The following is a 57671-nucleotide window of genomic DNA, read 5'->3' on the forward strand; positions in this document are numbered from 1 at the left end:
GGCAACCGGCCCAAGGGCCGCAGCGTTCTTTCCAGCGTAAAGAGTGTGGCCCCCGGGAAGCTGACAATCTGCTTGCCGCCGTCAAGAAGCTGAATAGCGTCCATGCGCGTCGTGTTGAGCACCACAACATCCCTGTCATATGTGCCCACCGGGGTGGAACCGGCGGTAAGCCCGGTATTTGCGGCCTGCATGACAACGATTTTGCCGGCGCCGACGCAGGCCTTGAGAACTTTCCAGTATTCGAGCAGGGAACCCGGCCGAACGACGGCAATGGCTTCGCCTTCGCCGGACCGGAACCCCTTGCAGAAGCGTTTCATCGAGCGCGGATTGGTGATCACATGCCGGTTGCCGACGATGTCCATAAGTCCTGCGATCAGGTCTTCGTTCAGAGTTCGTTCGTCTTCCGGCTGCATCCAAAGCCTCCCAATTTCCGGAACCTGGTTCCAACTGCCGCGCCAGGCTGTACCGCTGAAGTCCTTGAAACCTTTGAACTCCCAGGATCCGCTTACGCACAACCCGTTGTGAAAGCTGCAAGGCATTCAAATTGGTATATATTTTTTACCAATCTGGCAATAGCTGCGATTTTACGAGACGGGTGTCGAAACGTCGCACGCGCCGTTTCCTCAGGCGGTCAACCAAAGAGGCCGAGTCTTGAGTGAGGGGCAGGTCTTGCATTTGCACGTTCGCACAGCCTCCGCTCCGCCGCATCCGGGCGTGGATTCTTCCGGGTTGCTAAACCTGGTCCAGAAAGGCATCGCTGAGCGCTGCGACGAAGTTTTCCCTGCCGTAGCCGGCCGGAAGGCTGGCATGAGCGCCGGCGTCGATCCTGCGATCCTCACCAAGCAGAGACAAAAAGCGGTTGATGGCGCCGATGGCATCGATGGAAACCGGATCGATCAACATGATCGCATGCGCAAGAATAGCGCTTCTTTTCCTGTCCGCCTTGCCTCTTCGAATGCGCATTGCGGTTCCGGCGAATTTCCGGTTGTTCAGTTGAACATTGAATTCACCGTCGCAGAAAGCACCCGGTTGCCAGCCCCTGCCTGCGCCCGCGCCGAGCGCCTTTTCGATCGGCGTGCACAGGCGGTCGTACTCCCGCTTCAGGTCGACGGGCTCTCCCGGCTCCGTCGCATAGACATGAGAGACATTGAGAATGCCGGTGCCTTGCGGGGTCACGTCTCCACCGGTGCTGCGCAGGCTGACCGGCCAGCCGTCCGCTTCCAGCGCAATCGCCGCACGCTCAAAGCCGGGCTTGCTGCTCAGGCTCTTTGGTGCGACCAGGCATTTCGGACTTTCCCAGAACCAGAGATGCCGGCGGCCGGGATCCCGGCTGACATCCTCAAGGAGGTCCATTTCCCTGGCCAGTGCCTCTGATGCATCCAGAAAATCAATCAAGGGTCACCCTCTGCGCCGCCCGAACCCAGGCTGGATCAGAGCACCTAATCCAACCCTCTGGCAAATACAACAGCGGCAGGCAGAAACTGTGCAGGTGATCCGGGCCTCCGGGCCGTTTGTTCTTGAGCTGCCACGTGGCCTGTTTCCTTGTGCGCCGCCTGAACCGTGACATGCAGGTCCGTGCAACCTTGCTTTCCGCCGCTAACCCGCTCCGGCATGTCCTTCAGGAAACGGCATTCAGACCATCAACAGTCCGGACACGCTCCGCCACGTGCGTCACGAAACTCGAAATCCTTGCCGGAACGATGACCGAGGGTTGCCGGACAGCATAAAGCGGAAGCTGGCGCTGCGAATAATCAGGCAGGATCGGTACGACGTCACCGCGCGCAATATGACCGGAAAAAGCCCAGAGCGGACCAGTATGAATACCAAGTCCGTCAACAACGGCCTTCACGGCTGATCGAACCGAGTTGATCGCAACACCTCCCGGCGCGCGTTTGATGTGAACAACGGTTCCGTCCGGTCCCGTCAGTTCCAGGGGCTGCTGCCGGTTGCCCGGTGAGAAGAAAACGTGGTCGTGATGTGCCAGTTCAGCCGGATCGACTGGCGTCCCTCTGCGCCTAAGATACTCAGGCGAGGCGACCAGCGTACGCGGCACATCCGCCAGCTTTTTCGCGATCAGGCTGGAGTCCGGCAGGTTTCCCGCCCGAAGTGCAACGTCAATGCCGGTTTGGGCCAGGTCGACAAATCCACTCGCCAGTATCAGGTCGAACTCAACGGCCGGATACTTGCGCCGATAGTCGAGAAGCCAGTCCGCGACAAACTCCTGGCCGAAATCAATTGCCGACGTCACACGCAACAGGCCGCCGGGAACAAGATCCTCTCCGCTGACTTCCGCTTCCAGTGCGTCGAGTTGATCAAAAATCGGCGACAGGCGCTCATAGTAGAGCTGGCCTTGCGCGGTCGCGGTCGTGACGTTTCCGCTGCGGTCCACAAGCTTTGTGCCAAGCCGTTTTTCCAGTTGGGTGATCCGCCGCGAAATGCCGGACGGATCCTGGTTCAGGGCGCGCGCGGCGGCCCGGATCGAGCCGAGCTCAACAACCTTGAGAAATGCAACTTCGCCTGCCTTCTTCATGCGAGTGTTGTAATTTCGTCTACACCTGAATGTCAAATCGACGACTGATGTCTGCTTTTCCGATCACTTAGGTTCATTCCGGCGAATGAAGAAACCGGAAGCAAAGCCGGGCCTCTCAATGGAACGACCATGCCTATCACAGGAGGCGGCCGGAACACGGGCCACTTTGCGGCATTCGTCACACGCACCGCCATCTCGACCGATGGCGACCTCAACACGTCCAAAAAAGGAGACATTCAAATGATCACCGAGAGCCATTCCGTATCGCGCCGGTCCGTTCTGACCGGAGTGGGTGTTGCAGCGCTGGCGGGCGCAGCAGCAACAAGCACAAGCGCCGAGGCAGCGGCTTCAAAACCGCTTGCGGGCAAGGTTGCCATTGTTTCCGGTGCACGCAACAACATGGGACGTGCCTTCGCAGTCAATCTTGGTTCCATGGGTGCCGATGTCGTGGTGCATTATCACCGCGCCGAAACCCGCGACCAGGCGGAAGAGACTGTCCGCCTGGTCGAAGCGGAAGGCGCGCGTGCGGCCCTGACAATGGGAGACCTTGGTCAAGCCGAGAACGTTCGCGCCATGTACGATACGGCTGAACGGGCCTTTGGCGGCGTTGACATCGTGCTCAACAACGCCGGTGCGATCCTCAAAAAACCGTTGGCCGAGTTTTCCGACGACGAGTTTGAAAGACTGGATGCGATCAACAACAGGGGCCTGTTTTACAGCCTGCGCGAAGCTGCGCTGCGCGTGCGCGACGGTGGCCGCATCATCAACACAGGCACCTCGCTTCTTGCCGGTGCCGCGCCAGGTTACACGATCTATTCCGGTACAAAGGCGCCGGTCGAGGAATACACACGCATGCTGGCAAAGGAACTGGGCGCGAAACGTATCACCGTGAATTCGTTTGCGCCCGGCCCCGTGGACACCCCGTTTTTCCATGGACAGGAAACCGAACAATCGGCGGCCTATGCCGCACGGTTGTCAACAGAGCAGCGCCTGGCGCTGGTCGAGGACATCGTGCCCATCGTCGCCTTTCTCGCAAGTCCCGAGTCCCAGTGGGTCAACGGACAAACGGTCTGGATCAACGGCGGCTACCTTACCCGATGATCTGAAGGTTTCCGGAAGGCACCGGACATTTGAGGTCTCGCGGGAGCGGGTGTTCCACAGGTGAGGAACGGCATTTGTCTTGCCGGCGAGGCAATGAAAATCGCCTGCCATTGAACACCCGCTGCCCATCACGACGGGCCTGCGCGCGATCCTAACCAAAACCTAACGCGGCACAAACCGGCTCAAAACCCCGCTCAATTATACCGGATGTCCTGGGAAGGCGCGCGGAAGCGCGTCTCCTTTCGAGGTTGTCGAAACACAGATCCAAGGACGTAACCAATGAAGACCTACGGAACGAAAATCGCGGCGGTTTCCATGGCAATGGCCATGAGCCTCATGGCAAGTCAGGCTCTTGCCGTTGACGAGCACTACGTCGATGGCGGTGCTGTCGTCGGGGGAACCGACGTTGTTGCCTATCACACCGTTGGAGCGCCAACGCCGGGATCGTCGGAATTTGCGTCCGAGTATCAGGGCGCGACATGGCACTTTGCCTCTGCCGAGAACAAGGCGCTGTTTGATGCCGATCCTGCCAAATATGCACCGGCCTATGGCGGTTGGTGCTCAGCCGGCGCAAGCAAGGGCAAGAAAGTGCCGACCCAGCCCGACCTTTGGGCCATCGTTGACGGCCAGCTTTACCTCAACAGCAGTCCGGCAGCCCACAACAAACTCTTTCTCGCCGACACAGAGACCGTGATCTCAAAAGGCGAATCGAACTGGAAAGTGATTTTCGCAACGTCCCGCGAAGCGCTGCTGGCAGAATAGGCTTCTGCCCCGTGCGCCGGCTTGCTCCCAGGGCCGGCGCACATCCAATCAACTTGCGGTCTCCGGATCGTTATTGGACGGACAATGCAAACGAATGCACCCTGCCATCCGTTGCAATACGCGTCCGGGAGGGTGGACGACATCGCTGCCAGAGCCAAAATTCTTGTGGTCGAAGACGACGAGAACATTCTCAATCTTTTGAGCGCTTATCTTGAAAGTGCGGGCCATGACGTGGAAGAGCACCAGGACGGCCTGATGGGCTACAAGGCGGCTCTGACGGACACGTTCGACATGTGTATCTTCGATGTCATGCTGCCGCACAGAACCGGGACGGAGATCGCCGAGGCCATGCGCTCCCAGGGTTCGTCAACACCCGTCCTGTTCCTGACGGCGCTCGGTTCAGAAGCCAATGTGCTTCAGGGCTTTGCGGCCGGGGCGGATGACTATGTCGTCAAACCCTTCTCACCACGCGAACTCGTGGTCCGCATTCAGGCAATCCTGCGCCGCAGCCAGGCGGCCGGGGCGTGCCTTGAAGAGGTGGTCGAAGCCGGCCCGCTGAGGCTCGACCTCGAACAGCCAACCTGCGAGCTGTCCGGTCAAACCATCGCACTGACGCCCTACGAGCACAAGATTCTGCGGCGTCTTCTCGAGCAACCCGGCAGGGTGCTGTCGCGCGGGCAGCTGATCACGCTTCTTTATGGAAACGACGCGGCGGTCGGGCCGAAGGCAATCGATGTGCATGTCCACAATCTGCGCACCAAACTTGGCGATGAAACCGGAGCAATGATCGAGACAGTGCGCGGATTTGGCTACCGGTTTTCACCCGCGATGCGCCCGGGTCAGATGCTGTCGTGAAGCACCGCCTGCACAGGATCCCGTGGCTTACGCTTCAGATAATCGCGGCAAACACCGCGATCGTTCTGATGCTGGGAATTGCGTGGTACTGGCTTTTTCTGGGACAAAGCACGACCTACTCCGACCGGCTGATGTCAACATTCAACATCGAACCGGGCCAGGTCCATGCCATGTTCGTGGACGAGGTTGAGCGTCAACTCTGGACAAGTATCTCGATCGGGCTGGTTTTTGCCGTTGCTGCATCCATCGGGGTGACGCTTCTGATCGTCCGCCCTCTCGGTGTGCTTGCCCGAACCACAGACAGGCTGCGCCAGGGCGATTACAGCGTGCGCGCAAAAACACAGTCGGGAGAGGTCGGGCAGCTGGCAGATACGGTCAATGCGCTCGCAGCGGCACTTCAGCGGGAAGAGGAGCGCCGCGCACGATATCTTGCCGATCTCGGACATGAATTGCGGACGCCGATCACCAGTCTGCGCGGCTATACCGAAGGCCTGGAAGACGGTGTTTTCCAGGCTGATACCAAGTTCTTCTCGCTCATGTCGGATGAGCTCAATCATTTGACGACCCTCACCCATTCCATCGAAGCGCTGGAACTCTCTCCCGACGACGAGGACCCTGAATGCACAGGTGCAGACGTGGCGTTCGTATTGGAAGACCTGCGGCGCCGGTGGCAGACCCAGTTCCGGGCAAAGAGCCTTCAGCTGTCGGTGGATGCCGATGAACCGTGCCCCGACAAACGTATTGCACTCTCGCAAAAATCCCTGCGGCACATCATCGATAACCTGATGTCGAACATGCTGAGATACGCCGATGCGGACACCGACTGCCGCGTTGTTGTTTCAAGGCACGGGCCGCAAGGATTTGAAATGGTCTTCAGCAACGGCGCAAGGGACTTGCCGGCGCAGGATGTGCCCCTGCTTTTCGATCGTTTTTTTCGCGTCTCGCACAGCCGGACCCGGGATCGCGATACGCATTCCAGCGGGCTTGGACTGTCCATTGTGAAGCAGCTTTGCCTCGGAAGCGGTGGTTCGGTTCATGCCGAGATCCATGAAGGCAGATTGAGCTTTGTCGTCCGGCTGCCTCTCTTGGAAGCAGGGCCGGCCCGGGGGCCGATCGTCTCCCGGGCGTGCAGCTGAGCCTTGGTCCCGGGCCCCGCTATCGTGAACCGCTCGAGACGAGGGTCGGCTTTTCGTCTGACCTTGAGTTCGGATCTTCCCGTTCGCTCACAAGAATAAGGTTACAGCAGCTCCAGCCCAGCGCCGTCCGATTGCGGCGCCGATGGGCAAAATCGCGCGATCCGATCCCCTCAGGCGTTTGCGCTTCGCTTCGGGCGAATGCTCCAGGAGATCGCAATCACGGTAAACAGCAGGACAACGGGCAGAAGCGCCAAGGGACTTCCCGCTGCGACAAGCGCGGTGCCGGCCGCACAGGAAATGGACGCTGCGGCCTCCGCGAGCGTTGAGGCCTTCGAAGCGACCTGCCTGCGCCGGAAGTTTGTGCGCTTGGCCTGGGCACGAAACCAGAGCTGAACCAGGATTGCGCTTGCTGCAGCCGTCATTGCACCGGCAAAGGTCACCAGTGCGCCCCACACCGACAGGAGGGCCATGCACAGCGACATCGGCAGCACGATTGCAGCGACAAGCGTCAGGACCGACAACACTTTCGCCCACAGGCGTGTAAAATCAGAGATCGGGGCCGTTGCAATCAGATCGGGTGCATCTTCACCGGAGATGGTCAGCCAGGCGAGGCCGCCGGCAAGCTGTCCGACCGCCATGACGATAACGGGTGCGATGATCACGGAAATCTCGGTGTTCTCGCCGAAACTGACCCACAGCATGACAGCCGGAGGTATGAGGTAGAGAACCTGCATGAGTGTCTGGGACACAAGCCAGGGGTCGCGGGCGATCAGCGTGAGTTCCTTGTGTACGAGCGCGCCGAGCGGTGCATGGCCGCGAAAAGCCCGTCCCGATGCCCGGCCACGCGGCGTCCTTTCCGTGACACCGAGGGCAGAAACGACAATACGGCGAAACTGGACCGCGCCGCACCAGGCTCCCCCGGCAAAAAACAGGACGGAGGCTGCGAAGAACAGAAGCACGGCGCTTGTCTGTCCGGCGACCGCATGCGCGGGGAACCACCACGGCGAACCTTCGGCCGGCGCATGATGTGCCAGGAAGGCGGGATCGAAAAGCACGAAGCGGGAGATTGACCCGAAGGACAGGATCGCAACCACCTGCATCCCGATGAGGAAGGCCGCACCGACAACGGCAGCGAGAATTTGTGCATAGAGGCGTGTGCGCTGCGGGCCAACCATGCGGAACAGCGCGAGCGTGATCAGCACCCCTGACCCGGTTGCGGTCAGCGATACGGCCAGGAGAACCGCATATCCCGACAGCCAGCGTTCCCCGCCGAGCACCACGGCAACATTGAGGAATGGAGAAATGACCAGCGCCGACATCACCCAGCTTGTCAAAGCCATCATCACGATGCGCACAAGAAACAGGTCACGCGAGGGCGCGGGCGAAGACAGGATCAGGTCAAGGTCGTCACGGGCGTAGAAAGCGCGCGTAACCGACTCCATCGCCTGCGACAGCATCATGGTGAAGCTGAGCAGAACCGTGACCGAAAGCATTGCGAGCGCGGTGTGATCGAGAACAAATCCTGAGCTCAAATGGGGTGAAAGCACCGCATAGGCGATCAAGTGCATGATCGTATAGAACATGCTCATGCCGATCAGCGCACGCCGCAGGCTCGTGTTGCGCCAGCCCGAAAACATCCAGGCCCAGTCCCGCCAGGCGAGCCGCAACTCATGCCGCGAAAAGCGCAACAGGGCGGAAGGTGCAGCAATCGCACTCATGCGACTTTTTCTTCGAGGTGATCCGCTTCGCCCGGCTGCGCGCCTCCTTCGCTGTCACCGCCCACGATTTCAAGGAATATGTCCTCAAGAGAATTTCCATCTGCGCTTGCCCGTTCGCGCAACTCTTCGAGCGTTCCTTCGGCCACAAGCTTACCCCGCGCGATAATCCCGATGCGGTCAGCCATGCGCTCCGCAACCTCAAGGATATGCGTCGTCATGATGATCGACACGCCCTGCTCAACAAGACCGGACAGAACCTTCTTCACCTGCCGCGCAGATCCGGCATCCAGTCCGGTGAGCGGCTCATCGAGAATGATCAGGCGCGGTTCGTGGATCAGGGCACCGGCAAGCGCCACTTTCTGGCGCATGCCCTTGGAGAACCCGCCGCAGCGTTCATTGGAATGAGGGGCCAATCCGAAGGACTCCAGCAGCGTATCGGCCCTGAAGCGGGCGTGATCCGGTTCCATGCTCCAAAGGCCGGCGACGAACTCAAGATACTCCAGCGGTGTCAGCTTGTCGTAGACCATGGGTTCGTCCGGAACCCAGGCCAGGACCTGCTTGGCGGCAATCGGGTCCGCGAAAGCATCAATGCCGCAGATCCTCACGGCGCCCGCATCGGCCTCCAGCAAGCCGGCCACCATCCGCAACGTCGTCGTTTTGCCGGCGCCGTTGGGACCCAGCAACGCGTAGAACTCACCTGCACGCACCGTCAACGAGAGGTCGTTGACAGCCGGTTCGCTGAAGCGCTTGTGCAGATTGAGAATGTCGAGGGCAACGGGACTGGCGGACGGCATCTAGCTCTCGTCTACAGGGGGTTTCCGCCAGCATACCGGAGGGACCTTTCGGTAACGTAAAACACGGCAATGTGCGACGGGCTCCGGTTCTGCCGGCGCGCGCCAAGGTCCAGCCGGCATCACGACAGCCGCGCAAGTGATACCCGTGAAATAGAGCGCCTGTCCGGTTCGGTTCTTCACACAACGCAACCAAGTCTGCGCGGGCACGGACGTTCTATGAAGACAAATTGTCATCTGTTTTCTTCAAGACGCAAGTATCTGACTCTGCATTATCTTTTCTCAGCCGGCTTTGTACCGCCCTTGAACCGGGGAAACCGTGCCCCCATGTGACCGGCATTAAGTTAGTTTATTTTTGGATTGTTAAAATGGATTGGAAAACAGAGCTTTCTTCGCGCTGGGCGATTGCGCCCGTGCGGTCGTTTTCGGGTGGTGAAATCATCACCGCCGGATTTTACCACTACAAGCTGCGCAACAGGGACACCAACGACGTCTGCACGATCGCGTTTTACGGGATCGGCGGAGGCCTGTCGGTCGTTCCGGCAGCCTATTCTGAGAACCTCAGGTACTACTACAAGAACCTGCGGTCGAAGCGCCCGACCAGCTTCCAGGATCTCAATCTGCGCCGGGCCCAGCTGGTCATCGGCTCCATCCAGGCGCTGAGCGGGCAGAACGCATCGGGTTTCGTGCTGAACATCCTCGATGGGTATTCCGGCTACTCCAAACCGCTCATGGTCTACAAATCGATCAGCGGTTCGGGCGACTTTGGCTATGAAGACAGCATAGGCACACCGACCGCCGGCATCGATATTCACGACGGTCTCATCCACGTGAAGTGGGATGAGGTTGAACGCGGCCTGCCCGACCACGATGACCCGATCGCGCCCGAATGGAACGACCCGGTGATCCCTTACGAAGATCCGCCTGCCCCGCCGCCCCGCGGCAAGAAAAAAGTGCGTCTGGAGGCAGATGTGCTGTTCGGCTTCGACCGTCACGATCTGCGTCCGGAAGCCATATCCCGGCTCGGGGCGGTCGCCTACGAGATCAACAAGCGCACAGCGCCCAACGTCACGATCGAAGGACATGCCGATTCCACGGGCAGGCCCGGCTACAACGAGCGGCTGTCGCGCCGACGCGCCGAAGCGGTCAAGAACTGGTTTGTCAGCAAGGGTGTCTACAACGCGCCCCGTTTTTCTGTGGTCGGCAAGGGCGAGGAAGAGCCGGTCGCCGACAACAAGACACCGGCCGGCCGCGCGCAGAACCGGCGCGTCGAGATCACGATCGAATAGGGGTGATGCCAGAGAACGGCATCGCTTCTTGCACTCGACGCCGGTGAAAGACGAAGTTCGCTTCTCGTAGGTCCGTCATCACCCCCGGCCTGCGAGACCGGCGTCGATGCGCAACCAGATAGCGTCCAGATCCGCGTACATGTTGGCGGCGACCTGACGAACCCAGGCTTCTCCGGCGATATTCGTGCGCGAGGCAACGGGGCCCAGCCTGGACAGAATTTCCTCCGTTGATGCTTTTCTCGGACGCCAGTTGAGAACACCGGTTTCAGGCACCTGTTTCAGCTCCGCGCGCGGGTCAGCGGCGAGCCGTGCAGCCAGTTTCTCCGACAAGGCCATCAAATGCTCGATGCGCCCGGCAATGCCTTCATGTCCCCAGGCGAGAAGCGTGCCGAGAAGCGCAACACCCGAAGCACCTCGTGATCCTTGAACGCCAACGTTAGGCGCTGCGAGGTAGGAGCTGCCGAAGCTGATCGTTTCCTGCGCCTTTGGATCCTTGAAAAGGATAATCGCGGAGTCCTTTGGCTGGAACAGCCATTTGTGCGCCGACACCGAAACGCTGTCCGCGTGTCCGGTACCCGAGAGCCGGTCGGCGTATTTCGTCAGAAGCATTGGCCCGGCCCAGGCGGCATCCACATGCACCCAGGATGGGCCATCATTGTGATGCCTCTGGCTGCCCGCAAGACCCAGATCATCGATCACACCCCGGCCCGTTGTGCCCGCGGTCAGGACAAGAACGGCATCTTTCAGGTCCGACAGGAGACCAATGTCCATGCGGCCGGTTTCGGTGACGGCGACACTTTCGCACGGAAGACCGAGAATGTGGGCACTCTTGGGTATCGAGACATGGGCGTCGGCCGAGGCGACCACCCGCTTTGCGCCGTGTTCGCGCGCGCACCAGAGCGCGGCAAGGTTGGCGATGGTCGAGCCGGCGCACATGTGTCCGGCATTCATTCCGAAAAACGGCGAGAGCCATTTGACGACCAGATCCTCCGCCTCGGTCGCAAACGGGCTCAGGTCCGGATGCAGCAGGTTCTGGTTGAACTCCGCGTTCAGCCCCGCCAGACGCGCGGCGACTCCGGACGGAGCCGGATCCATATGGGCGAAGGCATCGGGCCGGTCAAGTTGAGCCGAGCGCGCCCGCACCCAACTGCTGACCAGCTCAAAAGCAGCCGTGTCGCCTATGCCGCGCGCAGGGATCTCGTCGTCAAGGGCAATTGTTTCTGACATGTGATTTTTTCACAGATCCCGGGCCAACAAATTCAACCCATTTTTTGCAGTTTCGCGTCGTGTTTGCGAGCAATTTCTACATCATCGCGACAGCCTGGATTATGCCCACCGGGCGACCCTCAGGTTGGCTATGCAGCGCCGTCGCGCGGTACAAAACATGTCGCTCTCGCCGGCAAGGGGATTATCGGCAGGTGCGTCCAGGAACTGTATGAGCGGCGCCTGCGCGTGTACACACGAAAACGGTCTGTTGCCCTGAATGGGGAACGTGTCCGCAAACGACGCTTCGAAAGGGCTGCATGTCCTCAGGCGGCGGCGACCTCGTTCAGGAAAGCCGCGACCGCGCCGTTGAGCGTCCTGAGTTTTTCCGATGCGTTCCTTGTGGCCTCGTCAACGATGCAGGCGGAGTCGGATGTCGTCTCGACGGCGGAGTTGACGTTGGACATGTTTCCGCTTGCGGCGCTCGTCCCGCTCGACGCTTCGGCAGCACTGCGGCTGATCTCGCCCGTCGCCGCGTCCTGTTCCTGCACGGCCGCAGCGATGGTCGCCGTGTTCTCGTTGGCCTTGATCATGATGTCGGCAACACCCTGGATCGCGTTTACGGCCTGTTCCGTGGCGGTCTGGATTTCGGATATCTGATTGGAAATGTCGTCCGTCGCCCTGGAGGTTTGTGTCGCAAGTTCCTTGACCTCGGCGGCGACGACGGCAAACCCCCTGCCCGCTTCACCGGCCCGCGCAGCTTCGATCGTCGCGTTGAGCGCAAGCAGGTTCGTCTGTTCGGCGATCCCCTGAATGAGATCGATCACCTCGCCGATGCGCGCGGAACCCGACGACAGCATCTCCATCTTTTCGGTGCTGATCCTGGTGCGGTCCGTGGCGTCGGCAATCACCTTGGATGTCTCTTCGACGCGGCGTCCGATCTCCGAAATCGAGGATGACAGCTCTTCAGTTGCGGCGGCCACGGTCTGGACATTGCCCGACGCGCGGGTTGTCGCGGTGGCTGCATTGGCAACCTCACCGGCTGCGTTGCCGGCCGTCTCCATCAGTTCCGAGGCATTTGTCTGCATGTCAGCCATCGAGGCTTCGACACCGGAAAGAAGTTCCGATGACCGATCCCTGAAACTTGCAATGAGGGACTCGACCCGGTGCTGACGTTCGCTGCGCTGCCGCTCTTCCTCTTCGCGCGCCCGGGCAAGGCGCGCCTGTTCGGCAACGCCATCCCGGAAACCGGCGATCGCTGAGGCAATTTCACCGATCTCATCCTTCCGGTTTGCCTCGGCGAACGCGACATCGACATCCCCGCCTGCAAGTCTGACGGCGCTTTGAACCAGCCTGCCGACAGGCACCGTGATCGCGCGCGCTGCAAAAAGACCAACACACGTCATGATGACCAGAATGATCGAACAGATGACGGCGATCTGAACACCCAGCTGCCTGGCCGGAAGTTGCACTTCGGATGCTGCTTCAACCGCGACAACGGCCATTTTCGTGCCATGAAACTCAAGCGGTGCGGAGGCTGCAATGAAATCCTGGCCGCGGAAGCTGTCAAGATGCCCATGGCCGACGTTTCCGGAAAGGGCTGCATCAACAATATCACCATCCAGTCGCGCCTGCAGGATATCGTTTTCATCGGGCGTCTTATTCGAATCGTTCCGGAACAGTCTGTCCGAACCGACCAGGATCGCCTCACCCGTTTCGCCGAACCCGGACGGGTCCGACATGACGGCGTTGATGTTGTCGATCGGCATCTGGAAAACAAGAACGCCAAGCGTTTCTATGCCGTTCCTGACGGGCATCGATATGAAACTCGCAGGCGCGCCTGCGCTCGGGGCATAGGGCTTGAAGTCAAAAAAGTGGATACTTTCGCTGTCCCCGTTCAGGGCGGCACGGAAAGCATTGCCGAGATCGGTTTCGCTGTATTCTCCGGTCATGAGATTGGTTGCATAGTCCAGTTCCTTGAACACCGTGTAGATCAGCGAGCCATCGGGCGAGAAGAGAAAGATGTCGTAATAGCCGCGTGTCTTGAGCATCTCGCGAAACCAGCCGTGATAGCGTTCGTGGACCACGTCATAGGGTGTGTTTCCAGCGCTCAGCAGGGCATCCTTTTCCCCGAGCGGATGCGGATTGTCATGAATATAGGCTTTCTGGAGAACCCGCCCCGGATTTCCGTCAATCGTCTGCCACGCGCTCTCGAAATCGAGAAGGGCGGCGCTGACAAAAGGGCTCGCCGCAGTCACGGTGAGGTCCATGCCGATACCTTCAAGATAATTCTTGAGGCCCGCAGCACGGGCGCTCGCCAGGGCAGTCAGCCGTTCATCCGCCTGTTTCTCGATATTCGATACGCTGAACCAGTAGCCCAGCGCACCGACAAAGATGGCGGCAAAGACCGAACAGCCCGAAATAATCGCGGGCAGGCGAAAGTTCAGCTTTGAAAAATTGAAACTCATCTCACGATTCCAAGTTTTTGTCCTTATTTTTGTTTTTCTATTCTTTTTATTTTCAAATAGTTAATGATTTTATATTTGTTTTTACTGCTTCAATACTATTAATGATGCAATTTGCGCAAGAGCAATTACATACACAAAATCTGCAATTGGACGGAGGCCGCGGCAGCTGCGGCCATTCACTTTGCGGGTCGCCGGTTGCCGGCTGCGGAAATGAACCAGTCCCTGACCCGCTGCGCATTCTCGCTGAGCGGACGCGCTTTCGACCAGACAAGGTAAAACCCCATACCGGTGTGCCAGCTCCATTCCGGGCGCGCGCTTAGCAGATTGTTGGCGACTAGGTCGGCGGCCAGATGGTTCCATCCGAATGCAAAACCTTCACCCGAGATTGCGGCATTCAGAACAAGGGCGTAGTCGTTCAGCCTGAGGCCCGACGGCGGGATCGTCACCTTGCAGTTCTGTGCCTCGAACCAATCCTTCCATCCGGGCCGTTCGCGCACCGGCTCCTCCAGATGGATCAGCGTCGCGGCGACAATGTCTTCCTTGCAGCCGAGACCGGTTCTTTGCATCAAGCCCGGACTGGCGATCGGATAGATGACTTCCGGTGCGATCAAAAAGGCATGACAGCCCGGCCAGTGCCCGTCTCCGCGCCGAACGGCCAGGGAAATGCCCTCTTCGTCAATATCCGGTTCCCGGTCGCTCGATTGAAGACGCAGGTCGATTTCGGGATAGAGATCGCGCAATGTTCTGAGGCGCGGCATCATCCAATAGGTGTTGAAGGCCGTCGATGCGCACAGGGTGACAATCGCGTTTCTGGCTTCCGACTGCACGGCGCGGGTCGCTTCGAGAATCTGGTTCAGCGCCTTCGACACCTCGGCATAGTAACTTGCCCCGACCGGCGTCAACTCGATCTTCTTGTGCGACCTGAGGAACAACGGCGTGCCAAGGGCCTGTTCGAGCTGTTTGATTGCCGCACTGACTGCCGGCTGCTGAACATTGAGCTCCGATGCCGCCCGGGTAAAGGATCCATGGCGTGCCGCCGCCTCAAAAATGAGAATGTAGCGCGGAGATCCAACGATTTTCCAAAGGCTTTGCATAATGTCAGTTTATGCAAAGCCTGATTTTTTTCAATCGTCACAAGCCGGATCGCGCGCACTAGCCTTGACGCATCGGACCTGTGAAAGGCAAGCCCATGGCCAGACGCGCACGCGCTGCGCGCGGACGCAGCGCGACTAGTAAACCGGACGCTCCGTTCATCAGGCGCGTCCTGCCTGACATGAACCTCCTTGACGAAGAACAGGTCGTGGCGCTCGAAGCGCAGGTCGACTGGATATTCGAAGAGGTCGGCGTCGCCTTCCGCGACGACCCCGAGGCCTTGCGGATCTGGCGTGAGGCCGGTGCGCGGCTCGATGGCGATCTCGTGCGCGCAGACGCCGACTTTATCCGCACGCTTTGCCGCGAGGCACCTCGCGAATTCACACAAGTCGCGCGAAACCGGGAAAGGTCGGTGACGATCGGCGGCACCAATCAGGTGTTCGCACCGGTCTATGGATCGCCCTTCGTGCGCGACCTGGAAGGCGGACGCAGATATGGCGACATGGCGAGCTTCGAGAAACTCGTAAAGCTCACCTACATGCACCCCTATCTGCATCACGGCGGTTTCGTGACCTGCGAACCCTGCGATGTCCCGGTGTCGAAACGCCACCTCGACATGCTGTTCGCCCACATGACCTTGAGCGATAAGCCGCATCTCGGGGCCATCACAGAAATGAGCCGGGCCGAAGACAGCGTCGCCATGGCCGAGATCGTTTTCGGGCGCGAGGTGATGGACAGAGAATGTGTCATCATGGGCAACGTCAACACCAACTCGCCACTGCTGGTGGACAAGGTGGTGAGCGAAGCCGTGCGCGTTTATTGCGGACGCGGACAGGGGATCGTTGTCGTACCGTTTATCCTGTCCGGCGCCATGGGGCCGGTTTCAACGGCGGCCTCCATTTCACAGGCCATGGCGGAGGCGATGATGGTGTGCGCATTCTCGCAGTTGATCCGGCCGGGCGCGCCTTTTGTCCTCGGTAACTTTCTAAGTTCCATGAGCCTGAAGAGCGGAGCCCCGACATTCGGCATGCCGGAGCCGGTCGTCTCCAACTATGCCATCGGACAGCTCGCGCGCCGGGCGGGATTGCCGCTCAGATGCGGCGGCTCGCTGACCGCATCGAAAATCGAAGATGCCCAGGCCGCCTATGAAAGTGCCGACAGCATGCATTCGACCATGCTGGCCGGAGCGAACTTCGTTCTGCATGCGGCGGGCTGGCTGGAAGGCGGGCTGTGCACGGGGTTTGAGAAACTGATCATGGATGCCGACAGGCTTGGCTCTTACCAGAAGGTCCTTTCGGGCGGTCTCGATACGTCGGATGAAGCATTTGCGCGCGACGCCTACAGCGAAATCGGACCGGGCGGGCACTTCCTCGGGTCGGCACACACCATGCGGAACTACCAGACAGCATTTTACGAACCCCGGCTGTCGGACAGCGAAAACGTGGAAAGCTGGGAGGAAGGCGGATCGAAGGACATGCGCCAGCGTGCATTCGAGCGCTGGCAGGCCATGCTGGAGGAGTACCAGCCTCCGGCGATGGACCCAGCGACACGCGAAGAACTCGAAGTCTTTGTTGCACGCCGGAAAGAAGAGCTGCCCGATGCCTGGTATTAAGATCACCGGCCTCAAGGCAACGCCGGTCAACATCCCCCTGGAAAAACCGATGTGGTGGACTGGCGGCCACTATCCGGGCACGTCGAAAACCATCATCGAGGTGCAGACCGACCAGGGCCTCACCGGCCTCGGCGAAGCCCCGTCCGTTGATGTTCTGACGACGATCCGGCACATGGGCGAGCGGTTGATCGGCGCGGATCCGCTCGATATCGCCGGATGCGAAAGCCTGTGTGTTCCACCCTGGCAGATCGTGCAGAACACCGATGACAGTTCCGTCGTGAAAGCGTTCGGCGCGATCGAGATTGCCTTGTGGGACCTGCGGGGGAAGGTGTCGGATGAGCCGCTTTACAAGCTGCTCGGCGGGGCCGTGCGCAAGGAAATCCCGTTCACCGAGTATTTTGCCTTTCGGGCCGGCGGCGAAACGAGCCCCGGGGAGATAGCCGACTATTGCCTGCGCATGCGTGAGGAGCACGGTGCAACCATGTTCGAGGGCAAGCTGATCCTCGGAGATCCGAAGCTCGAGATCGATACGGTCAAGGCCCTGCGCGCAGCACTCGGGCCGAACGACATGCTGCGGCTGGACAGCAACATGCAATGGTCGCTGCCGAGTGCGATCCGGATCTTCCGGGAGATCGAACCCTACGATATCCGCAACTATGAAGACCCGGTCGCGACCTTCGAGGAAATGGCGGAACTGCGCAAACACTCCTCGATCCGACTGTCAACGCATGTTCCGGACATCCGCCGCGCCGTCAGCCTGGGAGCACCGGATTACATCGTAACCAATTTCGCCGTGCTGGGCGGCATTGCCCGGACCGTCCGGTTCATCGGCGCCTGCGAGGCAATGGGCGTCGGCTTCTGGTGTTACTCGGGAGATGCGGGCATCGCCACTGCAGGTTACCTGCACATGTCGGCGGCAATGCCCTGGATCACCGAACCGAGCCAGTCCTTGTTCCGCTGGCAGGTCGGCGATGTCATCGAGGGCGGTCCCTTTCGCCAGACCAATGACGTGATTGCCGTGCCCGAGGGTCCGGGGCTTGGTGTCACCCTCGACCGCAGCGCCCTCGCCCACTGGCACAGGCACTTCACCGAGAACGGGCCTCTCGATCATTTTCATGATCCGGACATGCCGGGCCGGTTCCGAAGACTGCCGCTGAATTGAAACGCCCGCCAGGCAGCACCGCCGCCTTTCCGGCTCACGCCATCTGGTGCACCGACTGGGTATCCTGCGCGAACACCCTCTGATTGTGCGGGGTCACGCCAAAGCGGTTCTGATAGGTGCGGATAAAGTGCGAAGGCGACTCGTATCCGCAGGCGAGCGCGATTTCCGAAATGGATTGTTCGGTCTGCAGCAAAAGATTGCGCGCCTTGGTCAGCTTCTGATTGATCGCAAATTTCTTCGGCGACATCTTCAGGTGTTTCTGGAACAGCCGCTCCAGCTGGCGTGTCGAAATGCCGATACGCCGGGCGATCTCGGAAGTCGGCATGAAGAACGGTGCGCTTTCGTTCAGAAGACGGATCGCCTCCGCGATATGCGGATTGCGGATACCGTAGCGGGCCTGAACCGAAATCTGTTGCGTTGCATGTGCCGGACGCACGCCCGAATAGACCATCTGATCGGCGATCGCCATCGCCAGATCAAGACCATGGGTTTCCCCGATCAGGTGCAGCATCAGGTCGGTCGCGGCGGTTCCTCCGGACGCGGTCACAAAGGCTTCGTCGGCGACAAAGACATTTCGCACCAGTTCGACCTCGGGAAAGTTTTCCTGGAAGCTGTCATGAAAGGCCCAGTGCATGGCTGCTCGCCGGTTGTCGAGGAGGCCTGCCTTGGCAAGCACGAACGCACCTGAACAGAGCGCGCCGATCCGGGTGCCGCGCGCACGTTCGCGGCGAATGAAGGAGAGGACTTCCGGGGAGGCACGTTCGCCCACGTTGAGACCGGAAATCAGGAACAGGCTGCCACGCGGCGGAAGCGGATCAAGACCCTGATCCACCAGGGTGACGGTGCGGTTGGAACAGACCGCGCTTTCCCCCGACGGCGCGACCAGACGCCATCGGTAGAGCTCCTTGCCCGACAAAAGATTAGCAATGCGCAACGGCTCGACCGCGCACGAAAACGCAATATGGGAAAAATCGTCCAGCAAAAGAAAGCTGACGTCGGTTGTGCGGGACATGTCGCTTTTCTCCGGCCTTTGTCGCCTCCGGTTCATGAGCCTCGGCAACGCCTTTGTATAATTCTTGTGTTGCTATTGTATTCATCATGTATACAAACAGGTCAACAAAAATCGGTCGGGGAAGGTGTCATGCCCAATGTGCGCGGCAGCGCTAAGTCGCTCGCCTATGAAGATCTCAAACGAGCCATCCTGACACTCGACCGGGTGCCGGGAAGCACGCTCGAAGAAGGCGAGCTGTGCGACCGGTACGGCCTGTCGCGCACTCCCTTGCGCGAAGTGCTGCAGCAATTGGCCGGCGAAGGTTTCGTGGTGCTGCAGCAGAACCGCGGCGCGCGTGTATCCGACATGACCCACTATACGCTTCGCGATTTCTTCCTGGCAGCGCCGCTCATCTACAGCTCGATCCTTCGTCTTGCCGTTCAGAACGCCAGACCGTCCCAGATCGAAGACCTGAAACGGGCGCAGGAAGCCTTTCGCACGGCGCTTCAATCGGGCGACACCACCGAGCGGGCGCTGACCAATGACCTGTTTCACCGCATCACCGGTCAGATGGCCGGCAACAGCTACCTGCTTGCCAGCCTCGACAGGCTGCTGATCGACCATACAAGAATTGCGATGACGTTTTTCAAGCCGAAGTCGGGTGCGAAGGAAGACCGTCTCGCGCTGGCATGCGCCCAGCACGACGAGATGATCGCCTGCATCGAGAACGGCGACGAGGACCGGGCCGCAGAGCTGGCTCTGGAGCATTGGGCACTGTCACGCGACCAGATTGAATTGTTCGTGATGCCGGACGGGCTGGAAGCACCGCTTGGTGTCCCGCCAAAACAGAAATCCGCATGAGGACCTTATGACACCCATCATGGCTTTCGAGGGCATCTATACGCCCGTGGTCACCCCTTATGACGACGACGGCAATGTCGTCTGGGATGCGCTTGAAAAGGTGATCGACCACCTTGTCGACAGCGGCGTCCACGGACTGATTTCCGGCGGGTCGACCGGTGAGAACTATACCCAGACCGTCGAGGAGCGGCTCGAACTGGCGCGCTTCACGCATGAAAAACTGGCCGGACGGCTGCCCCTGATCATCGGGACAGGAACCATGCGGACACCGGATTCCGTTGCCCTCGCAGAGGGTGGCGCAAAAATCGGCGCCGCCGCACTGCTTGTGGCAACGCCGCCCTACGCAGTCCCGACGGAACGCGAAAACGCGCTCAATGTCCTGACCATCGACCGGGCCGCCGACCTGCCGATCATGCTCTACAACTATCCCGGACGCATGGGCGTGAACATGGGCGAGGAGTTTCTCGACCGGGTCGGCCGCTCGCGCAATGTCTGCGCGATCAAGGAGAGTTCCGGCGACATCAACCGGGTCCATTTGCTCGCGCGTGACTATCCTCATATCCAGATGTCCTGCGGAATGGACGATCAGGCCCTCGAGTTCTTTGCCTGGGGTGCGCGCAGCTGGGTCTGTGCCGGATCTAACTTCCTGCCGCATGAGCACGTCGCCCTTTACCGGGCCTGTGCCGTGGAAGGCGACTTTACCAAGGGCCGCCGGATCATGTCCGCCATGATGCCTCTGATGCGTGTTCTGGAACAGGGCGGCAAGTTCATTCAGTGCGTCAAGCACGGCGTCGAAATGACCGGCCTTCGCGCAGGCCCGCCGCGGCCACCCCTGAAGGCACTGAACAAGGACGACAAGCGTCAGCTGGAACAGGTCATCCGCGTCCTCAAATCCACCATCCAAGATATCTCGGCGGGAGCGTGAGCATGACTGATCTTCTGACACACGAAGAATACCGGGCCCTTGCCGCAAAACTCGCGCTGCCGACAAACGCCTTCATCGACGGTAGTTATCGTCCCGCCGCGTCGGGAAAGACGTTCGCGACGGTCAACCCGGCAACAGGTGAGACGCTTGCAGCGGTCGCGGCCTGCGGCGCGGAAGATGTCGATTTCGCGGTTCTGAAGGCGCGCGAAGCGTTCGAGGATGGACGCTGGTCCAGGATGCATCCGTCGGAGCGCAAGGACATCCTCATTCGTTTTGCGAAGCTGTTGACGCGCAACCGGCGCGAGCTTGCGGTCATGGAGAGTGTCGACAGCGGCAAGACGATCCTCGATTGCGAGACCGTGGACGTTCCGGAAACGATCCATTGCCTCAAGTGGCACGCGGAGGCGATCGACAAGATCTACGATCAGGTCTCCCCGGCGTCCGATGACCATATTGCCATGATCGTGCGCGAACCGGTCGGTGTTGTCGGCCTCGTCCTGCCCTGGAACTTTCCGCTTCTGATGCTGGCCTGGAAAATCGGTCCGGCGCTCGCCGCAGGGTGTTCGGTGATCGTGAAACCGGCGGAGGAGACCTCGCTCACCGCGCTGCGTGTTGCCGAACTTGCCATGGAAGCCGGCATACCGCGCGGCGTTCTCAATGTCGTTCCGGGCAGCGGCCCGGAGGTTGGCGAACCGCTCGGCAGGCACATGGACGTCGACATGATCTCCTTCACCGGATCGACGGAGACCGGCCGCCGGTTCCTCAGGTATGCGGCCGACAGCAATCTGAAGGAAGTCGTCCTGGAAATGGGCGGCAAGAACCCGAGCGTCGTTCTGAAGGACGCGGAAAATCTTGATCGCGTGGCGGCGCATATCGTCAACGGCGCGTTCTGGAACATGGGCGAGAACTGCTCCGCCAGTTCGCGGCTCATCGTCGAAGGGGACGTGAAGGACGCGCTGCTGGAACGCGTTTTTGCCCATGCACGGGAGTGGACCATGGGAGACCCGCTCGATCCGGAACACCGTGTCGGCGCCCTGGTCTCATCAGCGCATTTCGGCAAGGTATCGTCGTATCTGGACACCGGTGCGACCGTGCTGATGGGCGGCAAGACGCAGGACAATGCCTTTGTCGAACCGACGATCCTGGAAGCACCGGCGGGGACCAGTGTTGCGCGAGAAGAGATTTTCGGACCGGTTCTCAACGTCATGACGGTCACCGGTTTCGATGAGGCCATCGAGCTGGCCAATTCCACCGAATACGGTCTCGCCGCCTCGATCTTCACCGCCAATACCAAAAAGGCGCTGCGCGGGGCACGTGCCATCCGGGCGGGCACCGTGACGGTCAACTGTTTCGGCGAAGGCGATATTGCAACGCCGTTCGGCGGCTACAGGCAATCCGGGTTCGGCGGCCGCGACAACAGCCTTGCCGCCCATGACCAGTACACGCAGCTCAAGACGATCTGGATCGATCTGTCCGACGACGGAGACGAGGCCGTCGGATGACAGCGACCCGGTGCGCCAAAACACTTCCGGACCTGGCGGGACCAGCCGCCTGGAACCGGATACTGGCGGACCAGCCGGTGCCGGAGGACCTGCCCGGTTCCACAACAGCGGATGTCGTGATCGTGGGGGCCGGATTTGCCGGTCTTTCGGCAGCCCGGCGCCTGACCGAGATTGATCCGGCTGTGCGTGTCGTGGTTCTGGATGCGTGCAGGATCGCGGAGAGTTCGGCCGGACGCAATTCCGGTTTCATGATCGACCTGCCGCATGAGCTGAATTCCGAAGACTATGCGGGCGCTGGTGACGATCAGGCGATCACCAGCCTCAACCGCAAAGCCATCGACTTTGCCGGCAAGGCGGTCGAGGCCTATGGGATCGACCCGAATTTCTTCGACCGGGCGGGCAAGATCAACGGCGCGGCCAGCACCAAGGCGGTCCAGCACAACGAAAGCTATGCCAAACACCTGGCCGGTCTCGGGGAAGCCTTCGAGATGCTGGACGAGGCCCGGATGTCGGAGATCACCGGGAGCCGCCACTATCTGTCCGGTCTCTACACGCCGGGAACCGTGATGCTGCAGCCTGCCGGTTACATCCGCGGCCTGGCACTGGGGCTGAGAACCGCCGGCGTTCGCGTCTTCGAGAACAGCCCCGTGACGCAGTTCGAACGCGATGGCGCCGCCTGGAAGGTCGTTACCCCGAAGGGGCATGTCGCGGCGAAGAAAATCATTCTCACCGTCAATGGACATCTGGAGAGTTTCGGCTATGAACAGGACCGTCTGATGCAATTGTTCCTGTTCGCGGTGATGACCCCCGAACTGGATGCAGACCAGCTTGCAAGACTTGGCGGCTCACCGCGCTGGGGCGTGACCCCCTCTGACCCCATGGGAACAACCATGCGGCGAATCGATACCGCGCAGGGCGGCAACCGGATCGTGACGCGGACCTGCGCGCTCCTGAAACCCGACATGCGGCCGCCAGCAAAAAGCCTCGAGCGGGCTGCGTGTGTCATGCAGCGCAAATTCGACCAGCGGTTTCCGCAACTCGCCGGCATGAAGATGGAATACCGGTGGGCCGGGCATCTATGCCTCAGCCTGAATTCGGTCGCGGTGATGCGGGAGCTGGAAGACGGCGTTTATTCCGGTTGCGTCCAGAACGGCCTTGGAACCGCACGCGGAACCCTCACCGGCATGGGTGCAGCCGATCTGGCCTGCGGCCGCTCGAGCGAGATTACCCGCCATTTCGGCGCTGAGGCCCGCCCGAAAAAGCTGCCGCCGCAGCCGTTCCGCGAGCTCGGCGCCAACATGGTTCTGCGCTGGAAAGAGTGGCGGGCGGCGGCGGAATAAACGCGCGAGAGGGATCCATGCAGATCAACCACATCCCGGGAAAACGACCGCCGCTTGTCTTGCTGCCGCAGGCAATTTGGCAAAAAAATTCGCTCTGGAAGCGAGTAGATCCCCGATCAAGTCGGGGATGACAATCGAGAGTAAAAGTCCTCATCCTGAGGAAGCGCGCCGGCGCTGTCTCGAAGGATCGGCCACTGGCACTCGTGTGCTTGTCCATTTTTGCGAGCGGAATGAGGTCACTTAGCCACCAGGCCATCAAACAACCCAGCCGAAGGCATAACCGGCCATTACCGACCCCGTGACCGCAAGCGCCAGGTAGAGCAGGAACGGACGCAGCTTCAGGACCGGGAATATCGCCAGGGCACCCCAGATGCTGACCACGCCGCCCGAGACGAGGAACGCCATGGCGGCACCGGGGGACATGCCGTTGTCGACAAGCGCACGGGTCAGCGGCAGGGCCGCGTAGCCGTCGATATAGGCTGGAGCCCCGACGAAGACGGCTGCCGGAATGGCCCACCACTTGTCGTCGCCCACATACTGTGCGAGCGAGCCGGGCGTCAGCACGGCATTGAGGGCGAATTCGGCGAAAAAAGCCGGGATCAGGCAGATCAGGATCAGCCGCGTCGTCGCCGCAGCCTGGCGGCGAAACGCGGCACGCCTTTCGGTTTCACGCCAGACGCGCGGCTCAAACGAGGCGGCACCGCAGCATGTGCCGGACGCAAGGTCCGAGGCGAAACCGCCTGTGCGCAGTATGTCGCCGACTGCGTGTTGCCTGCTGAGAATTGCCGTCACGGCCCCGCCGAAGAGACCCAGGCCGAAGGCCGCAACCGTCTTGCCAACGGCAAAGGCAAGGCCGAGTGTCGCCGCCGTGGTTGCCAGCATGGCCGGGTCGGTCACTGGAGAGGACAGCCAGAACGCCATAACGGGCGCAAGCGGCACGCCGGCCGCCAGCAGACCCACCATGAGCGGCAGGATCGTGACACCGCAAACGGGCGTGACCGCACCGATCAGGGAAGCGGCAACGATCGCACGCAACATGCGCCCTTCGAAAGCACGGCTGATGATCCTGTCTGCGCCACTCGCCATGATCCAGGCCGTCAGCAGAATGCCGGGCACGACGAGCGGGGAAACAGCGACAAGGCCGAGGAGCGAGAACCTCAGTCCATCAATGACAAAGTCCGGCCAGACCAGAACAGGGATGATGATGAGGGCTGCAAGCCCCGTGTGACGCCAGATGCGGCTCCTGCTACGTGCCAAGGTCGTTTGCTGGACGTTCATGGACGGCTCTCCTGATTGACGGGCGCAGGATAACCGTGTCTTCTTTATAAGAAAAATGAATAGCTTCAATTTCAGATATTGAGAAAATCAATGTCAAATCTCGACAGCGATCTCCTGAGGACATTTCTGGCGGTCGCCGAAACCGGCAGTATCACGGACGGCGGAGCACGGATCGGGCGCTCGCAATCCGCGATCAGTCTCCAGATTGCACGGCTTGAACAGACTGTTGGCCAGAGCGTCTTCCATCGGAACGGGCGCGGGGTCATCCTGACCGATGCGGGGAAACAGCTCTATCCGGTCGCAAAAGACGTGACGGCAAGACTGGACGCGACGCTGCGCGACCTCACCGCAACACCGTTGCGCGGAACGTTGCGGCTTGGAATTCCCGATGATCACGGACGCGCAAAACTGACGCAGATTGTCGGCAACTTCGCCCGGTCCCATCCGCAGGTTCAACTGGACGTCACCTGTTCGCTCAGCCCCGACTTTCCGGACATGCTGTCGAAAGGCCGCCTGGACCTTGCCGTCTACGAGGTTCAAAACCCCGCTCCCGGTGAAGAGGTCGTCTACGAAGACCCCACCCACTGGGTCATGAGCAAGCACAGAAACCTCCTGGACATGGAGCCGTTGCCCGTCGCCCTGTTCGACCGTGCCTGCTGGTGGCGCGAAGCTGCCATCGCCTCGCTCACCTCAGCCGTAAAAGCCTATCGCGTGGTCTATTCAAGCCAGAGCGTTGCAGGGGTGAAGGCAGCGGTCGAGGCCGGTGTCGCCGTCGGCGTTCTCGGCAAGTCCTCCATAGACCATTCCATGACAGTTCTCGGCGAGAAACAGGGCTTTGTGCCAACGCCATCTTCCAAACTGGTGATTGGTGCCGGACAGGGTCAGGATACCGGCCTGATCAATTCCATGGCGTCTGAAATCCGAGCCGCGTTCCAAGGCGGTGCGCCGGCTTTCGCCTGAGACAAATTCGCTCAAGGCAGGCTCAGCCTGGTCATCCGGCCACCATCGACCACATAGGTCTGGCCCGTGATGAAACCACTCTCCCGCGCCGCGAGGAAGGCGACCAGCGCGGCGACTTCTTCCGGGTCGCCCGTACGCCCGACCGGATGGAGAGACCCGACATCGCGGCGGAAGGCGTCCGGATCCGGCATCGCGTTGACAAAATCAAGATTGAGATCGGTGTCGATCCAGCCCGGTGCGACCGCATTGCAGCGGATGCCGTCCTTGCCGTGATCGACAGCGACCGCGCGCGTCAGGCCGTGCAACCCGGCCTTTGAGGCCGAATAGGCGGCGTGATTCCCATTGCAGCCGATGCCTTCGATGGACCCGACATTGACGATTGCGCCAGGGCTTTTCTTCAAATGCGGCAAGGCATGCTTTATCAGCAGGAAAGGCGCAGTCAGATTGACGGCGAGAGAGCGCTGCCAGCCGGCCAGATCCATGTCCTCCACCGACGCTTCCTGCATGACGCCGGCATTGTTGACCAGAATGTCCAGTCCTCCTGCCTGCGCGACGACCTCGTCAATCACCCTGGCCGGTTCCTGCGGATCCGACAGATCGGCGCGGACACGTTCAAACTCGGGATCGTCTCCGCGTTGAACCGTGAACACCCGCGCCTCTTCGCTGCGCAGCCGGAGTGCGATGGCCCGTCCGATCCCGCTGCGCCCCCCGGTGACGACGGCAATTTTCCCTGCAAAGCGCGTCATGACACGGATTTCCCGCCATTGACCTCGATCAGCGCTCCGCACATGTAGCGCGCTGCATCGGAAGCAAGAAACAGGACGACTTCGGCTATGTCATCCGGCCGCGCCACCCGGCCGAGCGGCACGGTTTTGCCAAGCTCCTCGATTGCCGATTGCGGGTCGAAGCCACGCGCCTCAAATCCTGTTCTGAGCATGGGCGTGTCGACTTCGTTCGGGCAGACCGCATTGATCCTGATGCCCTGATGGGCGTGATCCCGGCCCATGCACTGGGTCAGCGAGGCAATCGCGGCTTTTGTCATGCAGTAAACGGCATGGTTCGGTCCCGGATGAACGCCCCAGCAGGACGCCGTGTTGACGATTGCTCCACCGCCGCTTGCGGCAAGGATCGGGATTGCCGCCCGGCAGATCCGGAACGGCGCTTCAACGTTGACGCCGAGCGACAGCGCAAAATCCGCATCCGTCGTTTCCGTCACCGGTCCCCGTGTGATGACACCCGCATTGTTGATGATGATGTCGAGACCACCGAGCGCTTCGGCGGCAACCGACGGCAGGCTATCGCAATAACGGGCGTCCAGCAGGTCACCTTCCAGCCGTGCATCCGCGTCAATTTCCGCGCAATTCCGGTCAGCCGCAGCGACCATGGCTCCCTCGGCACGCAGCATCGCTGTGATGACTTCGCCGATCCCGCCTGCGGCTCCGGTCACCAGCGCTCTCTTGCCTGAAAATCGCATGTTGCGTCTCCCTTCAGAAGGTCGCGATGGGAGCCCCGAACAGGGCCTCGTCCACGTCGATGCCAAGACCCGGCCCGGTCGGAAGGTCAATGTGGCCGCGCCGGATCGTGACGCCCTTGTTCTTCGAGTAGGGCGTTTCGATCATCGGCTCGGCAAGCCAGACCCCTTCGAGCAGGGCGGGCTTGACTGTCGCCGCGACATGCGTGCAGGCAGCGGCAATGATGTCACCACCCCAGGAATCGTCGCAGGTGTGCGGCAGATTGAGCGCCTCGCAAATGTCCCGGAACGCCGCCATCTGCTGCAAACCACCGATCCGGGTAACCTTCATGCCGAAACCGTCGACAATCCCGAGCCCTGCCGCACGCATGATCGTTGCCAGATCGACACCGCTCTCGTCCATGTAGATCGCGTGGCTGACCTGTGGCCGGATCTTCTGAAGGTCCTCGATCCGGTTGCAGGGCTGTTCCATGACAAAGGGGATGTCCGGACATTCCCGGCTGACGCGCAAGGCATCGCGCGTCGTCCAGCCCCGGTTGCCATCGACGGCTAGGCGCATGCCGGAACCCGAGACCGTTTCCCAGACCTTGCGGATGGTCTCGATGTCTGTTTCCACGGGGCGCCCGCCGACCTTGATCTGAAGGCGGGGATAGCCTTCGTCCCGCTTTGCGGCCGCGATCCGGGCAATTTCATCCGGCGCTCCGACGCCGGTCGCGTAGTAGGATGGAACCCGGTCCCGCGCCGCGCCGCCGATCAGATCGGCAACACGCACACCATAGTGTTTGCCGAGGAGATCATGCGCGGCAATGTCGACGGCTGCCTTGGCATAATTGTGCCCGTTGAGCGCAGCGTGCATCGCCCTGTTCAACAGGAGCGGCCGGACCTCCTCACCGATCAAGGCCGGTGCCATTTGCGTCAGCGCCGCCTGGGCGCCCTGTGCATGGGCCTCGGCATAGGTCGGTCCAACGGGGCATGTCTCCCCCCAGCCGACGAGGCCATTGTCGGCGACAAGCTTCACCAGTGTCGTTTCCAGGGCCCAGACCTCGGCATTGGCCATGGTATAGGGCCCGTTCTTCACGGGAAGGTCGTGGCGGAATATCTCGACCGATTTTATTTTCATGCGTCAGTCCGGAATGCGCAGTGGTGCCAAAGAAGCGCGGCAAAGCACCTTGGTGGCCGTCAGTAATCCTGATTGAGAGCGTCTTCGGCGGGGATTTCCCGTTCCCGGCGCGCGATGTAGTCCAAAAGCGCCTCGTTGCGTGCTTCGTCCAGCTTCGGCTCCTGATATTCCGACAACAGCTTACGAGCCTTTTTCAGGGCACGCTCCGTGATTTCGACCTCTCCTTCCGCCTTCCACTGCTCGATCGAATTGTTGTCGAACATCTCCGGCATGAAGAACGCCCGCTGGAAATTTTCCTGCGTGTGCGGGTGGCCCAGATAGTGACCGCCCGGGCCGACATCGCGCACGGCGGCGAGCGCTTCGTCGAAATCATCCCATCGCGGGCCTTCCGCCATGCGGTAGACCATCGCGGACTGCTCGGCATCAACGATGAACTTGGCGACCGAGCAATGCATGCCGGCCTCGTTCCAGCCGGCCGTGTGCCAGATGTAATTCGCGCCCGCGTGGATAACAGCGTTGAGGGTCGTGGCGCTCTCGTAGCCGGCCTGGGCATCGAAGGTCTTTGCACCGCCAAGCGAGCCGGAGGTCCGCCAGGGTACATCGTAAAACCTGGCGAGCTGTCCGATCAGGAAATTCATCAGGCTGATCTCGGGTGTGCCGGCCATCGGAGCACCGGACTTCATCGAGACGGTTGAAAGGTAATGGCCATAGATCGCCGGAGCGCCCTTGCGGATCACCTGCGTATAGGCGAGCGCACTCAGGGCTTCGGCATTCAGCTGCGCAACGGCCGGCACGACGGACGCGGGCGTGTTGGCGCCGCCAAGCACGAAGGGCGAGCACAGGACCGGCTGGTTGCGTCTCGAAAAGGCGCGCATCGCCCCAAGCATGGTCTCGTCCCACACGAGCGGCGAGTTGCCGTTGCAGTTGCCGGTCGTGACCGGGTGATCCTCCAGGTAGTCGTCGCCAAACAGGATCGCGCACATGTCCATGACGTCCTCTGCATTCTTCGGGCTCGTGGTCATGCCCATGAATGTCTTGTCGGAGTGTTTCATCGACGAATAGGTGATGCGCAGGTGGCGGTGGCTGATGGGGTGGTCGTAAGGTTCAACGATGTGGTGCGCACTGGAATGGATTGCGGGCAGCATGTGGCTCAGCTTGTGGAACATCGCCAGATCGTCGAGCGTCGGATTGCGCCTGACGTCGTCCAGGTCGCGCAGGAACGGCGCACCGGTCATCGGCACGAATATGGTCCGGTTGCCACCGAGCGGTACGTTCTTTTTCGGATTGCGTGCATGATAGGTGAAGCTGGACGGGATGGTCCTGATCAACTCGCGGACGTGCCCGCGATCGAGATAGACCCGTTCGCCGTCAACCCTGGCACCGGCCTTCTTCCAGTCGTCCAGAGCAATCGGGTCGCGGAAAATGATGCCGACCTCTTCCAGAATTGACATGGAGGCGTCATCGAGCTTGCGGATCTGGTCATTGTCTAGCGGTTCGCACAGCGGCAGATTCCGCGTCAGCCCGGGAAGCATTTCGTGGTCGGGAGCGGTGCGAAGGGCCCGGCGGCCTGCACGGCCGCCACTGCGGCTGCGAACTGCGACACTCATATAAGTCTCCGAAGTCTGTCTGGTTTGACTTCAGACTGCGCCTTATGTCCCCGCTTTTCCTGTCCGAAACCGAACAGGGTCCGCATTTTCCGACATTCCGCCGTGTTTCTCGACCGCCGGACATTCCCTGGCAACGCGAGGCTGTGCCCGACGGTATCCGTTCGCATAAGTGTTGCCTGCGAGACGCCGGATCTGTCTGCCGGGCAGGATTGGCGGTTTGAAAATGAAATTTGGCACTATGGGACCAATTTTTCCCGGCGGTTCACATAATCTGGTTGGCCAAAGAACCAAACTCGGAGTGTGCATCCGTGCAAAATCGGCCGCTTTCGCACATCAGGGTGCTCGACTTCGGGCATTATCTGGCCGGTCCGCTTGTCGGAATGATGCTTGCCGATCTTGGTGCCGAAGTCATAAGGATCGATCCGCCCGGCGGCCCGCGCTGGCAGGACCCGGCCTTCGACATGCTGTCACGCGGAAAACGCGCACTGACGCTGGATCTCAAGACACACGGGGGCAGAAAGACGGCACTTGCCCTCGCTGCAAGGTCCGACGTGGTCATCGACAATTTCAGGCCCGGCGTGATGACGCGGCTGGGCCTTGGCCCGCAGGCTCTTGAGGACGTGAATCCGTCGCTTGTAAGCCTGTCCCTGCCCGGCTTTGCATCGACAGATCCCGAGTTGCGCGACATCCCCGCCTGGGAAGCGGTGATTGCCGCGCGCACCGGGCAGTTCACGGACATGGGGCTAAACCGCCGCCTGATGGGCATCAATCCGTCCTTCACGCCCCTCGGACTTGCTTCCGCCTACGGTGCCGCATTCGGAGCCATGTCGGTGCTGTTCGCGTTGCAGGCCCGCGATCGCATGGGCGGCGATCATATCGAGGTCCCGCTGGCATCGGCGCTGTTCGAGGGCCTTGCCTATAACAGCGAACAGATCGAAGACTATCCGGACCGCTACAAGTCGCCGCGCGAGCATGAACTTGAACGCCGGTCCCGGCTCGGCCTGCCGAACGACCTGAATTTTGCCGCGCTCTCGGAGTTTCTGGACCCGTTTTACCGCACCTATACATGCGCGGACGGCAGGGGCTTCTACGTCGTTGCGTGCTCGATCGTCACGCATCCGCGCCGTGTCCTTGAGGTGCTTGGGCTCAAGGACCTTCTGGAGGATCTGCCGGATTTCGACGTTTATCGTGATCGCAACGAATGGCCCGCCGACTGGGCGCTGCGAAGCTATCCGGTCGGGCCCGAGGACCGTGTCCGGATCTCCGAGGCGATGAAGGCCGCGTTTCTGACCCGGCCCGCACATGAGTGGGAAGCGCTGTTCGGCGCGGCAAAGGCACCCGCAACCGCGCAGCGCAGCACACAGGAATGGCTGTCCGACCCGCATGCGCTTCAGTCCGGTCTTGTGCTTGAAATCGACGATCCGCGCCACGGACGCATGCGGCAGATGGGCAATGTCGCCTGGCTGTCCGGCGACCGTCCGGCCACCGCGAAAGATTCGGGCCCCGAGCCGGACGAGTTCGAAACGGCGCTATCGCAAACCCTTTCAGAGACACCGCGGGAACAGCATGAAAGACGCGGCGGAAAATGGCTGGATGGCCTGAAAGTTCTGGACCTGACCAACGTGATTGCGGGTCCGACGGTCGGCGCGACGATCGCGCGGTTCGGCGCTGACGTCACGCTGGTTCAACCGGTGTCACCCTCGGTGGACCCGTGGAACGCGGTGGTGTTCGGCCTGCAGGCCCAACGCGGCAAAAAGAGCGTTCTCCTCAATCTGAAATCCGACGGCGGGCAGAAAGCGCTCTGGCAGCTAGTAGCGCAGTCCGACGTCATCACCGTCAACGGAACGGATCAGCAATGTGCGGCGCTGGGTCTCACGCAGGAGCGTCTTGCCGCGATCAACCCGAAACTCATCCTTGTTCAGCTCGATGCCTTCGGGGCTCCGCTGCGCGGCCCCAAATCGGATCATCTCGGATATGACGATCTGGCCCAGGCGGCGACCGGGGTCATGACGCGGTTCGGCGGCGGACCCGGGACGCCGGAAGAACATGCCCATTTCGGCACGATTGACGTGCTCGCGGGCTTTTGTGCCTGTGTCGGTCTCGGTGCCGCGCTCGAAAGGTTGCGCGTGACGGGAAAGGGCGGTGTCGCTCGGGCCTCGCTCGCCTCGGCGGGTGAACTCATACAGGCGCAGTTCATGTATGACTTCGAAGGACGCGGTCCCTTCGATGAACCCGCAGGGCGCGAAGTCCGGGGCTGGGGACCTTTCTACCGGTGCTATGAAGCCTCAGACGGCTGGATGTTCTTTGCCGCCCCGACCTTGAGGCAAGCTGCGCTTACGTCCGTTCCCGAGCTTGAAGACCTCGACATTTCTGATGATTCCGGCCTGGAAGCTGCCCTTTCGGAGCGGTTTGCCGGGCACCCGGCAAGTTTTTGGGCACAGCGGTTTTCCGGCGGTTCAGCCGCCGTCGTGCCGCTCGGTTCGCTCCACGCGACACGGGACACAAACCTGCATCTGGAAAGCGATGGAACTGCGGACATTGCCACGCGCACGTTCAGCGCCGTTCGGCATGATCTGCATCCCATGGGCCGCTGGGTCGATCTGGTTGCCCCGAATGCAGTGCGTCCCGAACGCGCCGAGGTCACAATCCCGGGGCCTGCCCCGAAATACGGTGCGCACACACGCGAAATCCTCAACGAACTCGGTTTGGATGATAGGGAGATCGACGCCCTGATCTCAGCCGGGAGCGCCGCGGAGTTCTGGTCGGAGAGGTATTTGCCCGAATGACAGAATGACCGATCAACAGCCACCTCACGACAACTTTACGAAAGAGATCCATCCGACCAAATCACAAGCATTGGCGAGAGATGCTCGAGTGGCGAGAACCTTGTAAATCCAACGGTTTTATTTGACCCCAACCCCGTAAACTTGGGCGGTTCACGACTCGAATGTTAAAAAAAGGTAATATCTATCGTGTTGCCAGATGTTCGCCAAGTATTCAATAATATATCTGGCGAAAGACCCGATCGCCCGTCGTTTCTCCGCCTGAAAATGAAGCAACTGGTCAAATTCTGTGCGCTCATGCGAAAAATTGGCGTTCAACAAATTCCAAAATGAGGAACGAAGAATTTTATCAAAAGGGTAGCGGAATCGGCGGTGTTCGTGTTTTGCTGATTAAATGTCGCATATGAGCTTTGCAAATACCGGAAAAATGAAGAAGCTGTATGTGGGAATTTCGCCGGACCTCAGGTCCGGCACCGGTCCTGAAGGGGAGTAAGTATGACAAAATCAAAAAATCCAGAGCTGATGAACAATCTTGAGAAGGCGGCCCGCTCGGGCGGCATCTCAAAACGTGAATTTCTGCAATATTCGATGCTGGCCGGTGTAACGGCCTCAACCGCCACCGGCCTTTGGACGTCCCAGGCGAAAGCGCAACCCAAGCGCGGTGGAACGTTCCGCTACGGCGTACATGACGGCAACACCAGCGACAACCACGATCCCGGCACATATCAGAGTGTCTATTCCATTCAGCTGGCGCATACACACCGCAGTTACCTGACTGAAATCACGGAAGAAAACGGTCTTGGACCGGACATGGCCGTCGGTTGGGAAGCAAGCCCGGACGCCAAGACCTGGACGTTCGAGCTGAACACGGATGCCACGTTCCACGACGGACGCAAGTTCACGGCCAACGATGCCGTTGCATCGCTCAACCATCACCGCGGCGAGAAGTCGACTTCGGCGGCGAAGGCCCTGCTCGACAGTGTCGTCGACATCAAGACCGATGGCGACAAGCACATCGTCATCGAACTGAGCCAGGGTTTCGCGGACCTGCCGTGGATCATGACCGACTATCACCTGGTCATGCTGCCGGCCAATGACGACGGCTCGGTCGATTGGGAAAGCGGCGTCGGCGCAGGTCCCTACAAGATCGAGAAGAACGAATTCGGCATCGGCACGTCGCTTGTCCGCCATGACGGCTGGCACCGCGAAGGCGCCTGGTTCGACCGCATCGACATGACCGTTCTGAACGACCCGAATGCCCGTCAGACCGCACTTGTCACCGGCGACGTCGACGCGATTTCGTCCGTCGACCTGAAAACCATGGCCCTCCTGCAGCGTCATCCGGATGTTGAGGTCGACAACATTCCTTCCGGTTCGGCGATCACCCTGCCGATGTTCTGCGACGTTGCCCCCTTCGACAATGTCGATGTCCGCATGGCCCTGAAGCTTGCGATCGACCGCGAAGAGATCGTCGAGAAGATCGTGTTTGGTACCGGCATTCCGGGCAACGACTTCCACGTGTCGCCCAACATGCCGTATTTCCCGGCTGACATTCCTCAGCGGACATACGATCCGGAAAAGGCGAAATGGCACCTGAAACAGGCCGGCATGGAAAACCTTTCGGTGAGCCTGTCCGCCGCGGACAGCGTGCTGCCGGGTGCGGTCGACATGATCGTGCTTTATTCCGAGCAGGCCAAGAAGGCCGGGATCGACATCAAGCCGGTACGTGAAGCCAATGACGGCTACTGGTCGGATGTCTGGTTGAAAAAGCCGTGGGTGTTCGTGAAGTGGGGCGCACGCCCGACCCCGGACAACATGTTCACGCTCGCCTACAAGGACGATGCAGCCTGGAACGAAGCGCACTGGAAAAACCCGCGTTTCAACGAGTTGCTGCTCCAGGCGAAAGCGGAGTTGGACGAAACCAGGCGTGCCGAAATGTACCACGAGATGTGCATGCTGGCCCGCGACGACGGCGGCACGGTCATTCCGATGTTCGTCAACTTCGTCTACGCGCGTCGCAAGAACGTCAAGCACGGCCCAAGTGTTTCCGCTTCCTGGGAGACCGATGGCGGAAGAGGAACGCACCGCTGGTGGTTCGAGGGCTGATTTCAGACGTTGCGGCGGACACTGTGTCCGCCGCAATTCGCTTGGATCCGTCTTTCACAGGGCGGCTCCGTCCTAGACTGTCGGGCATCTCACAAAGACAAATTGAGGACCCAACCGGGATCCGCGCCTGACACAAATCCGGTCACCAATGGTACCGGGCGTCTTTATTCTGGAGGGTTAAATGGGGGACATCCTACAGCTGGTCCTTAAGAGACTTGGCTTAGGTGTGGTCACGCTTTTCGTGATCTCAATCCTGATTTTCTTCGCGGTCGAGCTGCTGCCGGGCGACATTGCCCAGGCCGTACTAGGGCAGGCCGCCACACCTGAAACCGTCGCTGCCTTGCGCGAAAAGATGGGCCTCGATCAGCCCGCGATCCTTCGCTATTTCCAATGGCTTGGCGGCGCCGTAACCGGCGACTTCGGCGTTTCGCTCATTTCGGGCGAGCGCGTGAGTACGGCGATCAGCGACCGCTTCGTCAACACGCTGTTCCTGGCGTGCTACGCGGCCGTCATCGCGGTTCCGATCTCGATCATTCTCGGTGTGATCGTCGCGCTTTTGCGCAACACGCTGTTTGACCGGGTCGCCAACGTCGTCACCCTGACCTCGATCAGTTCTCCGGAATTCTTTCTCGGCTACATCCTGATCCTGTACCTGGCCGTGAAAACCAACTACTTCCCGGCAATCGCCAGTCTGAGCTCCGACATGAGCTTCGGCGAACTGCTGCACAGGACCTTCCTGCCGGCGCTGACGCTGGTTCTGGTCGTGACCGCACACATGATGCGCATGACCCGGGCCGCCATCATCAACCTGCTGGCGTCGCCTTACATTGAAATGGCCCGCCTGAAAGGTGTGCCAGCGTGGAAAGTCATCGTCAAACACGCCCTGCCGAACGCATGGGCGCCGATCATCAACGTTGTCGCCCTGAACCTGGCGTACCTGATCACCGGCGTTGTCCTTGTCGAGGTGGTGTTCGTCTACCCGGGCATCGGCCAGTTGCTGGTGGATGCGGTGTCGAAACGCGACTTCCCGATCGTTCAGGCGTGCTGTCTCATCTTCGCTGCGACCTTCATTCTGCTCAACCTTGCAGCAGATGTCGGATCGATCTTGACCAACCCGCGTTTGCGGCATCCGAAGTGAGGGCAGCGACATGAATTCATTCGTTATCGGATATTATGCGCTGCTGATCGGGGCCTCGTGCCTGGCAGCGTATTTCAAGCAACGGCAGATCTTCCTGCTGATCTTCTCGCTGACGCTGATCTCCTTCGTCACCGGGATCATCGGCGGGGTGCCTGCGTTGCGCTTCATCACGATCGCGGCAGGTCTGCTCGCGCTCGCCGCTGGTGTCTCCTACGCGTTTCGCGAGTTCCTGATCATCATCGCTCCCGATGGTGTCGCCAAGGAACTCAGGACCGCGCCGCTGACGGCCGCCTTTGGCATGTTCGTGATCTTCACCTACGCAATTGCCGGGATCTTCGCACCCGTGATCGCCCCCTTCGGCGAAGCGGAGGTGATTTCCTCGGCCTTCGCGCCTGCGGACGAGAACATGCTTCTCGGTGCCGACCAGCTTGGACGTGACATGTTCAGCCGCATCATCTACGGCGCGCGCAACACTGTCGGCCTTGCCCTGCTGGCCACAGCACTCGCGTTCATCGCCGGTGCGCTGGCCGGGTTGCTCGCCGCCACGAAAGGCGGCTGGTTCGACCAGTTCATGGGCCGCGCCGCCGACGTGATCATGTCGATCCCGTCGCTGATCTTCGCGCTGCTGATGCTGAGTATCTTCGGAACCAGCCTCGTTGTGATTGTCGTGGTGATCGCGCTGATCTATTCGCCTCGGGTCTTCCGCCTGACACGTGCCGTTGCCGGCAACGTCGTGGTGATGGACTATATCGAGGCAGCCAAGCTTCGCGGGGAAGGAACCTGGTATCTGATCCGCAAGGAAATCCTGCCGAATTCGACCGCACCGCTGATCGCGGAATTCGGCCTCGAGTTCTGCTTCGTGTTCCTGCTCATCGCCGGTCTTTCGTTCCTGGGTCTCGGCATTCAGCCGCCGACCGCGGACTGGGGATCGATGGTACGCGAGAACGCAACGCTGATTTCGTTTGGTGAACTCACACCGCTGATCCCGGCTGCAGCCATCGCGCTGCTGACGGTGGCGGTCAACTTCGTCGTCGACTGGATGCTGTTCCGGTCCTCCGGCCTGAAGGAGGTTTGATCATGGTCCCAAGGAAAGAAGTTCTTCTTGAAGTCAAGGACCTTCGGATCGAGGGGTATTCCGACGAGCAATGGGTCGAAATCGTTCATGGTGTCGACCTGACCCTCCACAAGGGGGAAGTCCTCGGCCTGATCGGAGAGTCGGGTGCCGGCAAGTCCACCATCGGGCTTGCGTCCATGGGGTTTGCGCGGGACGGCTGCCGGATTTCCGGCGGCTCGATCGAGTTCGACGGCATGGAGCTGACCACGACACCGGAAAGCGACCTCAGGGCTCTGCGCGGATCGCGCATCGCCTATGTCGCGCAATCGGCGGCGGCCTCGTTCAACCCGGCGCACCGGATCATCGACCAGCACACGGAAGCTCCGATCCAGTACCGCATCCAGAAGCGTGTCGAAGCGCAGGAAGATGCAATGGAGCTTTATCATCGCCTGCGTCTGCCCAATCCGAATGAGATCGGCTTCCGCTACCCCCACCAGGTGTCGGGCGGCCAGCTGCAGCGTGCGATGACCGCCATGGCGATGGCCTGCCGTCCCGACCTCATCATCTTCGATGAGCCGACGACCGCGCTGGACGTGACCACCCAGATCGAGGTTCTGGCCGCGATCCGGGATATTGTCGACCAGTTCAACACGGCCGCGATCTATATCACCCATGACCTTGCCGTGGTTGCGCAGATGGCGGACACGATCAAGGTTCTGCTCAAGGGTGAGGAAGTCGAGGAAGCACCTACCGAGCAGATGCTGGATTCGCCCAGTGAAGACTACACGAAGAGCCTTTGGGCGGTGCGCAGCTTCAAGCGGCCGCAGAAGGACCGCCCGGCGGCCGCCGATGCCGTGCCGATCGTCTCGGTCAAGAACGTGGACGCTGCCTATGGCAAGATCCAGGTTCTCGATGATGTCTCGTTCGACATCTACGCGGGCATGACCGTGGCCGTTGTCGGCGAATCGGGCTCGGGCAAATCCACGACCGCACGCTGCATCACGGGGCTCCTGCCGCCGACCAAGGGCGAAATCCTGTTTAACGGGGAATCGCTGCCGCCGAGGTATCAGGACAGATCCAAGGATCAGCTGCGCCAGGCACAGATGATCTACCAGATGGCGGATACCGCGCTGAACCCCAAGATCAGGATCAGCGAAATCATCGGGCGGCCGGCGCAGTTCTACGGCAACCTTCACGGGGCCGAACTGAAAAACCGCGTCGATGAACTGCTCGACCTGATCGAGCTGGATCCGGCGAAGTTCTACAACCGGTTCCCGCCGGAGCTGTCAGGCGGACAGAAACAGCGCATCGGTATTGCCCGCGCGCTTGCGGCCGAGCCCTCTTTCATTATCTGCGACGAGGTGACGAGTGCGCTCGACCAGCTTGTTGCCGAGGGCATTCTGAAGCTTCTGGACAAGCTGCAGGAAGACCTGAATCTGGCCTACATGTTCATCACCCACGACCTGGCAACCGTGCGCTCGATTGCGGACGAAGTGGTGGTGATGCAGAAGGGCAAGGTTGTCGAACAGGGGCCGAAGGACAAGATGTTCACGCCGCCGCATCACCCCTACACGGACCTCCTGCTGTCGTCGGTTCCGGAGATGGATCCGAACTGGCTGACGACGCTGCTGGAGGAAAGAGGCACGGATTCGATCGGCGAAGCGGCCAAGGTCTGATTGAAACACAAGAGAAAACCCCGGGATTTTCATCCCGGGGTTTTTCTTTGCGCACAAATTCAGGTGCGGTCAGCCGACCATCAAATAGCCGGACAGAGCCATAACGCCAACAATCACGGCGTAAACACCGACGAGACCCTGCCAGGATCCGCTGTGCTCTTTGTACTCGCGAATTAGATCATCACGGGTCATGGCGACCTCCTTCTGCCTGGGCTTCGCCCAAGATGATGGCGTTTCAACTTAATCGGACACTTAATCGACAGAAGTTAAGAATTCAATGCATCAATACTGAGAATCGTACGTCTATTTCTGCATATCTGAGCCGCGACTTATTCATAAAACGCTTAGCTCTTGGAAAGATGGCGTTTTTCCATTCCGTTTGTGAAGATTTACCGACATTCTCCAGGCAGCGTGTGGCAACAGACCGCATCCGCTTCAGAACTCGAGCTTCCAGCGTTTTCGCGTTCATGGCACCCACATTCGGGCGCTGTCCCCGCCCGGTTGTGAAAACGCGGTCAAGGTCCGAAAACCTGGTGACAATCCTTTGCAAGACAATCCCTCAAAAGCCTGCCAAAGTGCATCATCAGACAAGATGTTCGATTGCCGTCCCCACCGGATCGGGGCGTTTGTGGAGACCTGATGCCATGTCCGTATTGGTTTTCAATAAACCGTTCACGCAACAAGAACCGATATCACCCGAGGCGATTGCGGAAGCGGCACGTGTTCTGGAGAGCGGACGGCTGCACCGGTACAACACCGTCGAGGGAGAAGACGGGGACACGGCACTGTGGGAGAGCGAATATGCCGCCTATCAGGGCGCGAAATACTGCCTGGCAACCACATCCGGCGGAACCGCGATGCAGATCGCGCTGCGAGCCGTGGGCGTTCAGTCCGGCGATGCCATTCTGACAAACGCGTTCACACTTGCGCCTGTTCCCGGAGCTGTTGCGGCCGTCGGCGCAATGCCCGTCTTCGTCGAGACGACGGAAAACCTCACCATCGACCTTCAGGACCTCGAGGCAAAGATCAAGTCCAGCACCGCCAGGGTTCTGCTGCTGTCGCATATGCGCGGACACCTTGCAGACATGAACGCGCTGTGCGCGCTCCTGGAAAAACACGGTGTCCTTCTGGTCGAGGACTGCGCACACACGATGGGCGCGGAATGGAACGGCATCAAGAGCGGCAACTACGGCAAGGTGGCCTGTTTCAGCACGCAGACTTACAAACATCTCAACAGCGGTGAAGGCGGTCTGCTGACAACGGGCGATGCCGATATCATGGCGAATGCCGTCATCCTGTCCGGTTCCTACATGCTGTTCGAGAAACATCTCGCGCGTCCAGACAAAGCCGCCTTCGAAGCACCCCGGTTCGAAAACCCGAACTGTTCCTCGCGCATGGACAACCTGCGGGCCGCGATCCTGCGGCCGCAGCTGCCGCACCTTGACCGGAACATCGACCGCTGGAACCGGCGCTACCAGGTCCTTGAGGAGAAACTCAGGTCCGCTGCAAACGCCGTGGTTCCGAACCGGCCCCAGCAGGAGCTTTATGTCGGATCGTCGTTCCAGTTTCTTGTCCCGGACTGGACGGACGAAACCTGCCGGGCCTTCGTGGATGCGTGCAAGAAGCGCGGCGTGGAACTGAAATGGTTCGGCGATGCCAATCCTGTCGGCTTTACCAGCCGGTTCGACAGCTGGAAATACGCGCCCGAACAGTCGCTGCCCGGAACCATCGCGATCCTCAGGCGGATCATGGATCTGCGCGTCCCGCTGAGCTTCACCGAAGAGGATTGCGATACGATCGGAACCATCATCGTGGAGGAACTCGGCCGGATGTCACAGAGCTGAGTTTCGGGAGTTTCTGTTTCTTTTTCAGATCTGTCCTGACCGACGCGCTTCCGCTGCTGTCCGGTTTATCGCTAATTGGGTTCCATAGGGCGCGCCCGCATCTGCAGACTGTCATCCCTGCTGAAGCGCAGCGGAAGGCAGGGAACCAGTGGTCTCTTGCAAGGCCGTCCTTGTTCAAACCCCAGTCTTGCCGCATGCGCGGCAAGACCGGGATACAGATACGTTTCCCCGATTTGTCATCCCGGTTTGACGCAAATGCGGCAAGACCGGGAACCAGTACTCCAAGCGGCTGGAGGTTGTAAAAAGAAAGAGAAACAAGTGTTTACTGGGTTCCGGCCTTCCGCTCCGCTTCAGCCGGAATGACAAGATCATTGACCGGTGTTCGCCTCTCGCGATCAATTCCGAGTTAAACCGGACAACAGCGGGTCAAGCCATGGCATGACCCTTGTGGGTTGGGCTGGACCCCGAACAACATCATCCGCCACCCGTCATTGCAGGGCTCGAACCTAAAAATCCTGACAAATCTGCTGCGCACTCCACGGCGCTGGATTGGCGGCCGCATAGCTCCGTTCCAACTCGATCAGGCGCTGCTTGCGCCAGAGCCCGCCGCCATATCCGGTCAGCGATCCGTCGGCTCCCAGCACACGGTGACAGGGCACCACAATCGCGATCTGGTTCGCCCCGTTGGCACGTGCCACCGCCCGGACCGCCGTCGGCCGACCGAGGTCGCTGGCAAGATCGGAGTAACTTCTGGTGTCACCCGCCGGGATCTTCAGAAGCTCCCGCCAGACATCCCTGGTGAAGGTGGATCCGTGCAACGCGAGACGTGTTTCGAAAACACCTGATTTGCCGGCAAAGAAACGATCCAGCTCCTCCTGGATCTGATCGGTGATGCCGGTTCGACCGAAGCCGATCCTGCCCTTCGCATAGGTCTGCAGTTTCCTGAATTCGGCCGGCAGGGCCCTGCGGTCCAGAAACTCCAGAAGATGCAACTGCGTCTTGTCGGCGACGGCAATCAGCGGACCAAGCGGCGACGACACCCAGTCGGCAACCAGCAGCGGGTCATCGGAAAAGGTTCCGGGCGCCTGCCCGAGGATTTTCGCAAATGCTTCCCGGAACGCACTCGGCGATTCAAAGCCCGCCGTAATCTGGGCGTCGATCACCTTGCCGCCCTCGGCAAGCGTCGAGAACCCTTCCTGCAGGCGGCGCTGGCGTGCCATTTCCAGAAAGGTCATGCCGAAATGCCGCTTGAAAGCGCGGCGCACTGTCGACGGATCGAGCCCCATCCTGACGATGTCCGGTTCGCCCCATCTGTAGCCCGGCCTTTTTTCAAGCGCCCCGATCAGCGATTTGACAACCGGGTCCGCGCTCGCCTCCGGCGTCGTCGGCTTGCAGCGCTTGCAAGGTCGGAAACCGGCATCGATACATTCACCCACGGTTTCATGGAACGTGCAGTTCTCCCGTTTCGGCTTGCGCGCCGGACAGGTCAGCCGGCAGAAGATGCCGGTGGAAGCCACACAGACGAAGACGCGCCCGTCATAGGACGGATCACGATTGAGCAGCGCTTCGTAGAGCGTATCGAAATCAGGTCGGGTCATCAGCATGGCCTGACCATAAGCCGTCCTTCACCCTAATGCAGCCGGAAATCGGGCGTTTATTCTTTCGTGCCGCAAATCAGCGATAGACCTGCTCTTCCGCCGGGAAACTGCGCTCCTTGACCTCGTCCGCGTAAGCCTTGACCGCTGCTTCGATCTGGCCGCCGAGACTGCCATAGACCTTGACGAATTTCGGCGGTGCCGGGTTGAGCCCAAGCATGTCCTCCAGCACCAGAATCTGGCCGTCGCAGTCGGCCGAAGCGCCGATGCCGATCGTCGGTATCGGAATTTCTTTTGTGATCTGCGCGGCGAGCGGTTCCACCATGCCTTCCAGGACAACCGCGAAAGCGCCGGCCTCGGTCACCGCGCGTGCATCCTCGAAATGCTGATCCCAGTCGTCCTGCTGCCGACCCTGCGTCTTGAACCCGCCCATGACATGGACCGACTGCGGCGTCAGGCCGATATGCGCCATCACCGGGACGCCGCGATCGGTCAGGAAGCGGATGGTTTCGGCCATGCGCACGCCGCCCTCCAGCTTGACCGCACCGCACTGGGTCTCCTTCATGACGCGCGCGGCGTTGCGAAAGGCCTCCGACGGGCTTTCCTCATAGCTGCCAAAGGGCATGTCGACGACCACAAGGGCCTTTTTCGTTCCCCTGACGACCGCCTTGCCGTGCATGATCATCAGGTCGAGCGAGACACCCACCGTCGATTCCATGCCATGCATGACCATGCCGAGACTGTCTCCGACCAGGATGAAGTCGGCGTAGGTGTCGACGATGGATGCGGTGTGCGCGTGGTAGGATGTCAGCGACACGATCGGCTCGCCGCCCTTGCGCTTTGCGATCTGGGGGGCCGTCAGCCGGCGGACGGGTTTCTGGGCGCTCATCTGGTATCCTTATGGTTCAAAGTTCCGGCGCAACGACACGCTGATCGATCAGCAGCACGGTGCCATAGCGGACCGCGAGCAGGATGACGACAGGGCGATCAAAGGGACCGGATACCTCTTCAAGCGTGTCGGCATCGCGAATGTCGATGCTTTCAGTCGTGGCCGATCGGGAGTTTTCCAGACGTGACCTGACCGCCATCTCCAGATCTGAAATCGAGGGACGTGTCTTCGCCATCGCCTCGGCCTTGTCGAGCGCTTCGTTCAGCGCAACGGCTTCTTGCCGGTGATCAGGCTTCAGGCGCACGTTTCTGGAGGACATGGCAAGACCGTCGGGCTCGCGAACGGTCGGGTGACCGAGGATTTCAAGCGGCATGTCCAGATCGCGCACCATCTGCCGGATCAGGGTGAGCTGCTGGTAGTCCTTTTCGCCAAACACGGCGAGATCGGGCGTGACGATGTTGAACAGCTTCGTCACGACAGTCGAGACGCCGCGGAAATGCCCCGGACGCAGTGCGCCCTGCAGGATCCCGGACAGTTCCGGAACCTCGACATAGGCGGGTTCGCCGGGCCGGTACATTTCCTCAACACCCGGCAGAAAAACCGCTCCGACGCCTTCTCTTTCCAGAAGCTCCAGGTCTCTCGCCTCATCGCGCGGATACGTGTCGAGGTCTTCGTTGACGCCAAACTGGGTTGGATTGACGAAGATGCTGGCGACGGTGCGATCCACCGTGCCGCGCGCCATCCGAACGAGGCCGAGGTGTCCCTCGTGGAGATAACCCATGGTCGGAACCAGTCCGACCGTCGCCCGCTCCGCCTTCCAGTTCCGGACAGTCTCGCGCATCTCCGCCTTTGTCCGGCAGATTATCATGCTCATCCTCCCACCCCCGGTTCCAGCCGGGATGCATCTTCTTCGCAGGTGCAACATAAGCGCACGAACGACAGAGGTCCAGTAGCCACAGAAGGGAACGCAGACCTCCCGGAGGCAACGTGCAAAAGCGAGCGACGTGCCGACGGTTTGAACCAAGTCTGTTCTTCCCGAAGACTGAAACGGGTGTTTTACTTGAACGCGCAGTTTCAATCGCCTTTTGAATGGCGCTCCCGTAATCCGGGCTCATAGCTGCAGGCGATTGCCTTGACGCATAACAAAAGCATGTCCTGTCAAAAATGTTATCGCGCCGGATATTGATAATTGGAATCTCTGCTCAATCTGATCCTCCAAAGACTGCAAACATCGCTGGACATGCAACTGGGACTCTTTGAACGAACAAGATGTAGGTCGTCTTGATCTGAGGAGGAATTCGATGGTTTCAAATAGCGTGACAGGTTTATTGAGCCTTTTTTCGAAACGAGTGCCAGCGACACTGGCCGTGGTACTTACCGCGAGTTTTCTCGCCCCGGCAGCACTGGCGCAAGACCGCAGTGACTGGCCGACCAGCTTTTCCGTCGGCACTGCAAGCCAGGGCGGAACCTATTTCGTCTATGGGTCAGGCTGGACCAACATGGTTGCCGACGCACTCGGCATTCCAGGCGGCGCTGAAGTAACGGCCGGACCGGTACAGAACGCGGCACTGGTGCAAACCGGCGATCTCGATTTCGGTATGGTCACAATGGGTCCCGCCTTTGATGCGATCAATGGCGAAAGTGCGCTCGCCCCCGGTCTGAAGCACGATAACATCAGGGCGATTTTCCCGATGTACAAGACCGCGTTCCATGTGATGACGCTGAAAAGCTCCGGCATCGACAGTCTTGATGCGATCCCTGACGGCGCGACAGTGGGCTTCGGCCCGGTTGGCGGTACGCCCGGCACTTACTGGCCTCGCTTCTTTGAAACGCTCGGCAAGAATGTCGACGCCCAACATGGTGGTGCAGCCGACCTTGCCGGTCAGCTGCAGGACGGCTTGATCGACGTTTATACCTGGGCAGCAGGCGTTCCCTTCCCGGCTTTCTCGCAAGTGGAAGCCCAGGCGGATGTGAACTTTTTCGGCATGACCGAAGAGCAGGCGAAAAAGATCGCCGCAGACCATCCGGTTTCACTCTTCACCATCCCGGCGGACACCTATCCCTCGCAAGGGGAAGACCATGCAAGCGTTTCCATGTGGAACTTTGCAATTGCCCGCGCCGACCTGCCGGATGATTTCGTTTATGCGGTTGTCGACACCGTGATGAGCAACAATCCGAAGATGCTCGACATTCACAAGGCTGCCATCGAAACGCTTCCTGAAAACTACGACAAGAACGCGTTCATTCCCTGGCATCCAGGTGCTGTACGCTGGTTCAAGGAAAACGGATTCGAGATCGATCCAGCCCTGGGCGGCTGATTTCCGCTCTCCTTTCGCTGATTGGAAAATGCCCGGGCCGCGACCGCGGCTCGGGCTCTGCGCGCGAACCTTTGAGACCCTGCCGCCATGTCAGAACCATCCGAGCCCATCTCCGCCAGCGTCGATCGCGGCGCGCATACCGGCCTTGAAGGCTGGCAAGGAAAAGTGTTCGGCCTTCTGTGTGTGCTCTACGCCGCCTGGCACCTCTACAGCCTGAACATTGCACCGCTTGAAACCTGGCTCTTTCGCATTCTCCACATCTTGGGTGCGCTCGTCCTGGGGTTCGCTCTGCCAGGTGCGATTGCGGGCAACGACAAACGCTGGCGCAACGACAAGCTGGAGTGGATCATTGCGGTTCTCGCGGGATTGCCCGTTCTCTACGCGCTCGCCCTCACCGCCTATGGCGTAAGCCAGTACTGGAGCAGCGGCACGGTTCAAAATCCCGACGCGACTTTCGCGTATTTCGGGATCGCGCTCGGCTCCGGAACTATGCTTGCCATTCTTGCCGGCTGGTTTTTGCGCGGCAGGGATGGATCCGTTTCACCGATCGACTGGGTGCTCATTTTAGCCAGCATTGCGTCGACCGGCTTTATCGCGCTCAGTCTTGATGCGCTTAATCTAAGACTTCGGGCAGGCACTCCCTTCGCCGACCCGCAAAATGCCTGGGCGGCCTTCGTTGCGATGGCACTCATGCTGGAACTTACACGGCGCGTCGCCGGCATGGCGCTCGTCGTCATCGCGACTGTCTTTGTCACCTACTCCTTTCTCGGCCCCTGGCTTCCCGGCTTCCTGGAACATCGTGGCTACGATGCAAAACGTTTCTTCAGCTACGTCTTCACGGACAACGGCATTCTCGGCCCGACGACGGCGGTGTCGTCGACCTACATTATACTCTTCATCATTTTCGCGGCCTTCCTGCAAAGCTCCAAGGTCGGCGACTATTTCGTGAACCTCGCCTTTGCCACGGCAGGCCGTGCGCGCGGGGGGCCCGCCAAGGTCGCGGTGTTTGCGTCAGGTCTGATGGGCATGATCAACGGCACCTCGGCGGGCAACGTCGTGTCGACCGGCTCGCTGACGATCCCGCTGATGAAACGTGTCGGCTACCGGCCGCAATCGGCCGGCGCGATTGAAGCCGCCGCGTCCACCGGCGGCCAGATCATGCCGCCCATCATGGGTGCCGGCGCGTTCATCATGGCCGAGATCACAGGCATTCCCTATACCGAGCTCGTGATCGCCGCGCTCATTCCAGCCGTGCTCTATTTCGTGTCGATTTACTTCATGGTCGATTTCGAGGCGCGCAGGCTTGGCATGCGCGGCATGACAGATGAAGAGGTGCCGAAGTTCCGGAACCTGGCGAAGCAGGCCTTCCTGTTCCTGCCGATCATCATTCTCGTGGGCTCCCTGTTCCTCGGTTATTCGGTGATCCGCGCCGGGACGCTCGCAATTGCTTCCGCCGCCGTCGTGAGCTGGCTGACACCTTTCAAGATGGGGCCCCGTGAAATCATCGAGGCGCTGCGCAATGCCTCGCAAATGTCAATCCAGATCATTTCGGTGTGTGCGACCGCTGGCATTATCGTCGGCGTGATCTCACTGACCGGCGTTGGTGCCCGGTTTTCGTCACTTCTTTTCGAACTCGCCGAAACAAGCAAGCTGCTTGCGCTCATTTTCGCGATGATCATCTCGATCATTCTGGGCATGGGAATGCCAACCACAGCGGCCTATGCGGTCGCCGCTTCGGTCGTGGCTCCCGGCTTGATCGAACTCGGGATCGAACCGTTGATCGCGCACTTCTTCGTCTTCTATTTCGCGGTTGTCTCGGCGATCACACCGCCGGTGGCGCTTGCCGCCTATGCGGGCGCGGCGATTGCCGGGGCCGAACCGATGCGCACTTCCGTGACCGCATTCCGTGTCGGTCTTGCCGCTTTCATCGTACCTTACATGTTCTTCTATAGCCCCGGTCTTCTGATGGAGGCGGGCTGGCTCGAGATCATCCGCAACGCCATAACCGCGATCATTGGTGTCTACTTCCTGTCAGGCGCCGTGCAGGGTTACCTGATGGGTCCGCTTGGCCCTGTCTGGCGCGTTCTGTTGCTTGGAGCGGCATTGTTCATGATTTCGGGGGACTGGCGGACCGATGTGATCGGCGTCCTACTGGGAGCGGGCCTCTGGCTTAAGTCGCGGCGCGAGACGCCGCTTTCGTCCGCAGCCTGACTGAATTGGGGTACGGGCTGGTAAATTAAGCAGGTCTGGTTTGGATCGTTTCGATGCGAGGTTGTCATGACAGACCGCAATGATCCTGGCGTTTTTCAATTTTCCATAAGATTCATGCAAAGATAATCCGCCGCCGTCATGGGCTGGATCATAGAAAAGTGTCAACCCGGCCTCCCTTCCACTCTGCGACCGACCATCTCCATCCACCTCCCCGAACACGACCCTGCGTGGTCTACGGATCCGTGTGACGACGCCTTTTGGCGATGCACGGGGCGTGCATCGGCGTCTGAAACAAGACGGCGATTTGCCGGGACTATCAAAACTCTATCGGTTCCGGTCGAGCGGGTGGATGTGTGCGATCAGGTGACCCGGACTGATTGTTTGACGTGTCCGGGAGAACAAATTTGGGGCAGAAAATGAAGGAAACCGGAAACTCTGTGACAGCAATCACCGCACTTCACGCAATGACCTGTAGCCTCTATTGTTCCCAATCGATCGATTGAGGAAACGAAACAGAAAGTGTGCAACGCAATGATTCCAAGGGGTGATTTATGCCAAAAGGAGAAAAAGAGAAGCGCATCCTGAGGCTTGAAGCCCACAAGGCTGCGATCGAGCTACTGATGGAAAAGAAGCGCGAAGTCGTGATCAGGTCTGCCTTATGGCAACGAACCTATCAGGCGGAGCATGAAACGGCTCGCCTCCGTGCCAGGATCGATGAGCTTGATCAGGCCCGAAGAGACATAATTATCGTGGCGGCTACCGGCATTTTTGCCTGTGTCGCAGCCTACGCGGCAACCACTTACTTCCTCGCAGGGACGGGCGCTTCCTACACGTCCTTTTCAATGGCGACGCCGCAGATCACCACTGCCGCTACCGTGTTCAGTGCCGAGGGAGCGACCTCAATCACTGTCACGCATCCGCTGCGCATTGCTTTTTCGAAACATGTCAAGGCACAGATCGTCAAAACGATTGCCTCTCTTCCTGTTGGTGCTGCCCTAACCTACACGGTTAAAGATTCCGCCTTGTCGCGTGTGTACAAGTTGGCCAACGCGATGATCAGCCACAAGGATTTTTCACCGGAAGAATACGAAAAACTGCGCGCCGAACTCCTGAAAAACTCCACCGGGGCGACCCGTCACCAACTTCTGTCGGCGAATATCGAAGCGCGTGAGGCGCAAATCAAACAGCTCCTCAAGGAGGACGTGGCAACGGCCGTTGCCAATCACTACTCCGAGGAATTCATTGGTCTCAAGCCTTACATCGCCGGTTTGCTGCTGATGACAAAAGACGAGCAGGCTGTCTGGTACAGAAAGTTTCGGCAGGACATCGACAAGTATCTCGGCAAAACCTACCCCGATCTCTCAGGCAATGAAAAATCCATCCTCTACACCAATCTGATGTGGTATTTCTGGCAGGACGTCATCAACGAAATGAGATCGCTTGAGCAACGGTGGCACGGGCACGCAAATTTGCTCAACAACGCGATCATGAGTGAACGTTTCAAAATGTCCGAACTTTTCGGAGGACGTTGAACGCGCTTGCGTGCGGTCAGGTGGTCCGGGTTGGTTGATCGACACCGGCCTTAGCCCTGACCGGAGAAGATAACCACTGGCCACTTCGCCTCTTTTCCGGTCCCGCTCCACGAGCCGCACAAGGCAACCACCCTCTTCTCGCCCGTGTCCACCGGGGGATGCAGAAATTCGCCCAGGATGGTTCCGTCTGTCCGGCCCCGCTAGCCTGCCTGCGCCACCCGTGCCTTCTCGCCAAGATCCGCCTCGGTTCCCGTCTGCCTTGGAAAGCGGGCGAGGGCGCTGAGCATCAGCCAGTCCGGCAGGGCGCGGCGGTACTTTTCCTGCCCGACGACGGTGATATGCCCGTTGGCGATTTCGCTGCGCAAGTCGCGCATCCCGCGCCAGGCTTCGACGAACCGCCTGATATCCGACGAAATCGACAGATCCTCCTCGAAACCCGGATATTTCAGGCACATATCGACCTCACCATCCTGCACCACCAGCCAGAAACGGCTGAAACCCTTGTGGGTGCCGGAAAATGCGAATTCCATCACGATCCGTTTCTCGGGCATGGCATCCACATTCAACCGTGTGTGCATGCTCCAGGCGAGGAAGGCGGGGTCGAGATCTTCCGTTTCCATGTCGCGGGACCACTTCTGGCCCCAGACCGCCAGGCTCATGATGATCGGATCGAGATCCCGCCCGGCATCGGTGAGTTCGTAGGCAAAGCCGCGGCCATTGTCGAGCGCACGGCGCGTGATCAGACCTGCATGTTCCAGGCTCGACAGGCGCTGGCTCAACAGCGTTGCGGAGATCTTGGGCACACCCCGGTGAATTTCGTTGAAACGCGTGCAGCCATCAATGACCCGACTGATGACAAGCAAAGTCCAGCGTTCGCAAAGGACTTCTGCGGCCAAGGCAAGCGGGCAGTACTGTCCATAACCCTTATACGGCATTCGGCACTCCTCCTCACATCCAGCGTCATTTCACGAAAAGACTATGGCGGCGCCAGAGGCCCAGCAACTCCAGAATCTGGAGTTACTGCACATTCGTGAGTTTCTTGCGCTCCCAACTCCCGGCACGCTGCCGCCACGATCAACAGAAAGCGGACATCGGACGACGGTATGGAAGACCTTCTCAATTCCCGGCTGGCGGAACGTCTCGGCCCTGTCGCCGGCTTTCCCGGCGATGCCGGCTACGCCGAGCGAAGACAGGTCTGGAACGCGACCATTGACCGGTTCCCGGCCGCGATCGTTGCCGTCAGGGACCAAGACGATGTCCGCAACGCTATCACGACTGCCGTCGCGTGCGGGCTGAAGGTCTGCGTCAGGGGTGGCGGTCACAACATCGCCGGATCAGCGGTTGCCGACGGTGCGCTGATGATCGACATGTCGTCACTGAGGCAAATCGAGATCGACACGGAGCACTTGATTGGGCGCGTTGGCGGCGGCGCAACCTGGGCCGATTTCGATGCTGCCGCACAGGCCCACGGACTGGCAGCACCAGGCGGTGTCGTCTCCTCGACCGGGGTCGCAGGACTGACCCTTGGAGGTGGTTTCGGATGGCTGGCACGCCTTCACGGACTTGCCGTCGACAATCTGCTTTCGGCAGAAATCGTGCTGGCGGACGGCACGGTCGCGGTCTGCTCGCAAGATGAACACCCGGATCTCTTCTGGGCACTTCGCGGCGGCGGCGGCAATTTCGGTGTCGTGACCGAATTCACATTCAGGCTGCATCCGGTCGGCCCGCAGGTGCTCTTCGGCCCGACCTTCTTTGCGCTGAAAGACGCGCGGCGGGTTCTTGCCGCCTACGCGGAACACGCTCCCCTGCTGCCGCGCAAGGCCTGCGTGTGGGCGAACCTGATGACCGCGCCGCCAGTGCCGGTTCTGCCTGAAAGCGTTCACGGGACCAAGGTCCTGACGCTGATGCAGTTTCACGCAGAGCCAGCGGATGAGGCGCAGGCTGACCTGCAGTCTCTTCATGGCGGTGCCGAACCCCTCGGAAGCGCATTGGCACCCAGACCCTTTACAGAGGCCCAAGGCTTTCTCGATGCGGCCTACGATTTTGGCGCCCGCAATTACTGGCGCGCACATAACCATCACACTCTGACACCCTCATTGATCGATCTGCTTGTGGATCTGGCTTCCGGTCTCCCGACCCCGGAATCGGAACTGCTGATCTGTCTTCTAGGAGGTGCGGTTGCCGACGTCGGTGAGAATGCCACCGCCTTCCCGCATCGCCAGATCCCGTTCATGACAACGCCCGGTGTACGCTGGCGCGATGAGCGTGATGACCCCCGGATGACCGGCTGGCTGAAGGACGTTTCAGAACAGATCGCAGCACACGCGGTGCCCGGGTGCTATGTCAATTTCATTGCCGAGGCCGAAGGCAACGCGCCACGCGCCTATGGTGGCAATCTTGCCCGCCTTGCCGCGATCAAGCGCACGTACGATCCGGCGAACCTCTTCAGATTCAACCAGAATATCGCGCCGGGCACCCATTCCGCCGGCGAATGCCCACCCCATTCCCCCTGAAGACCCACGCTTGAAAGGAGCTAACGATGTTGACTGTTTCCAGATTGATCCGGCAGGCCTTCGTCTCCACAGCCGGCTTTGCCGTCCTCGCAACAGGGGCCCACGCCACCGAAGCGGCAATGATCGCGCGGACGGTGGAACACATGGCGACGTCCGAGCAACCGGCAATACCGATCAGGGGTTCGCAAGCCCGGCTGTCGCGAACGGCCAATGGCGCGACAATGACACTGCACACGTCCGAACTCGTTCCAGGCCATGTCACAACAGCCTGGTGGGTGATCATGACACGGCCGGAAAACTGCTCGGCAAAGCCGTGCACGGCCGAGGACGTCATCGGCAGGGCCGCGGAGGTCGGCACGCAAATCGTTTACGCCGACGGGGTCGTCAATGCCCCGGATGGAAGCGCGGAATTTGCCGCGTATCTGCCCGCAGGCAGCGTTTCCGGTGGTTGGTACGACCAGCGCTTCGACAGGCCCGAGACGAGCGAGATCCATCTTGTGCTCAACGACCATGGCCCGCTGCTGCCGGACATCGCCGCCTCGATGCTCACGAGTTATCGCGGTGGCTGCCGGGACGACAGCCTGCCGCCTCCCTTCCCCGACACGGCGAAGGCCGACGGAACGGCCGGACCCAACACCTGCCGCCTGATCCAGGACGCCATTTTCACAACACCGGCGTCCAAGGAGAACTGAGTGCCAACTATTTCAAACACGGAGTATTTCAGATGTTGAGGAAACTTTTCACGGCCGCGGCTATTTGGGCGTCCCTGTCGAGTGCGGTTTACGCCGTTCCCGTTGGTGCCGGTGACACGATCCGGGGCAGCTACGCGTTCGCTACATTCGGCGCTCAGGAACTTGAACCGAACTCGCTTCTGCTGAGGCTCTCCCCGGCCGATCTGTTCGGAGGCGTTGATGCTGTCGGTGTCCGTATTCTGGATACGAGCCTGACCCCGTTGCTCTTCACCCGGGTTGACGCTCTCACCACTGCGCTGGATGCGACCGTCGGCCTCCCGACAGAGCGGTCGGACTTTCTGCCGGGTGTCCTCGGCCCATCAGATCCGGCCCGGATCCCGCGCACGGGATTTGTCGAGATCACCGGTCTTGCCGGGTCCTTCGATGTGGCATCACTCACGTTCTCCGGGATCGAGGTAACGGGTGCGATCGGCATCACGCGGCAAGCGCAAGTCACCGAGTTCGAACCCGTCACGACCCCGATGACACCGGTTCCCCTGCCCGCCCCCGGCCTGTTGCTTGCTGGGGTACTCGGCGGATTTCTTGGCCTTGGCTTCTGGAAACACGGCCAGAAGGACACGATCAAGACGGCCTGAACAATCGGGCGCGGCCTGGCTCCCTGCCGCCGCGCCCATCAACAGTGCCAGATAACACAAACGTATCGCGCAAGGGGTGGCCAAGAGCGGGCACTCGGCTAAAGTGAAGGCCTACCGTTTATTGTGAAGAGGGTCTCATGTCCGATCGTATCAACCCCGAAACACTCTACAACAGCGTTCAGTGGGGTTTCTCCCACGCAGCCGTTTCAGAGCCGGGCAGGCTCCTGCACCTTGCCGGCCAGGTCGCCTGGGACAAGGATTGCCAGCTTGTCGGCGGAGACGACCTCAACGCACAGGCGCGTCAATGCCTGGCCAACCTGAAGGCTGTGCTCGCAGATCAGGGACTTGGTCCGCAGCATCTCATCCGGCTGAGAACCTATGTCGTGAACCACACGCCGGAAAAGCTCGAGCCCGTCGGCATGGCGCTCGGCGAATTCTGGGGCGATGTGACACCGGCGCCGAACACCTGGCTCGGCGTGCAATCGCTCGCCCTGCCGGAATTCCTGGTCGAGATCGAGGGAACAGCCGTTCTGCCGTGAGGTTTCGGTCCGCTTCAATTCGAACCCTAGGGAACCGTGCCTGACACGGTACCCTGGTGAGCAGAAGCGTTCCTAGAACGCGCCGTCATAGGCACGCCGTTCAATGCGGCAGGCGAGAATGGTAAAGCCGTCGCGCTGAAGTGCGTCCGTTGTTTCCCGTCTCAGGTCGTCGGCGTTGTCGATCCAGACGCCGTGACCGCCATAGGCGCGCGCGACGGCAGGGAAATCCGTCTCGCCGAAATCGACACCGACATTGGGTCTCTGGCTGCCGCGCTGTTTCAGCTCAATGAGTGCAAGGCTGGTGTCGACGAGGACGCAGATGATCACCGGGATCTTCAGATCCCTGAGGGTCGACAGCTCGCCAAGACACATTTCAAGGCCGGCATCGCCGACAAATGCGATCACCGGTGACGATCCCTCGACCAGCCTGTGGCCCATGGCCAGAGGGACGGCGCAGCCCATGGTGCACAGGGCCGAGGACTGAAGCATCTGGCGCGGCATCGGGCAGCGCCAGATCTGGCTGACAAGAATGCGGTGAGCACCGCTGTCTGCGGTGGCAACGGTTTCGGCGGGCATGACATCCCGCAGGGTGTGGAACGCCGTCGCAGGACCCCAACCGTCTGTCTCCGCTGCGAAGCCTGCCGAAAGCTCGGCCCTGACAGCTTCCGGTTCGCCGCCCGGCCACGAAGACCGGTCCGGTTTGCGCGCCGCGCTCAGAAGCTCCAGCGCCGGCACAACCCCGCTGCGCAGGGTTGCGGAAACGCTGTGCATGCCATGGGTCCTGAGCACGGGCGTCACGTCGATGACAGATGCATCCGTGTCCCAGGGATTACGCCAGTTGATGCGCATTTCAATCGGGTCATAGCCGAGCAGGAGAATACAGTCGCTCTGATTGACCAGCGGCAGAAGATGCCCGTCCGCCTTTGGCGACAGTCCTGCACCGCCCAGCGCCAGCGGGTCGTTCTCATCCAGAAGACCCTTGCCCTTGTAGCTGGTGACGAGCGGAATCTTGAACTCCCTGCAGAAATCGCTGATCGCCGACGACGCGCCTTCATTGACTGCATCGACACCGGCAATCGCAACCGGACGCTCCGCCTTTGCAAAAAGCGCCATCGCGGTATCCAGATCCGTGCCTGTTGCCGCCCTCGTTGCGACCGGCGCCGACTGGAAAGACTGCGACCAGGATTCTTCCGTTTCCGCTTCCGCAACCTTGATCGGCACATCGATGTGAACCGGGCCCGGCTGGCCGTCGAGCGCAATCGCCAGCGCTTTTTCCATCATGACGTCCAGTGCGCCAAGACGGGCGGAAAAGCTCGCCTTGACGATGGGGCGCAGCAATTGCTGGTGATCGAAAACCTGGTGCGTATAGCTCTCCGCCTCGCCCTGGTCGACGCAGCCGGTCAGAAAGATCAGCGGCACCCGGTCCTGCCAGGCATTGGCGACCACATTGACGGCGTTGGCAGCACCCGGACCGATGGTTGCCAGAAGCACGCCAGGCGCTCCGTCCGCGTGCCAGCCGCCTTCCGCCATGAAGCCGCCGGCATTCTCGTGCTTGACCAGAACGAAATTCATCCCGGCCTGATCGAGGGACTGCATCAGGGCGAGCACCTCGCCTCCGGGGATGCCGAAGGCATGACGGCAACCGGCAGCATGAAGCTTGCCGGCAATGATATCTGCGCCGGTGGTCATTTGGCGGATTTTTCCTTGTGTTCTGGTGCGTTTGCAAGGCCGACAATGCCCTTGTCGGCAAGGGCATGCAACGTCGCGTCGGTCATGTCGAGGTGGCGCTGCAGGATGTCGGCGGTGTCCGCACCGAGCATCGGCGGCGCCTTGGTGTAGGCAACAGGTGTCTTTTCAAGATTGATCGGAGATCCGATCAGATCCACCGTCCCGCTGACCGGGTGCGGCAGGCTTATACGCATCTGCCGTACCAGGATCTGCGGGTCGGAAAAGACCTGCGCGAGATCGTTCACCGGGCCGCAAGGCACACCGGCATTCTCCAGTTCGGCGATCCACGCAGCAGCAGTCCTGTCAATGGTCAGGCGGCGAAGCAGCGGGATCAGTTGCTTGCGGTTGCGGACACGGTCGGCGTTCCTTGCATAGAGGGGATCAACCGCCAGTTCGGGTGCACCCGCCACATCGCAAAATTTCTGGAACTGTGTGTCGTTGCCAACAGCGATGATGAAGGACTGGTCCGCCGCAGGGAAGGTTTCATAAGGAACGATGGTCGGGTGACCGTTGCCGAGCCGCCCGGGCACGTTTCCGGAGACGAGATAGGCAACACCCTGGTTGATCAGCCAGGACACCTGGGCATCGAGCAGAGAGATATCGACGTGCTGGCCTTCGCCGGTCGTGTGGCGGTGGTTGAGCGCGGCCAGGATCGAGACGGTGGCATACATGCCGCACATCACGTCGGCGATGCCAACACCGCACTTGGTTTCGGTCCCGCCCTCGTCGTCGGGAAAACCGGTAAGCGACATGATCCCGCCCATGCCCTGGATCAGGAAGTCGTACCCCGCCCTGTGCGCATAGGGACCGGTCTGACCGAAACCGGAAATCGAACAGTAGATCAGCCCGGGGTTGAGCGTCTTGAGTGTCTCGTAGTCAAGACCACGCCGCTTGAGATCGCCCACCTTGAAATTCTCGACAAGAATGTCCGCCTTGATCGCGAGATCGGCTATCAGCTTCTGGCCTTCCGGCGTTGCCAGATCAATGGCAACCGAAGCCTTGTTCCGGTTTGACGAGAGATAATAAGCGCTTTCGGCGGTTTCGCTGCCTGCGGAATCTTTCAGGAAAGGCGGTCCCCAGCCGCGCGTGTCGTCGCCACGGCCAGGACGCTCGATCTTGATAACCTCCGCTCCAAGGTCGCCGAGCACCTGGGTACAGGTGGGCCCGGCAAGAATGCGCGAGAGATCGAGAACAACAAGACCGGACAAGGCACCGGGTTTGGAGGCGGACTGGGACACGCAACACCTTTTGACTGACGTTTCAACGGGACATGGACACATAGCCCGTTCCCCGTCAACTCCGGCCGGATTGCGCGTGCAACACCTTGGCTCACATTCCTGTTAATCCTGTGTGAGTGCTCAGCTTTTCCGGTCCCAGCCCCTGATCGCGCCAAGTTCGGTCCAGGCGCGTTCGATCCATTTGGCCTCGACACTGTGGCCGCCGTCGTGCAGGCAGAGTTCAAACAGTCCGCCTTCGGGCGCCCAGCGCTGGCATTCCAGATTGCCGTCGGTCAGTTTTTCGGAACTTGCCTCGGACAGGCCGTTCTGCCGCCGCCAGACGTCGAAGCTTTCGAAAACATCGCCCTGCTTCCATTGTCCGCCACCAAGCCAGCGTCCGGCCAGCGGAACAACGGTGTCACTGGTTCCGTGGACATGAAACAGGTAGGGATTGTCGGTCGGGCAGTTTTCCGGCAGCGGTTCCCAGAACGCCCCCGCAATCGGCGCGTATCCGGAAAAACGGCCGGCATCTTCGCAGGCCAGATACCAGGTCATGAACCCGCCGGAAGAAAACCCTGACAGCATGGTCTTGTCCCGTTCGACACCGAACCGGTCTTCAAGATCGCTCAACACGTTGTCGAAAAACACCGACTCGTCGCGCAGGTTTCTCGGTGCGGTCGGAAACGACCACGTGCCGTTGACGCCCTGCACGGCAACAAAGGCCACACCGAGCTTGTCCGCCATGCGCTGAAAGCCCTGGTTCCGGATGGCGTTGACGGCCTTGCCGCGGTGTCCGTGAAGGTAAAAAATCGCTCCCAGGGGCTCATCCTCACCCCTCTCCTGCGGCAAGTGAATGTAGTATTCGCCGCCATCCAGCATGCACGGGGTCTCGCCGCCGCAACCCGGCGTTTCGTCAGAGAAGGCCGGAACAGCCAGGAAGCTTGATGCCAGCAAGGCGGCACAGGCGGCAGCGGATAACGTTTTTGAAATCAAGATCGGCTCCTGTCACGCACGTCCCGCTCGCAGGTCGGAGCGGCCGCCCCGAAGAGAAGGGCGTCACGGCCGCTTTGTCCAGCTTGTCATCATCACAAGTCAGCGAGAAGACCGTCGCTCAGTCCCATGCCCCTTCCGTCGGGATATTCAGCATACGTCCGCAGTGCTTGCAGTGGATCGCATCCGTGTCGTGGCGGTTCAGACCGCAGTCGGGGCAGCTGACCCGCGCCTTTGACGGCCTGAAGATGGTCTGCACCAGCCGGAGAAACAGGGCCACGCCGAAAATCATGATCAGAACGGTCATCAGGCGCCCGACGCTGTCGGTCATGGTGATATCGCCGAAACCCGTTGTCGTCAGGGTCGTCACCGTGAAATAGAGCGCGTCGAGGTAATTGTTGATGTTCGGGTTTCGCTCGTCCTCGATAACATAGACA

At 60.3% G+C, this 57671-nt stretch carries 48 protein-coding genes (2 of these 48 cut by a window edge); 25 read left to right on the plus strand and 23 right to left on the minus strand.

Going from position 1 to position 57671, the window contains the following annotated elements:
* From dld to RBB49_RS18970, 3 genes are all read right to left on the minus strand, one after another.
* Positions 1–413, minus strand: the beginning of a protein-coding gene (gene dld, locus RBB49_RS18960) for a D-lactate dehydrogenase (RefSeq protein ID WP_306144443.1). Its footprint begins 1294 nt before the window's first position; the window shows 413 of its 1707 coding nt (coding positions 1–413); the start codon lies at positions 411–413; the stop codon falls past the left edge of the window.
* A 319-nt stretch (positions 414–732) separates the two neighbouring features.
* Positions 733–1395 carry a protein ligase gene (locus RBB49_RS18965; RefSeq protein ID WP_306144444.1) on the minus strand — a complete coding sequence of 221 codons (663 nt, stop codon included), beginning with the start codon at positions 1393–1395 and terminating at the stop codon, positions 733–735.
* 223 nt (positions 1396–1618) lie between these two features.
* A complete protein-coding gene (locus tag RBB49_RS18970; RefSeq protein WP_306144445.1) occupies positions 1619–2530 on the minus strand; it encodes a LysR family transcriptional regulator in 912 nt (303 codons plus the stop codon).
* A 129-nt stretch (positions 2531–2659) separates the two neighbouring features.
* On the opposite strand from RBB49_RS18970, the gene RBB49_RS18975 reads away from it, so the two are divergent.
* From RBB49_RS18975 to RBB49_RS18990, 4 genes are all read left to right on the plus strand, one after another.
* On the plus strand, positions 2660–3631 hold the full coding sequence (locus RBB49_RS18975; protein WP_306144446.1) for an SDR family oxidoreductase: 972 nt from the start codon (positions 2660–2662) through the stop codon (positions 3629–3631).
* A gap of 279 nt (positions 3632–3910) precedes the next feature.
* Positions 3911–4393: a YHS domain-containing (seleno)protein gene (locus tag RBB49_RS18980; protein WP_306144447.1), complete on the plus strand. Its 483-nt coding sequence runs from the start codon at positions 3911–3913 to the stop codon at positions 4391–4393.
* A gap of 84 nt (positions 4394–4477) precedes the next feature.
* Positions 4478–5248: a response regulator transcription factor gene (locus tag RBB49_RS18985; RefSeq protein ID WP_306144448.1), complete on the plus strand. Its 771-nt coding sequence runs from the start codon at positions 4478–4480 to the stop codon at positions 5246–5248.
* Positions 5245–6384 carry a cell wall metabolism sensor histidine kinase WalK gene (locus RBB49_RS18990; RefSeq protein WP_306144449.1) on the plus strand — a complete coding sequence of 380 codons (1140 nt, stop codon included), beginning with the start codon at positions 5245–5247 and terminating at the stop codon, positions 6382–6384. Before RBB49_RS18985 ends, RBB49_RS18990 begins: the two co-directional genes overlap by 4 nt.
* Before the next feature lie 170 nt (positions 6385–6554).
* Here the strand turns inward: RBB49_RS18990 and RBB49_RS18995 are convergent, their stop codons facing one another.
* Positions 6555–8102, minus strand: coding sequence for a permease (locus RBB49_RS18995; protein ID WP_306144450.1), 1548 nt, complete (start codon positions 8100–8102; stop codon positions 6555–6557).
* Entirely contained in the window at positions 8099–8896 is a 798-nt protein-coding gene (locus tag RBB49_RS19000) for an ABC transporter ATP-binding protein (RefSeq protein ID WP_306144451.1), read from the minus strand. Before RBB49_RS19000 ends, RBB49_RS18995 begins: the two co-directional genes overlap by 4 nt.
* A gap of 365 nt (positions 8897–9261) precedes the next feature.
* On the opposite strand from RBB49_RS19000, the gene RBB49_RS19005 reads away from it, so the two are divergent.
* The gene (locus RBB49_RS19005) at positions 9262–10182 is read left to right on the plus strand and encodes an OmpA family protein (protein ID WP_306144453.1); all 921 of its coding nucleotides are present in this window, start codon (positions 9262–9264) and stop codon (positions 10180–10182) included.
* Positions 10183–10260: 78 nt separating this feature from the next.
* Here RBB49_RS19005 and RBB49_RS19010 read toward each other — a convergent pair whose 3' ends face one another.
* The 3 genes from RBB49_RS19010 to RBB49_RS19020 all read right to left on the minus strand — a co-directional run bounded on the left by RBB49_RS19010 (position 10261) and on the right by RBB49_RS19020 (position 14947).
* Complete coding sequence (locus tag RBB49_RS19010) at positions 10261–11409, minus strand: pyridoxal-dependent decarboxylase (protein WP_306144454.1); 1149 nt, start codon at positions 11407–11409, stop codon at positions 10261–10263.
* A gap of 302 nt (positions 11410–11711) precedes the next feature.
* Positions 11712–13853, minus strand: coding sequence for a methyl-accepting chemotaxis protein (locus RBB49_RS19015; protein WP_306144455.1), 2142 nt, complete (start codon positions 13851–13853; stop codon positions 11712–11714).
* 176 nt (positions 13854–14029) lie between these two features.
* Complete coding sequence (locus tag RBB49_RS19020) at positions 14030–14947, minus strand: LysR substrate-binding domain-containing protein (RefSeq protein WP_306144456.1); 918 nt, start codon at positions 14945–14947, stop codon at positions 14030–14032.
* A 95-nt stretch (positions 14948–15042) separates the two neighbouring features.
* Between RBB49_RS19020 and RBB49_RS19025 the strand changes: the two genes are divergently transcribed.
* Together RBB49_RS19025 and RBB49_RS19030 are read left to right on the plus strand one after the other, a co-directional pair.
* A complete protein-coding gene (locus RBB49_RS19025; protein ID WP_306144457.1) occupies positions 15043–16557 on the plus strand; it encodes a trimethylamine methyltransferase family protein in 1515 nt (504 codons plus the stop codon).
* Positions 16544–17719: a mandelate racemase/muconate lactonizing enzyme family protein gene (locus tag RBB49_RS19030; RefSeq protein ID WP_306144458.1), complete on the plus strand. Its 1176-nt coding sequence runs from the start codon at positions 16544–16546 to the stop codon at positions 17717–17719. The genes RBB49_RS19025 and RBB49_RS19030 overlap by 14 nt, the downstream gene beginning before the upstream one ends.
* A gap of 34 nt (positions 17720–17753) precedes the next feature.
* Here RBB49_RS19030 and RBB49_RS19035 read toward each other — a convergent pair whose 3' ends face one another.
* A complete protein-coding gene (locus RBB49_RS19035) occupies positions 17754–18731 on the minus strand; it encodes a GlxA family transcriptional regulator (RefSeq protein ID WP_306144459.1) in 978 nt (325 codons plus the stop codon).
* Between the two features lie 138 nt (positions 18732–18869).
* Here RBB49_RS19035 and RBB49_RS19040 point away from each other — a divergent pair, with 138 nt between their 5' ends.
* The 4 genes from RBB49_RS19040 to RBB49_RS19055 are packed head-to-tail and all read left to right on the plus strand — an operon-like array spanning position 18870 to position 23338.
* A complete protein-coding gene (locus RBB49_RS19040) occupies positions 18870–19571 on the plus strand; it encodes a GntR family transcriptional regulator (RefSeq protein ID WP_306144518.1) in 702 nt (233 codons plus the stop codon).
* A 19-nt stretch (positions 19572–19590) separates the two neighbouring features.
* Positions 19591–20496, plus strand: coding sequence for a dihydrodipicolinate synthase family protein (locus tag RBB49_RS19045; RefSeq protein WP_306144519.1), 906 nt, complete (start codon positions 19591–19593; stop codon positions 20494–20496).
* A 2-nt stretch (positions 20497–20498) separates the two neighbouring features.
* Positions 20499–21998, plus strand: a complete 1500-nt coding sequence (locus tag RBB49_RS19050) for an aldehyde dehydrogenase (RefSeq protein ID WP_306144460.1) — start codon at positions 20499–20501, stop codon at positions 21996–21998.
* Positions 21995–23338, plus strand: a complete 1344-nt coding sequence (locus RBB49_RS19055) for an FAD-binding oxidoreductase (RefSeq protein WP_306144461.1) — start codon at positions 21995–21997, stop codon at positions 23336–23338. Before RBB49_RS19050 ends, RBB49_RS19055 begins: the two co-directional genes overlap by 4 nt.
* A 255-nt stretch (positions 23339–23593) precedes the next feature.
* Here the strand turns inward: RBB49_RS19055 and RBB49_RS19060 are convergent, their stop codons facing one another.
* Positions 23594–24616 carry a permease gene (locus tag RBB49_RS19060; RefSeq protein WP_306144462.1) on the minus strand — a complete coding sequence of 341 codons (1023 nt, stop codon included), beginning with the start codon at positions 24614–24616 and terminating at the stop codon, positions 23594–23596.
* Positions 24617–24706: 90 nt separating this feature from the next.
* On the opposite strand from RBB49_RS19060, the gene RBB49_RS19065 reads away from it, so the two are divergent.
* Positions 24707–25576 (plus strand): LysR family transcriptional regulator, encoded by an 870-nt coding sequence (locus tag RBB49_RS19065; RefSeq protein ID WP_306144463.1) that lies wholly within the window; start codon positions 24707–24709, stop codon positions 25574–25576.
* 11 nt (positions 25577–25587) lie between these two features.
* Here RBB49_RS19065 and RBB49_RS19070 read toward each other — a convergent pair whose 3' ends face one another.
* The 4 genes from RBB49_RS19070 to RBB49_RS19085 are packed head-to-tail and all read right to left on the minus strand — an operon-like array spanning position 25588 to position 29774.
* Positions 25588–26322: an SDR family NAD(P)-dependent oxidoreductase gene (locus RBB49_RS19070; RefSeq protein ID WP_306144464.1), complete on the minus strand. Its 735-nt coding sequence runs from the start codon at positions 26320–26322 to the stop codon at positions 25588–25590.
* Positions 26319–27050: an SDR family NAD(P)-dependent oxidoreductase gene (locus RBB49_RS19075; protein WP_306144466.1), complete on the minus strand. Its 732-nt coding sequence runs from the start codon at positions 27048–27050 to the stop codon at positions 26319–26321. Before RBB49_RS19075 ends, RBB49_RS19070 begins: the two co-directional genes overlap by 4 nt.
* 13 nt (positions 27051–27063) lie before the next feature.
* On the minus strand, positions 27064–28167 hold the full coding sequence (locus RBB49_RS19080) for a mandelate racemase/muconate lactonizing enzyme family protein (protein ID WP_306144467.1): 1104 nt from the start codon (positions 28165–28167) through the stop codon (positions 27064–27066).
* Between the two features lie 59 nt (positions 28168–28226).
* The gene (locus RBB49_RS19085; RefSeq protein ID WP_306144468.1) at positions 28227–29774 is read right to left on the minus strand and encodes a trimethylamine methyltransferase family protein; all 1548 of its coding nucleotides are present in this window, start codon (positions 29772–29774) and stop codon (positions 28227–28229) included.
* Between the two features lie 308 nt (positions 29775–30082).
* Between RBB49_RS19085 and RBB49_RS19090 the strand changes: the two genes are divergently transcribed.
* The 5 genes from RBB49_RS19090 to RBB49_RS19110 all read left to right on the plus strand — a co-directional run bounded on the left by RBB49_RS19090 (position 30083) and on the right by RBB49_RS19110 (position 38531).
* Complete coding sequence (locus RBB49_RS19090) at positions 30083–32560, plus strand: CoA transferase (protein ID WP_306144469.1); 2478 nt, start codon at positions 30083–30085, stop codon at positions 32558–32560.
* Positions 32561–33052: 492 nt separating this feature from the next.
* Entirely contained in the window at positions 33053–34663 is a 1611-nt protein-coding gene (locus RBB49_RS19095; protein ID WP_306144471.1) for an ABC transporter substrate-binding protein, read from the plus strand.
* Between the two features lie 181 nt (positions 34664–34844).
* Positions 34845–35801 carry an ABC transporter permease gene (locus RBB49_RS19100; RefSeq protein ID WP_306144472.1) on the plus strand — a complete coding sequence of 319 codons (957 nt, stop codon included), beginning with the start codon at positions 34845–34847 and terminating at the stop codon, positions 35799–35801.
* Positions 35802–35811: 10 nt separating this feature from the next.
* Complete coding sequence (locus tag RBB49_RS19105) at positions 35812–36876, plus strand: ABC transporter permease (RefSeq protein ID WP_336623432.1); 1065 nt, start codon at positions 35812–35814, stop codon at positions 36874–36876.
* 2 nt (positions 36877–36878) lie between these two features.
* Entirely contained in the window at positions 36879–38531 is a 1653-nt protein-coding gene (locus RBB49_RS19110; protein ID WP_306144473.1) for an ABC transporter ATP-binding protein, read from the plus strand.
* A gap of 69 nt (positions 38532–38600) precedes the next feature.
* Here the strand turns inward: RBB49_RS19110 and RBB49_RS19115 are convergent, their stop codons facing one another.
* Positions 38601–38723, minus strand: coding sequence for a hypothetical protein (locus RBB49_RS19115; RefSeq protein WP_306144474.1), 123 nt, complete (start codon positions 38721–38723; stop codon positions 38601–38603).
* Positions 38724–39175: 452 nt separating this feature from the next.
* Here RBB49_RS19115 and RBB49_RS19120 point away from each other — a divergent pair, with 452 nt between their 5' ends.
* A complete protein-coding gene (locus RBB49_RS19120) occupies positions 39176–40375 on the plus strand; it encodes a DegT/DnrJ/EryC1/StrS aminotransferase family protein (protein ID WP_306144475.1) in 1200 nt (399 codons plus the stop codon).
* A 506-nt stretch (positions 40376–40881) separates the two neighbouring features.
* Here the strand turns inward: RBB49_RS19120 and RBB49_RS19125 are convergent.
* The 3 genes from RBB49_RS19125 to panC form a co-directional block, all read right to left on the minus strand.
* Entirely contained in the window at positions 40882–41979 is a 1098-nt protein-coding gene (locus RBB49_RS19125) for a bifunctional transcriptional activator/DNA repair enzyme AdaA (RefSeq protein ID WP_306144476.1), read from the minus strand.
* Between the two features lie 70 nt (positions 41980–42049).
* Positions 42050–42859 carry a 3-methyl-2-oxobutanoate hydroxymethyltransferase gene (gene panB / locus RBB49_RS19130; protein WP_306144477.1) on the minus strand — a complete coding sequence of 270 codons (810 nt, stop codon included), beginning with the start codon at positions 42857–42859 and terminating at the stop codon, positions 42050–42052.
* Between the two features lie 16 nt (positions 42860–42875).
* Positions 42876–43727, minus strand: coding sequence for a pantoate--beta-alanine ligase (gene panC, locus RBB49_RS19135; protein ID WP_306144478.1), 852 nt, complete (start codon positions 43725–43727; stop codon positions 42876–42878).
* 499 nt (positions 43728–44226) lie between these two features.
* Between panC and RBB49_RS19140 the strand changes: the two genes are divergently transcribed.
* The 3 genes from RBB49_RS19140 (at position 44227) to RBB49_RS19150 (ending at position 48920) form a co-directional block, all read left to right on the plus strand.
* Positions 44227–45177 (plus strand): TAXI family TRAP transporter solute-binding subunit, encoded by a 951-nt coding sequence (locus RBB49_RS19140; protein ID WP_306144479.1) that lies wholly within the window; start codon positions 44227–44229, stop codon positions 45175–45177.
* An 87-nt stretch (positions 45178–45264) separates the two neighbouring features.
* Positions 45265–47388: a TRAP transporter permease gene (locus RBB49_RS19145; protein WP_306144480.1), complete on the plus strand. Its 2124-nt coding sequence runs from the start codon at positions 45265–45267 to the stop codon at positions 47386–47388.
* Positions 47389–47939: 551 nt separating this feature from the next.
* Positions 47940–48920 carry an Ig-like domain-containing protein gene (locus RBB49_RS19150; protein WP_306144481.1) on the plus strand — a complete coding sequence of 327 codons (981 nt, stop codon included), beginning with the start codon at positions 47940–47942 and terminating at the stop codon, positions 48918–48920.
* A gap of 200 nt (positions 48921–49120) precedes the next feature.
* Here RBB49_RS19150 and RBB49_RS19155 read toward each other — a convergent pair whose 3' ends face one another.
* On the minus strand, positions 49121–49855 hold the full coding sequence (locus tag RBB49_RS19155) for a helix-turn-helix domain-containing protein (protein ID WP_306144482.1): 735 nt from the start codon (positions 49853–49855) through the stop codon (positions 49121–49123).
* A gap of 168 nt (positions 49856–50023) precedes the next feature.
* On the opposite strand from RBB49_RS19155, the gene RBB49_RS19160 reads away from it, so the two are divergent.
* The 4 genes from RBB49_RS19160 (at position 50024) to RBB49_RS19175 (ending at position 53299) form a co-directional block, all read left to right on the plus strand.
* Positions 50024–51433, plus strand: coding sequence for an FAD-binding oxidoreductase (locus tag RBB49_RS19160; RefSeq protein WP_306144483.1), 1410 nt, complete (start codon positions 50024–50026; stop codon positions 51431–51433).
* Positions 51434–51459: 26 nt separating this feature from the next.
* The gene (locus RBB49_RS19165; RefSeq protein ID WP_306144484.1) at positions 51460–52125 is read left to right on the plus strand and encodes a hypothetical protein; all 666 of its coding nucleotides are present in this window, start codon (positions 51460–51462) and stop codon (positions 52123–52125) included.
* A gap of 32 nt (positions 52126–52157) precedes the next feature.
* Positions 52158–52760, plus strand: coding sequence for a hypothetical protein (locus RBB49_RS19170; protein WP_306144485.1), 603 nt, complete (start codon positions 52158–52160; stop codon positions 52758–52760).
* 137 nt (positions 52761–52897) lie between these two features.
* A complete protein-coding gene (locus tag RBB49_RS19175) occupies positions 52898–53299 on the plus strand; it encodes a RidA family protein (protein WP_306144486.1) in 402 nt (133 codons plus the stop codon).
* Between the two features lie 72 nt (positions 53300–53371).
* Here the strand turns inward: RBB49_RS19175 and RBB49_RS19180 are convergent, their stop codons facing one another.
* The 4 genes from RBB49_RS19180 to RBB49_RS19195 all read right to left on the minus strand — a co-directional run.
* Positions 53372–54988, minus strand: a complete 1617-nt coding sequence (locus RBB49_RS19180) for a thiamine pyrophosphate-binding protein (protein ID WP_306144487.1) — start codon at positions 54986–54988, stop codon at positions 53372–53374.
* Positions 54985–56265, minus strand: a complete 1281-nt coding sequence (locus RBB49_RS19185; protein ID WP_306144488.1) for a CaiB/BaiF CoA-transferase family protein — start codon at positions 56263–56265, stop codon at positions 54985–54987. The genes RBB49_RS19180 and RBB49_RS19185 overlap by 4 nt, the downstream gene beginning before the upstream one ends.
* 120 nt (positions 56266–56385) lie before the next feature.
* Positions 56386–57237 carry a PHB depolymerase family esterase gene (locus RBB49_RS19190; RefSeq protein WP_306144489.1) on the minus strand — a complete coding sequence of 284 codons (852 nt, stop codon included), beginning with the start codon at positions 57235–57237 and terminating at the stop codon, positions 56386–56388.
* A gap of 118 nt (positions 57238–57355) precedes the next feature.
* Positions 57356–57671 carry the 3' portion of an ion transporter gene (locus RBB49_RS19195; RefSeq protein ID WP_306144490.1) on the minus strand. The gene runs 470 nt beyond the window's last position, so the window shows 316 of its 786 coding nt (coding positions 471–786); its start codon lies beyond the right edge, outside the window — the gene reads right to left on this strand; its stop codon occupies positions 57356–57358.

Origin of the sequence: Roseibium sp. MMSF_3412 (assembly GCF_030733265.1) — a bacterium.
Lineage (GTDB): Bacteria > Pseudomonadota > Alphaproteobacteria > Rhizobiales > Stappiaceae > Roseibium.

Excerpts from the sequence above, each read along its gene's own strand:
- RBB49_RS19045 (WP_306144519.1), top strand. The coding sequence starts at position 19,591 with ATGGCTTTCGAGGGCATCTATACGCCCGTGGTCACCCCTTATGACGAC.
- RBB49_RS19165 (WP_306144484.1), top strand. The coding sequence starts at position 51,460 with ATGTTGACTGTTTCCAGATTGATCCGGCAGGCCTTCGTCTCCACAGCC.
- RBB49_RS19070 (WP_306144464.1), bottom strand. The coding sequence starts at position 26,322 with ATGACGCGCTTTGCAGGGAAAATTGCCGTCGTCACCGGGGGGCGCAGC.
- RBB49_RS19060 (WP_306144462.1), bottom strand. The coding sequence starts at position 24,616 with ATGAACGTCCAGCAAACGACCTTGGCACGTAGCAGGAGCCGCATCTGG.
- RBB49_RS19030 (WP_306144458.1), top strand. The coding sequence starts at position 16,544 with ATGCCTGGTATTAAGATCACCGGCCTCAAGGCAACGCCGGTCAACATC.
- RBB49_RS19155 (WP_306144482.1), bottom strand. The coding sequence starts at position 49,855 with ATGCCGTATAAGGGTTATGGACAGTACTGCCCGCTTGCCTTGGCCGCA.
- RBB49_RS19105 (WP_336623432.1), top strand. The coding sequence starts at position 35,812 with ATGAATTCATTCGTTATCGGATATTATGCGCTGCTGATCGGGGCCTCG.
- RBB49_RS19025 (WP_306144457.1), top strand. The coding sequence starts at position 15,043 with ATGGCCAGACGCGCACGCGCTGCGCGCGGACGCAGCGCGACTAGTAAA.
- RBB49_RS19095 (WP_306144471.1), top strand. The coding sequence starts at position 33,053 with ATGACAAAATCAAAAAATCCAGAGCTGATGAACAATCTTGAGAAGGCG.
- RBB49_RS19035 (WP_306144459.1), bottom strand. The coding sequence starts at position 18,731 with ATGTCCCGCACAACCGACGTCAGCTTTCTTTTGCTGGACGATTTTTCC.
- RBB49_RS18995 (WP_306144450.1), bottom strand. The coding sequence starts at position 8,102 with ATGAGTGCGATTGCTGCACCTTCCGCCCTGTTGCGCTTTTCGCGGCAT.
- panB (WP_306144477.1), bottom strand. The coding sequence starts at position 42,859 with ATGAGCGCCCAGAAACCCGTCCGCCGGCTGACGGCCCCCCAGATCGCA.
- RBB49_RS19010 (WP_306144454.1), bottom strand. The coding sequence starts at position 11,409 with ATGTCAGAAACAATTGCCCTTGACGACGAGATCCCTGCGCGCGGCATA.
- RBB49_RS19115 (WP_306144474.1), bottom strand. The coding sequence starts at position 38,723 with ATGACCCGTGATGATCTAATTCGCGAGTACAAAGAGCACAGCGGATCC.
- RBB49_RS19125 (WP_306144476.1), bottom strand. The coding sequence starts at position 41,979 with ATGCTGATGACCCGACCTGATTTCGATACGCTCTACGAAGCGCTGCTC.
- RBB49_RS19145 (WP_306144480.1), top strand. The coding sequence starts at position 45,265 with ATGTCAGAACCATCCGAGCCCATCTCCGCCAGCGTCGATCGCGGCGCG.
- RBB49_RS19110 (WP_306144473.1), top strand. The coding sequence starts at position 36,879 with ATGGTCCCAAGGAAAGAAGTTCTTCTTGAAGTCAAGGACCTTCGGATC.
- RBB49_RS19120 (WP_306144475.1), top strand. The coding sequence starts at position 39,176 with ATGTCCGTATTGGTTTTCAATAAACCGTTCACGCAACAAGAACCGATA.
- RBB49_RS19000 (WP_306144451.1), bottom strand. The coding sequence starts at position 8,896 with ATGCCGTCCGCCAGTCCCGTTGCCCTCGACATTCTCAATCTGCACAAG.
- RBB49_RS19150 (WP_306144481.1), top strand. The coding sequence starts at position 47,940 with ATGCCAAAAGGAGAAAAAGAGAAGCGCATCCTGAGGCTTGAAGCCCAC.
- RBB49_RS19180 (WP_306144487.1), bottom strand. The coding sequence starts at position 54,988 with ATGACCACCGGCGCAGATATCATTGCCGGCAAGCTTCATGCTGCCGGT.
- RBB49_RS19085 (WP_306144468.1), bottom strand. The coding sequence starts at position 29,774 with ATGAGTGTCGCAGTTCGCAGCCGCAGTGGCGGCCGTGCAGGCCGCCGG.
- RBB49_RS19100 (WP_306144472.1), top strand. The coding sequence starts at position 34,845 with ATGGGGGACATCCTACAGCTGGTCCTTAAGAGACTTGGCTTAGGTGTG.
- RBB49_RS19160 (WP_306144483.1), top strand. The coding sequence starts at position 50,024 with ATGGAAGACCTTCTCAATTCCCGGCTGGCGGAACGTCTCGGCCCTGTC.
- RBB49_RS18970 (WP_306144445.1), bottom strand. The coding sequence starts at position 2,530 with ATGAAGAAGGCAGGCGAAGTTGCATTTCTCAAGGTTGTTGAGCTCGGC.
- RBB49_RS19020 (WP_306144456.1), bottom strand. The coding sequence starts at position 14,947 with ATGCAAAGCCTTTGGAAAATCGTTGGATCTCCGCGCTACATTCTCATT.
- RBB49_RS19055 (WP_306144461.1), top strand. The coding sequence starts at position 21,995 with ATGACAGCGACCCGGTGCGCCAAAACACTTCCGGACCTGGCGGGACCA.
- RBB49_RS19005 (WP_306144453.1), top strand. The coding sequence starts at position 9,262 with ATGGATTGGAAAACAGAGCTTTCTTCGCGCTGGGCGATTGCGCCCGTG.
- RBB49_RS18975 (WP_306144446.1), top strand. The coding sequence starts at position 2,660 with ATGCCTATCACAGGAGGCGGCCGGAACACGGGCCACTTTGCGGCATTC.
- RBB49_RS19050 (WP_306144460.1), top strand. The coding sequence starts at position 20,499 with ATGACTGATCTTCTGACACACGAAGAATACCGGGCCCTTGCCGCAAAA.
- RBB49_RS18985 (WP_306144448.1), top strand. The coding sequence starts at position 4,478 with ATGCAAACGAATGCACCCTGCCATCCGTTGCAATACGCGTCCGGGAGG.
- RBB49_RS19075 (WP_306144466.1), bottom strand. The coding sequence starts at position 27,050 with ATGCGATTTTCAGGCAAGAGAGCGCTGGTGACCGGAGCCGCAGGCGGG.
- RBB49_RS19065 (WP_306144463.1), top strand. The coding sequence starts at position 24,707 with ATGTCAAATCTCGACAGCGATCTCCTGAGGACATTTCTGGCGGTCGCC.
- RBB49_RS19170 (WP_306144485.1), top strand. The coding sequence starts at position 52,158 with ATGTTGAGGAAACTTTTCACGGCCGCGGCTATTTGGGCGTCCCTGTCG.
- panC (WP_306144478.1), bottom strand. The coding sequence starts at position 43,727 with ATGATAATCTGCCGGACAAAGGCGGAGATGCGCGAGACTGTCCGGAAC.
- RBB49_RS19015 (WP_306144455.1), bottom strand. The coding sequence starts at position 13,853 with ATGAGTTTCAATTTTTCAAAGCTGAACTTTCGCCTGCCCGCGATTATT.
- RBB49_RS18980 (WP_306144447.1), top strand. The coding sequence starts at position 3,911 with ATGAAGACCTACGGAACGAAAATCGCGGCGGTTTCCATGGCAATGGCC.
- RBB49_RS19175 (WP_306144486.1), top strand. The coding sequence starts at position 52,898 with ATGTCCGATCGTATCAACCCCGAAACACTCTACAACAGCGTTCAGTGG.
- RBB49_RS19080 (WP_306144467.1), bottom strand. The coding sequence starts at position 28,167 with ATGAAAATAAAATCGGTCGAGATATTCCGCCACGACCTTCCCGTGAAG.